The organism is Achromobacter sp. UBA2119 (assembly GCF_002331005.1).
GTDB lineage: Bacteria > Pseudomonadota > Gammaproteobacteria > Burkholderiales > Burkholderiaceae_B > Achromobacter > Achromobacter animicus.
In genome coordinates this window covers 1-52,946 of record NZ_DCYD01000004.1, presented here as the reverse complement: position 1 = coordinate 52,946, position 52,946 = coordinate 1, and the positions used below count along the sequence as shown (strand labels likewise).

Below are 52,946 nucleotides of genomic sequence, written 5' to 3'. Positions count from 1 at the left end.
GTGAGCCCCGCTTCGAAAAATTGAAGTGAAGACCGCCCAAGGTGATGCGGACCAGGCTATTGCGCTGTGGGTGTTAGGACGAAACGCGTTTCCACACAGCCTCGACCGGCAGCGGCCGTTCAGCTACGACCACTTCGGGCAAGGAGCAGGCAAGACAGACAGCTCTAGCTATCGGTAGTGCCACGCGTTGCGCACAGTAGGCCCTGCGGATAGTCCGTTATCGTTAACGCACTGACAAACGGCCTCTCGCCGCTCTGTTTAGCCGCTAAACACCAAGTCAAAAGACATTCATCAGAACCCGTGGATATGTGGATGATCGCTGCGCGACCACTCGGCTCGCTGCGCTCAACCCGTGGACAACCGCTGATGGACAAACGGTGGACAGGCTCCGCCTGCCCACGCGCTTGACCACAGGGTGTGCCCACCGGCTCCCCGAGTTTCACCCACATACCCACCGGCTCCCATCTGCCAGGCATTAGATGCAGGACTTCAAAACAGCTGCGCTGATGATGCTGCAGGGCCACTTTGACGGAGTGGCCACCCGAAATCTCTAGCCGTGGAACTCCGGCCGGCAAGCTCGTTAAGACGCGACAGGTCGACGGCCTTCGTCCGGATCTAGGGGGATACTCTGCAATTGCAATTGATCCCCGATAAGTCGCGCCAAGCCGGTGTGCGGATGCTTCTTGTGGAGCGATCGACACGCGGCGATGAAAGCATTAGGAGCGGTTGATGATGAGGGGTTTCTCGAGACAAGAGCAGTTCTTTGCAGCTTCCACATACCCGGAAAAATTGTTCTCAACTCTTCGGGCGTGGCTCCCTGGATGAGCGCGGCGTACCCGTCGGGCTTGGCGTTGACGGCGCGCGTGACGCCGATGATGCCGCCGGCTCCCGCGACGTTCTCGATGACGATAGTCTGGCCCAGCTCGCGGCCCAGTTCGGGGGCGATGATGCGAGCGAACGTGTCCACCGATCCTGCCGGTGCGTAGCCCACGATGAGCTTGATGGGATGGGCGGGGTAGGCCTGCGCATGCGCCGCGCTCGTTCCTCCCAACACAAGGGCTCCCAGCAGCGCCGCGCTGGAAAGGGGTCGAATGGTCATGGTTGTCTCCTGTTGTTTTCGTTCGTGTTGCTTCAGCTTTGCAGCCACTTCAAGACGCGTTGGAACACCTCGTCGCTATTGCGGTCCATCATCGGCAGGTGGGAATTGCCCGCGACGCCGCTGGCGGGCAGGTCCAGCACCGACACGTCGGCGCACCTCCGGATGGAATCCAGATAACGCTCGGTTTGTTGGCGGTAGCCGACCCAGTGCGAGCCCGACGCTTCAATGAAGTCGCCCCACACAACAAGATGCGACGGCAGCGCTTCAATCGGCGCCGCTTGCGGCATACCGCCAGGCTCCACGCCCACCACCCGGCGCACTGCTTGAGGACGGCGGCGCGCAATCTCGGCGGCAAAGCCCGAGCCCTGGCTGTGGGCGACGATATGGCAATGCCCCACCCGGTCGATCAACGCTTCGTACGCCGCCAGGATCATCGACTCGTGGCCCGGCCAGCGCGGCACCCATTGATTGGCGAACGCGTCGAACGCCTCGGTGGGAAACTGTTGCCCTGCATAGGCCTTTCGCTGCGGCGGATCCGGGTCGTAGACGGGTCCGATCCGAAACGTCGTCCAGGCCTCGCGCTTGGTGCGAAAGACGGGCGACTCGCGATACACCTGCGGGAAGCGTGCCCACGACGAACGGCCGCGTTCCACTGCGTCGCTGACCAGGACGTCGTAACCGGCATCCAGGAATTTCCACAGCCAGCCGTTGCGGCCATCGGGGGTCGTTTCCCATGTGCAGCCGGTCATGCCCCCGCCATGCCAAAGCAGCACCGGATCCGGATGCCGGGGCTGTGCCAGGCGGTATTCCTGGACATACATCTGCCCATAGACCTGCTCTCCGTTCGGGTTGACCTCGCGCGGGGAACCGTTCAGGACCATGCTGCGATATTCGACGGGCAGGCCTTCAAGCACGGCGGTCGCGCCGCCCACGAAGAAGCTGTTCATCGATTTCAGAAAAATGCCCTTGCCTTGTGGATTCATGATGGCTCGTTGAAGTGATGCCCCGCATGTTCAGGCCGCGCGTATAGTTACGTCTATCGAAAAAATGTCAACGATTCTTGATCCATGGGAATCAATTACGATCTGGAAGATATCCGCGCGTTCTGCTGCGTGGCGCGCATGGGCCAATACACGTCGGCCGCCGCGCTGCTGTGCGTCACGACGTCTGCCTTGAGCCGGCGTATCGCAAAGCTGGAATCCGAAATCGGCGGGCGCTTGTTTGAACGTACGACGCGCAGCGTGGTGCTGACGTCGACAGGCCGCGCGCTGTATGAGCGCGTGCTGCCCATCGTTACCCAGATGGATGCCAGCCTGACCGAGGCCGCCCGCCGCGCGCGGGGGCACGAAGGCACGCTGATGGTGAGCACGGTGGCTTCGGTAGGCTATTCGGTGCTGCCGAATGTGCTGCCCGAATTCTATGCACGGCATCCGCAGGTGTATCTGTCCATCCGCGACGGCAACGCGACCGTCACGACGGGACTGGTCGAAGAGCGCGAGGTGGAATTCGGCATCACCACGCCGGTGTCATTCGGTCCCACCCTGGAGGCCGAGCGCGTCGCCACCTATGGCTACAACCTGGTGTTTGCCGAGGGTTCTGCCCTGGCGCCACGCAGCCGCAAGCTGTCTTGGAAAAAGCTGCCGGGCCTGCCGGTAGTGGGGCTGAATCCGGTCAGTTCCACCCGTTTGCAGATCGACAGCGTCCTGAACGCTCGCGGGCTGGAGTTGCCCTGGACCATCGAAGTCGATCAGCTGGCCACCATGATCGGGCTGGTGCAATCGGGCAATTTCGTGACCATCATGCCGGCGTTGTTCGAAGCGCATGGGTATGGCCTGAAGTCGATCCCTGTGCTGGATCCCGACATCGCGCGGGATGTGTATATCGTGCGCCGCCGTGACACCACGCCGACACCTCAAGGCCAGTATCTGATGGAACTCGTACGCGCCTACCTTGCGCGTTGAAACACGCCTATCGATCGCGGCGATTGACACATCGCGTTACTTCGTTTGCTGCTACTTCTGAACCCTGCGTGTTAGATATATCGCCGGGAGATTCCGTTCGGCGTGTCGCCGGGCGCATGTCCCTATTTTGAGGAGCTGCCATGAATACTGTTCACAAGATGAATGCTGTTCAAGTGCCCCTGAAAAGAGTTTCCGCGATTCTTTGCGTGGCGGGTATGACGTGGGCCACGGGCGCGGCCTACGCCGCTGACACCAGCGCTACCTCGCAAGCGCAGCACCAGCAGGATGTCGCGACCTGCAAGAGTGGTGCTTCCGGCCAACCGCTCGAGACGTGCCTGCGCGAAGCGGCCGCGGCGCGGCAAGAGCGTGATCGTCAGAATCTAAGTGCCGAGAGCCCCGAGCAGTTGCGGCAGAATGAGCTGGCTCGCTGCAACCGTCTGCCCGAATCGCAGCGTGCAACCTGCGTGGCGAAGATGACCTCGCCCACGAATGTGCAGGGTAGCGTCCAGGGCGGTGGGGTATTGCGCAAGAAAGAGATCCAGGTACCCGCCACCCCGGCGAAGCCGGCTACACCAGCCAGCACCGCACCGGCGCCGGCCCGCTGAACGGCCTGTCGTAGAACGCACAAACGTAGCGAGTTGCAGCCACGCGAGAGATGATCGCGTGGCTGCGTTTGCTTGTTTGCGCGGGGCTGCCTAGAACCGCTGGTCCTTGTCGAACGGCACCTCGGCATCGCTCGGACGTTCGAACGTCGGCGCTTCACCGTTCAAGTCCGCAACATGAATCTGCGCGAGGCGGGTCGCCTCGGCAATAGCGCCGTGGGCGGAATGAAACCGCTCGTCGATGGCAATGCGTTCGGACGGCACGCCGGCAATCGGTGAGATCAGCGTGTAGCCGATGCGCCATTCATCGCCTTCCTGCTCGGGCTGCGCGATCTGAAAGTCCCATTTTGCTGTTTGCATAAAATCCTCCAGTCGGTCGATGCATCCTACTGCACTCGATGCGCCCTTGAAAGGTTAGACGCGCCCGCGCAGTCATCAGCCGAATGCAAGCCATGCGGCAAGCAGGCGGGCATGAGAGTTGCTGCCTGGCAGGGTTCATCTTCGCGGAACCACTGCAATGGCCAATCCGAAGCTCGACATCCGAACAGGACAATATTCCGGCAAGCTGCCCCGAGACACATTCCGCCTGCGTTTCATGCGCCGCTTCTATGACCCGGCATTCAAGTCTGAAACCGAAGCCTTGGAAAGGATTGAAGCCATCGCCTGGGATGCCTACGAGAATGGACGCAAGGCGCCCGATACCGTCAAGGCGGGGTCTGGTTACGCAGATCCCGATTACGACTTATCTGTGGAATGGAAAGATGCCCATGACCGCCTCGCGCGCGCGGCGTTGGTGCAGCGCGATCCGGAAACGCGCTCGCGCGTCCTGGTGGTCAACGGCGCGGCGCGCAATGACGGGACCTGTCCTGGCGAGGTCTCAAAGACCTGGCGGCTGTCGGAAATCGTGCGCGATGAACTGGAGTCGGCCGGTGTGCAGGCGGACATGCTGGATCTGAGCCGCCTGACGTCGGAATACCAGTACCTCATCCACCCCTGCAAAGGCTGCGTGTCCACCGCGATGCCGCTTTGCCATTGGCCCTGTAGCTGTTATCCCAATCATTCGCTCGGGCAGGACAACGATGCGATGAACGACATCTACGAGCAGTGGGTGTCGGCGCATGGTGTGATCCTGCTCGCGCCAACCTATTGGTATCAATCGCCCAGCGTCCTGAAGCTGATGATTGACCGGTTGGTCTGTGCGGATGGCGGCAACCCCGATCCGACGACGACGTCAGGCAAAGACGCGATGAAGGCCAAGCAGATCGAAATGGACGGGTGGCCGTTTCCGAAGCATCTGGCCGGCCGCGCCTACGGCGTGGTGGTGCACGGCGACGTGGCGGGCATTGAGGGGCAGCGGCGCGCGCTCTGCGACTGGCTCGAATGGATGGGGTTGGTGGATGCCGGGGCGTCGTCGAAGCTGGATCGCTACATTGGCTACTACAAGCCGTATGCCACAAGTCATGCCGAGCTGGACGAGGACTCGGCGTTGCAGGAAGAGGTGCGCAATGTGGCGAAGGCGATGGTGCTGTGCCTGCCGCGCCTGCGGGCCGGAGAGTGGCCCGCCGTGGATCAGGGGTTGCCATCGCCGCGGCCGAAGTAGGCGCCGCGGGCGATATGCGGTCGACACCTAAACCAAAACCGGGCAGTCAACGCCGACGAGACGTTCAGTTCCCCGTCGGCAGCAACTGCATCCCCGTGCGGCGCGCGAACTCTTCATAACTGATCGGCGCGCCCGTCTTTGTGCTCGCGCTGTTCGCCTGCCAATGCACCCACGAGCGCCCCGTGGACGCATCAAACACGACCTTGAACAGATGGCTGGGCACCGCCACGCCGGACCCAATCTCCTTGGGCTTGTCGCCGTAATACGGCCCGGTGAACACATACACGTCGCCCGATGCCCGCATCACGTATTTGCGCGTGTCCTGTTCGATCTGGCTCCACGGCCCACCGTTGTGGCGCTGGTCCTGCGGCACCATGTTGGCCAGCGAAAAGCTTTGCGCCATGGCCTCATGCGTGGACATGTCGCCCGCCGGCGCCATATGACCGCGCGAGTAACCCGACCCCTTGTAGTCCGTCAGTTCAGCGCGTTCGGCGCGCGGCACGCGTGCCTCGGCATAGAACTTGTCGGACCGCTCCATGCCCTGCGCCTGCGTCAGGATCTTGCGGTTCAGGCGCTCGGCCACGAACACCGGCGTCTTGGTCTGGCCGTTGTGCAGGATGGCGAAGTTTGAAAAGCACAGCTCGCGCAGCGCCTGGCTGGCGGGCACGACGGGCGGGCGCTGCTGCGGGAAGAATTGCGGGCAGTCGGCAAAGCGCGTGTGCGCCATGCCGCCGGCGGGCACCGCGGCAGGCGCGAACTTTTCCTGGGTCGGCCAACCGACGCGCGCAAGGATGTCGTCGATGGAGAAGTGGGCGCGCCATTGCGGGTTCAGCGCGTACGTGGCCGCGCCGAAAGCGGCCAGCGACGTGCGCGTGAACGTTCGCAGGAATCGGTAGATGCGGCCGGGGGGGGCGGCCCGGCTTTTGCTGGCCGGTGCTCTCTTTCTGGGTGCTGATTTCTTCGCGCGGGTCATGCTGCCTGTTTGTTGCGGGCCGGCGCCACTTCGCGCTCGGCAACTGGCGGCATTGTAGATGACCGCAACGTGACAGGCGTTAGCCGGCCATTGCGGCGCACGCCCACGCTGCGCGCGGCAGCGGGCAGAGTATTCTTATGCTCGTTCGGAATTCACAAACACAACGGCCGCGTTTGCCGGCTGACACAGGACTGGGGAAGTTCAATGAGATCGTCCGTGCTTTTCGTGGCCGCCATCGTGGCGGGCTGCGCTGCTCCCGCGCCGGGAGACATGATCACGCAAGATAAGGTGCAAGCCATCCAGATCAACGTCACGACGTTCGATGAGATGGTCCGCGACTTTGGTCCCCCTCGCACGCAGCAGGTCAACCCGCAAGGCCTGCGCACCGCGTCATGGTTCTACTTCAACAACAGCGAGTACGGCGCCATGCAGGATCAGCGCACGCTGACGGTGACCTACAACAAGGACGGCACGGTCAAGGACTACATGAACGCGTCCGCGGGCGAAAGGGACGGCGCGCAAAAGAAGCGATAGGGCGCTCGTCGCAAAGGCGCGTGGCTTTCGCCGCCGAACCCTGGCGGCGCGCCATCACGGACGGCGACAAGTTTCAAGAACGAGTGGTCACTGCGTCGGCGCCGCCTTCAACGCATTGGCCCGAATCTGCTCCGACCGCTGGCGCTGCTCGTTGCGGATCGGAATGCAGTCCACCACCAGCACCTCTTCGCCGGTCCGCAGGTCGATGACCTTGGTGGCGCGGTACAGGTTGCTGGGCGGGCCGCGATCCAGGCAGGCACGCTTGGCGCCCGAGCTTGCCCGGAACAGCTCGGGCACGCCTTCGTACTGCGGGTTGGGCACGCTCCATTTGCCGTTCATGTCCTGGGTTCGCACCACATACTGGCCAACGGCCGGACCGCTGCACAGCAGGATGGCCAATGCGCAGGCGGCGCCAACTGCGGTTCTCATGGCGGACGATCCTTCAAGGACGACGGGTAGGGCAGCGTAGCAGCGCGCCGCTGCCTTCGCCGTCCGCCAGAAGGATGAGGATTACCTCACCAGCTGTACGCCAATCACGATCATCAGGATGCCGACGCTGACGTCCAGCACACGCCACGCGGTGGCATTGGCGAAGACGGGTCGCAAGAGCCGCGCGCCATATCCCAACGCAAAGAAAAAGCAGAACGACGCGCAGATCGCGCCGGCAGCAAAGGCCAGCTTGCGCCCTTCGTACTGGCTGGAGATGGAGCCCAGCAGGACGACGGTGTCCAGGTAGACATGCGGGTTTAGCCAGGTGAGCGCCAGACACGTGGCCAGCGCCGCTAACGGGCTATTTGCGTGACGGGACGAAGGTGATAGATGGTCGTGCTGCTTGCGAAACGCCGAGTGCAGGCTGCGCGCCGCGTAGACAAAGAGAAACAAGGCGCCGCCGTAGCGCATGGCGGGCTCCAGCCACGGCAGCAGCTCGACCGCCATGCCAAAGCCCGCCACGCCCGCCGCGATCAGGACGGCGTCGGACAGCGCGCAAGTCAGGCAGATCAGGAAGACATGCTCCTTGCGCAAGCCTTGCCGCAGCACAAAGGCGTTTTGTGCGCCGATGGCGACGATGAGGCTGAGTCCGAGGAGAAATCCGGGGATGAAGGCGGTGGACATGCTGCAAGGTCTGGTACGGTCATTAGGGGGCGCTCAGCCTAGCGCTGGCAGGAAAATTAGAAAAACTAAATATCCTAATCTTTGATTAGCATGGCTAATCATTCCTGACTTGTCTGCTCCCGGTCGATGCGCACGCCGAAGCCCCGTCCATGCCCACGCCAGTTCACGACTCGCTGCTCGCGCCCGCCGCCACCAGATGATCCAGCAACAATGCCGCCGCCGCAGGCAGCGCCGCTTCGCTACGCATGCAGATCGCAAAGCGCCGCCGGCTCCAGGCGTCCTTCAGCGGCAGCACCCGCAGCCCGTGCGCCATCGCATAGGGCGTGGCGACTTCAATGGGCGCCACGCTGATGGCCAGTCCCGCCAGCACGACGCGAAACGCAGAATCGAAGTTGCTGACCGTGACGCGGTGCCGCAGCGCCTTGCCGCTGTCGTTGGCTGCCGTTTGCAGCATGCGCAGCACGGCGCCGGCGGCCGGCATGCTCACATGCTCGTACTCCAGCGCGTCCTCAAAGAAAACGGCCTCCCGGTCAGCTAGCGGATGGCCCGCCGCGGTGACGATGGCCAGGCGGTCGCCCCGGTAGGGACGCTGTTCCAGCCCATGAAAATCGGCCGCATCCCAGCAGATGCCCAGGCTGGCGATGCCCTCGCGGACGCCGCGCACGACCTCCTGGCTGACGCGTTCTTCCATGTCGACCCGGATGTTGCGGTGGGGAGCGGCCTGAAGAAAGGCCGCGATGTCCTCTGCCAGGGATTCGGCCAGGACCGACGCGGTGGCCAGGATGCGCACTTGCCCCTTTACGCCGCTGGCGTAGGCGGACATGTCGCGTTCGATGCGTTCGGAACTGGCGAGGATGGCGCGCGCGTGCTCCAGCAGCGTTTCGCCGGCTTCGGTGGGCTCGACGCCCCGGCGCTTGCGCGTCAGCAGTTTGGCGCCCACGGTGTCCTCAAGCTGCGCGAGCCGCTTGCTGATGGCCGACCCCACGATGTTGGCGCGCTGGCCGGCGCGGGCAATGTTGCCGGTCTCGCAGACGGAGACGAAGAGCCGCAGGGTGGTGATGTCGAGGTCGCGCATGGCGATCATCCTGTTTGATGTTCCGAAACGGAATTTTATGCGTTCCAAAATACCGCTTTTGGCTGGTTTGAGAATATCTACACTGGGATTTCTCTTTTTCGACGCCTTGTTGCCATGCCTATTCAAGAACCCGCCTGTCGCCCATCGGCCGTCACGGTCCGTGAAGTGGGCCTGCGCGATGGCCTGCAGAGCCTTTCTGTCGTCATGCCGACGCAGACCAAACTCGACTGGATCGACGCGGCCTACGCGGCGGGCCAGCGCGAGATCGAAGTGGGCTCGTTCGTGCCCGCCCGCCTGCTGCCGCAGTTGGCGGATACGGCGGAACTGATCGCGCATGCCACGCAGCTTGCCGGCCTGACGGTGTCCGTGCTGGTTCCCAATCTGAAGGGCGCTGAATTGGCGCTGGCCAGCGGCGCCCACCTGATGCTGGTGCCGCTGTCGGCCAGCCACGCGCACAGCCTGGCGAACCTGCGCAAGACGCCGGACGAGGTGGTGGCGATGGTCGGCCAGATGCGCGCGGCGCGCGACGCGGCGGGTTCGTCCATGCTGATCGAGGGTGGCGTCGGAACAGCCTTTGGCTGCACGTTGCAGGGCGAAGTGCAGCAGGAGGAAGTGCTGCGGCTCATGCAGGCGCTGCTGGATGCCGGCGCCGACCGCATCAGTCTGGCCGATACGGTGGGATATGCCGATCCGGCCTCGGTGGGACGCCTGTTTGAGGCGGCAAGGCGCATCGCGGGCGATCGCCTGTGCTGCGCGCACTTTCACGACACACGGGGGCTGGGGCTGGCGAACGTGCTGGCCGCGCTGGACACCGGGGTAGCCCGCTTTGACGCCTGCCTGGCCGGCATCGGCGGCTGCCCGCACGCGCCAGGCGCCAGCGGCAACGTCAGCACCGAGGACCTCGTGTTCATGCTGCAGAGCATGGGCATCGAGACGGGCGTCGATCTGCCCCGTCTGCTCGCCTTGCGCGAAGCCGCCGCCCGGTGGTTGCCCGATCAGCCCCTGCACGGCGCGCTGTGGCGCGCCGGCCTGCCCAAGACCTATCCTGCACGCATAGGCCAGCCGGCCTGAGCGCGCGCATCACGCATCGACATCGAGCCTTACCATGCAAAACGCCGCCGTTCCCCCATCCTCCCGTCCCTTGCCGCTGGCCGGCCTGCGCGTCGTGGAGTTCACCCACATGGTCATGGGCCCCACCTGCGGAATGGTCCTGGCCGATCTGGGCGCCGAAGTCATCAAGGTAGAACCTGTGCGCGGTGACCGCACGCGTCATCTGCTGGGCGTTGGCGCGGGATTTTTCCCCATGTTCAACCGCAATAAAAAGAGCATCGCGCTGGACATACAAAGCCCGGCAGGCGCGGAAGTGGCTCGCAAGCTGGCCGCCAGCGCCGACGTGGTGGCGGAAAACTTCCGGCCCGGCACGATGGCGAAATTCGGCCTGGACTACGCCTCGCTGTCCAAAGCGAATCCGCGCCTCATCTACGTCAGCCACAAAGGCTTTCTGCCGGGCCCTTACGCCATGCGCACGGCCCTGGACGAGGTCGTGCAGATGATGGGCGGGCTGGCCTACATGACCGGGCGGCCGGGCGATCCGGTGCGCGCCGGCACCAGCGTGAACGACATCATGGGCGGCATGTTCGGCGCCATCGGGGCGATGGCGGCGCTGATCCAGCGCGGCATCACCGGGCGCGGGCAGGAAGTGCAGTCGGCGCTGTTCGAGAACAATGTGTTCCTCGTGGGCCAACACATGCTGCAGTACGCGATCACGGGCCAGCCGTCTGCGCCGATGCCGCAGCGCGTGTCCGCCTGGGCGCTCTACGACGTGTTTACGGTCAAAGATGGCGAGCAGATATTCCTGGCGGCAGTGAGCGACGCGCAGTGGGTGACGTTCTGCGATGCCTTCGGATTCGACGATCTGAAGAACGATCCTGCAATGGCCACGAACAATGACCGTGTGCTGTTGCGGCCCACGCTGCTGGCGGATCTGCGCAAGCGGCTGGCAAATTACCGCGCCGCCGAACTGGCGGCCGTATTCGAACGCATCGGCCTGCCGTTCGCCCCGATCGTCAAGCCGGAGGAGCTGTACGACGATCCGCACCTGCGCGCCACCGGCGGGCTGGCCGAGATCCGTCTGCCCGACGGCGAGCGTGCCGGGCAGACCGCCGGCGCCGCGCTGTTTCCGCTGATGATGGACGGGCAGCGGCTTGGGGTGAGGCGCGATCCGCCTGTGCTGGGGGCGGACACCAACGACCTTCTGCAAGCGCTGGGCTACGACGCCGGGCAGATCGAAGCGTTGCGCGAGCAGGGAGCCGCGGCATGAGGTAAGGGCGCGCGCAAGGCGGGCAGCATGCCGCGCCGCGTCAGAGCAATGATTGAAGCCCTTGCAGTAAACGGCCGCGCAAGTCGGCCGATACAAAACCCATCAGGAGACAGACATGAGCAATCAACGTGCGGGCGGGCGCTGGAGCCGCCGCCAGGTTCTGGGTGCGCTGGGCGCCGCCATGCTGGGCGTGCCCGGCGTGACGTGGGCGCAGTCGGACCGGCCGGTGAAATTCATTTTGCCGGTGGGCGTGGGGTCCGGCGTGGACACGATCACTCGGGCGGCGGGGCCAGCGCTGTCCACCGCGCTGGGCCATACCGTCGTGGTGGAAAACCAGCCGGGCGCGGGCGGCATCGTGGGCACGTCGGCGCTGGTGCGGTCGGCACCCGACGGCTACACGCTCAGCATGGTGTCGAACAACCATGTCATCTTCCCGAGCGTCTACAAGAGCCTTCCGTTCGATCCGCTGGCCGACATCACGCCGATCAGCATGGTGGGCATGACGCCGTTCCTGCTGGTCGCCAATCCGCAAAAGATTGCCGCCAACGACATCAAGGCGCTGACCGCGCTCTTGAAGAGCCAACCCGGCCGCTACAACTACGCGTCTTCGGGTAATGGAACGATCCTGCACCTGGCCGCGGAAATGTACGTGCAGCAAGCGGGCGTGAAGGCGCGGCACATTCCCTACAAGGGCGTGGGTCCGATGATGGCCGATCTGATCGGCGGGCAGGTCGACTTTGGCGTGCTGTCGCTGCCGTCCGTGCTGCCGCAGATCAAGAGCGGTGCGCTCAAGGCGCTGGGCGCCTGTGGCGCAGAGCGCATGGCGGCGCTGCCCGACCTGCCGACGCTGCGCGAACAGGGGATGGCGGACTACGAGATCGGCGGATGGTTTGCGGCGGTCGGGCCGGCAAAGCTGCCGCAAGCGGACGTGCGCCGCATCTACGACGCGCTGGGACGCGCGTTCAACTCGCCGGAGGTGAAGCAGGCGATGGCGACCCAGAACAACCGTATCGTCCTGATGCCGCCGGAACAGACGGTGGCGTACTTCCGTTCGGAAATGACGAAGTACGCCTCCGTCGTCAAGGGCGCGGGCCTGGAACTGATGTAGCCCGCGCCGAGCGGCAGGTCAGCTGCCGTTGCTCTTGCCGTGGCCGTTCTGATCGGCCGCGCGGAGCAGGCCGTAGAGCTTGTCTTTCAGGTGCAGTTTTTCTTTTTTAAGCACCTCGATCGCGGCGCCCGAGGACGGCTTGATGCCGTCCTCCATGTTCTGGATTTCCTGGTCCAGATCGTTATGCCGCTGGAACAGCGCCGAAAAGTGAGCGTTTTCGGACTTGAGTTGGGTGATGAGCTCGCGGTATTCAGGGAACATAAAGGCCTCTTGAGGAACCGGTTGACGGGACCGACGATGCGCCTGTCACGACGCGATCATCAGCGTCAAAGGCCATGACACGCCAATGACAACGCCTTGTCAACCTTACGGGTCGAACCACGGCTGTGCGCGGTTGACCCTGCGCAAGGGTGTCAAGAAATGAGCCATTCTGTCGTGAGCGTTCACGTTTCTTTACAGAAGGGGCTGTCCCCGGCGATACACTCGCTTCCCCTTGGACTGTCCCAGATCCCCAATGAAACAGCACGCCCCCGTCTATCGCAGAGTGATGGATCTTTTCAAGCAGGACGGCCGGATTCATCCCGGCACCGGAATGATGAGCGGCGTGATCGCGCTGTTTTTGGCGATTCTTTCTGTGCTGGGCGTGCTGGCGTTTCATTTTCCTGCCTACCTGACCACGCCCGAGCTGCGCAGCTTCTATTCGGTGGAAGCCATGCGCACGCTGCTGTTCGGCGCACTGCTGGTGTCCGGTTCGATCGCGCTGGCCAACACTGTGCTGGGGCGGCAACGCTGGCTCAATATTTCCGCGTTCGTGCTGGTGTGCTGCGCGGTGGCTGCTGGCGGCAGCCAGGTAGCGGTCAATGCCACCAACACCGGCGGCCATCCGTATCTGGGTCTTGATTGGTTCATCCTGGATCTGCTGGCGTCCAGCACCGTCTTCATCATCTTTGAAAAGCTGACGCCGCTGTACCCCGGCCAGCCCGTGTTCCGCGGCGAATGGCAGGTGGACATGAAGCACTTTCTGTTCAATCACCTGTCGGTGGGCGCGGTGCTGCTGTGCATCAACTTCTTCATCCACCGTCTGTTTTCCTGGGCGGGGTACGAACCGCTGCAACAGGCGATCCAGTCGATGCCATATCTGCTGGAGCTGTTCGTGGCCGTGCTGGTGGCGGACTTGGCGCAATACGCCGCGCATCGCATCTATCACGAGGTGCCTTTCATGTGGCGCTTCCATGCCGTGCATCACAGCACGCGCACGCTGGATTGGCTGGCCGGCTCGCGCCTGCACATCGTTGAACTGCTGATCACGCGCGTGGCCGTGTTGGGCGTGCTGTTCGTGCTGGGCTTTTCGAAGGCGGTGCTCGATGCCTACATCATCATCGTGGGATTCCAGGCGGTGCTGATCCATTCCAACGTGAAACTGCCGTGGGGCTGGCTGCGCTACATCATCGTGACGCCGGACTTCCATCACTGGCATCACTCTTCCGACACCGAAGCGATAGACAAGAATTACGCGGCGCACTTTTCCTTCATCGACTATCTGTTCGGCACCGCGGTGCGCGGGGCGGGCAACCGGCTGCCGCAGAACTACGGGATCCTGGACAACGACATGCCCGGGACATTCCTGGCGCAGCAGGCGTATCCCTTCGCCCGCAAGCGGAAATGACAAAGGCCCAGGCAATTCGCCTGGGCCTTTTTTTCACCGCTGTCTCAGCGTGGTCTGGCCGGCAATCCGGCCGCGCGGCAACCTTACTTGGCCGCCTTGAAGGCCGAGTACGAGGCCATCAGGTTGCGGTAGTCGGGAATGTGGTTGGCGAACAGGGTGCCCAGGCCTTCCACGTCGTTGCGCCAGTCGCGGTGCAGTTCGCATGCCACGCCGAACCACGACATCAGTTGCGCGCCGGCCTGTTCCATGCGGCGCCAAGCGGCGTCACGCGTCACTTCGTTGAAGGTGCCCGAAGCATCGGTCACCACGAACACGTCAAAACCTTCTTCGATGGCCGACAGCACGGGGAAGGCGACGCAGACTTCGGTGACGACGCCGGCGATGATCAGTTGCTTCTTGCCGGTGGCCTTGACGGCCTTGACGAAGTCTTCGTTGTCCCAGGCGTTGATGTTGCCGGGGCGGGCGATGTAGGGAGCGTCGGGGAACTTGTCCTTCAGTTCCTGGACCAGCGGGCCGTTGGGGCCGTCTTCGAAACTGGTGGTCAGGATGGTGGGGAGCTTGAAGTATTCGGCCAGATCAGCCAGGGCCAGCACATTGTTCTTGAATTGATCGGGTTGGAAGTCGCGCACCAGGGACAGGAGGCCGGCTTGGTGATCCACCAGCAGAACGGCGGCTTGGGACTTGTCGAGCTTAACGTAGGGGCGGGTCATGGCTGATTCCTTGGTCTATTCAGGTTGTGCGCGGTGTTGCGCGGTGTTTTGTGCAACGCTGAGTGCGTAGGAAGGATATTAATTTCAGGACAACCGCGCCGGTAGACGGGAATTTCGACTCTCAGCGTTCTATTTATCGGACAACGATTGGACCGGTTGCAGTGTCGGGATGCCGTGGCGCGTCTGGGTCGCAGCTTCGCAGCGCGCGTTTTCACGATACGCGTCTCCCATGAAATCCAACAGCTCCCGCACGGCGGGCAGCAGGCCCCGGCGCGACGGGAACACGGCATGCACGCTGCCGGGCTCGGGTTGCCAGGGGGCGCCCACGGGCACCAGCGTGCCCGCATCCAGTTCCTCGCGGATCATCAGGAGCGGCAGGGCGACGACCCCCACGCCCCGCAGCGCGGCTTGCTTGAGCGCCAGCATGTCGTCCGTGACGAGCCGGGGCATGAACGGCACCGCGAGGCGCGCGTTGTCGGGACCCAGTAGGCGCCATTGGCATTCGCGCTGCTCGGTGCCGAGCGCCATGGTCGGCTGCCGGCTGATGTGCTGCAGATCGGCGGAATCCGGAAGGGTGCGAGCCAGCGCGGGGCTCGCGACCAGGCTCTGGCAGCTCAGGCCCAGGTTCTTCATGACAAGGTCGCTGCTTTCGATGGCGCCAAAGCGCACCCGCACCGCCAGGTCGAAGCCTTCGCGCAGCACGTCCACCGGCCGGCTGAAGCTCTTCAGGTAGACGTTCACCTTGGGGCACTTTTCCATGAAGCGCGCCACCACGTCCCCGAGGAAGTAATAAATGAGCGCGGGCGGTGCGGCGATGCGGATGGTGCCTTGCGGTTCGGCCTGTGTGCGGTCGATGACATCCTGCGCCGCTTCGGCGCCCGCCAGCATCGCCAGGCATTGGTCGTAGTACTCCTGGCCCAATTCGGTCACCGCGAACGTTCGGGTGGAGCGCTGGATCAGGCGCACGCCAAGGCGTTCTTCCAGCAGGGCGATGCGGCGGCTCAGGCGCGACTTCGGGATGTCCAGCGCCCGGCCGGCCGGCGCGAATCCGCCGTGTTTGACGACCTCGACGAAGTAATAAAGGTCATTCAGGTCGTGCATGCAAATTCCTCGAGAGTCGTCGGTGCCCCGCATGATACGGCGCGCGGCCCTGTTCCCGGCGGGATCAGGCGCACCCGGCTGGATCGGCTGAGCCTGGCGGGACTACGGATCGTATTCGAGGATTTGCGGCAATTGCCCGGAAACCGGCAGATTGCGCGTGGCTAGGCGGCCAGCGCCGTCTCGTCCTTCCAACGCTGTTTGTCGCGCAGCGGCGGCGTGCCGAACAGGCGGCTGTACTCGCGGCTGAACTGCGATGAACTCTCGTAGCCGACGGCATGCGCGGCCAGCGCCACGCCGGCATCGTCCGTCAGCATGAGCCGGCGAGCCTCTTGCAGCCGAAGGTGCTTCTGATACTGCAGCGGGCTCATGGCCGTGGCCTGCTTGAAATGATGATGTAACGACGACACGCTCATGTGGACGTCGCGCGCAATCTCTTCGACGCGCAGGGGTTGCGCGAAATTGTCCCGCAGAATGCGGATCGCCTTGGCCACGCGGTTCAGTTGGCTGTCCTGCAGCACCGTCTGGCGCAGCACGACGCCCTGGCCGTTCATCAGCAGGCGGTAAAGCAGTTCACGCTTGATCATCGGCGCCAGGATCGGAATGTCCCGCGGCGTGTCCAGCAACCGCAGCAGGCGCAGCACCACGTCCAGCAGCGTGCTGCCCAGCGGATTGACGCAAAGCGCGCGCGAGGCTTCGGCCGGCACCAGCGGCGGCAGGTTCTCGTCGCTGATCAGCGCGGTGATCTCCTCGGGGTTCAGGTCCAGCCGCAAGCCCAGATAAGGAAGGGTCGGGCTGGCCACCGACACCTTGGCCACGAGGGGCAGATCCACCGAAGAGATCAGGAAATGGAAGGGATCGTATTCATAGGTCTCGTCACCGATGAAAAGCCGCTTCGATCCTTGCGCGATCACAGCCAGAGCCGCTTTCTGCACGACCGGTTTGGCCCCCGACGGCTGCGACAGCCGATGCAGGTAGAGGCCTTCGACCGGCGTATCCAGCGCCCCTTCAAGGTTGCCGGTCATGCGCTCGAGCGTGCAGAGCAGCTCGGACCGCGCCAGTTCGCAGGCGGCGTCCTGGGCGGCAATGCCGGGCGCGAGGGATCGGGCAGAATTCAGGGACATCGAGGGGCTCCCGGGGGCGCGCCGCCCGTAAACAAGAGGGGCGGCGGCGGCAGAGAATTGGGTGTCCGCCAGTGTATTGCCATCTTGCGCGGTCCGCGCCGGCCGGCATGGGGGCACGGAGGATTAGGCAGGAATTCCGGAGAAAACGACGGGTCGCGTTGAATCGGCTGCCGGGCCGGAGAATCGGGCAAAAAAAGGGCAGGATCATGCAGCGTGCGCGTGGCTCGCCGGACGCATACTGTCCGCACCCCGGCAGGCTGCCGCAGCGGTGTCCCACTCCGGGGCCCGGCGCGCTCGCCCGCCCCTGAAGGAGCACACATGCGATACAAGAAATTCGGCAGCACGGGCCTGTTCGTCTCGGAGCTTTGCCTGGGCACGATGACCTTCGGCGGCGAAGGCGAGCTCTGGAGCAAGATCGGCAGCCTGCAACAGGAAGACGCCAACCGGCTGGTGGGCCGCGCGCTGGACGCGGGCGTCAATTTCATCGACACGGCGGACGTGTACTCCGAAGGCCGCTCGGAAATCATCACGGGCCAGGCGCTGCGCGATCTGAAGATCCCGCGTGAGGACGTCGTGATCGCGACGAAGGTCTTCGGGCAGACGGGCGCGGGCGTCAATGCCCGCGGCAATTCACGCGTACACATCCTGGATGGCGTCAAGAAGAGTCTGTCCCGCCTGCAGCTGGACCATATCGACCTGTATCAGATCCACGGCTTTGACCCCGCCACGCCGGTCGAGGAAACCATGCGCGCGCTGGACACGCTGGTGCAGCATGGCCACGTGCGCTACATCGGCGTGTCGAACTGGGCCGCGTGGCAGATCATGAAAGCGCTTGGCATCGCGCAGCGCCTGGGGCTGGCGCGCTTCGAGTCGCTGCAGGCGTACTACACGATTGCCGGCCGCGATCTGGAGCGGGAACTGGTTCCCATGCTGCAGAGCGAGGGCGTCGGGCTGATGGTGTGGAGTCCGCTGGCCGGCGGCCTGCTCAGCGGCAAGTACAGCCGTGATGGCGAGGCCGAGGCGGGCAGCCGCCGCGTCGCGTTCGATTTCCCGCCCGTGAACCGGGAGCGCGCCTACGACAGCATTGATGCGCTGCGGCAGATCGCAGACGCGCGCGGCGTGTCGGTGGCGCAGGTGGCGCTGGCCTGGCTGCTGCACCAGCAGGTCGTCACCAGCGTCATCATCGGCGCCAAGCGCGTGGATCAGCTGGAAGACAATCTGGCCGCCACGGATATCCGGTTGACGCAGGACGAACTGGCCGCGCTGGACAAGGTCAGCGCGCTGCCGCCGGAGTATCCGGGCTGGATGCATGTGCGGCAGGGCGAATACCGGCGCCAGCAATTGCGCGAGGCCGGCGCCGCCTGACGCGAACCGCGTTCATGGATGGACCGGCGCGCCAGCGCCGTTCCGCACCAGCCAGGCGTCATGCATTCTCGTGTTGAAGGCCAAGGGCAAACTCCGTACACCAACGGCGGTCGGCCATCTTAGTGCGGGGATTCTTCACCCCCCGCTAGTAAAATCGCACCGGTCTCCAACCTTGAAGTTTCAACATGAGCGAGTTTTTCACGTCTGGCGAACTGCTGGCGTTGCGTGAGCACGGCATCGCGGTGTTTGCCGGCCGCCTGCTGATCGATGTGCAACCTCCGATGTCCGACGCCCGCATCGCCGAGATCGAGGCGCAGTGCGAGGGCCCGCTGCCGCCGGCGTTGCTCGACCTGTGGCGGCTGACCGCCGGCGGCGAGCTGGCCTACGATCTGCGCGCGCAGATGGACGGCAACGAAGAGGCCTTGAGCTGGTCCGAGCTGTTCTACGACGGCAGCGACCAGTACCGCGACCTGCAAGGGTGGATCGAGCACGAGCAGGAGTGCGCCGAGGAAGCCGCCGCCGAGGATGGCGCGACGTGGAATGGAAAGCTGCGCTATCTGCCGATAGGCGGTTTCGAATACTGCGATCGCATCTACGTCGCCGTGGAACCGGGGCCGAGAGCAGGCAGCGTGGTCGCGTGGAAGCAGGGGCTGCCGGGCTGGACGCATGCCTTGCAGCAGGATGGCATCGCGACCATCGCGCCGGACCTGCATGCCGCGTTTGCCGCGCTGTGCCTGGAAACCGACCCCGAGGAAGACGAAGACAGCCCCGGCCTGCGCGTTCTGGAGTATCTGGATGAGCGCGTGTCGGGTCACGGCATGCCGCAGTCGCTGGCCGACCGCGTGGCCGTCTTCTACCGGCAGGCGCTGGTCGACTGGCGCGGCCCGCTCGAGGACGGAACGCTGGCCGCCAAGCCTGGCCTGGCCGCGCTGGCCTTGCAGCACGCTTTGTCGCAGGATGACGCGGCCCTTGTGCGCCGTCTGTCGGCGCAGGGCGTGCGCCTGGATGCGCCGCTGCGCGGAAGCGCCCAGGCGCTGGACGTCGCGCTGATGCAGCATGCGTATGCGGCGGCGCAGGCGCTGCTGGACGCGGGCGCGCCGGTCAGCCCCACGGCCATTCACCGCTTCGATCGTGAGCCGCCTGCCGAGCTGGTCGCCGCGCTGCTGGCGCGGGGCGCCGACGCCGACGCGCTGGGTATTGCGCGCTGCGTCGCGTGCGGATCGCCCGATGCCGCGCGTCTCGTTGCCCAGGCCTGCGGCGAGGGCATTGCCGAAGCGTATGCGCAGGTCCGCGATTCGATGGCCACTCGCTATCAGGAAGACCTCAAACGCGTGCGCGCCGGCAAGCTGGGCCACTATCTGGGCGCGGACGGCCTGGCGGCGCGGGTCGAGAATCTGCGGGAGTTTGCCCTGTGAATCGTCTTGCCGCCGGGTTCGCGCTGTCGATCGTGCTGTGCAGTCCGGCGGCCTGGGCCACCGGCAAGCCATCATTCGATTGCGCAAGGGCCCGGACGGCGGTCGAGAAGGCGATCTGCGCCGATAGCGGGTTGGCCGAACAGGATGCCAGCATCGCGAAACACTTCGGCAAGGCCAGAATGACCTTCGATCCGGCGACGGGCAAGGCGCTGACGGAAGACCAGCGGTGGTTCGTCAAGGTGCGGGACGAGGCCTACGCGTCGCCGCCCGGCAACGACCCGCCCCAAAAGGAATTGGCAGACCGGTTGAAGTATCGCGACGCCTTTCTGTCGTCGCTGGTGCTCAAGCGCCGCCAAGGCTTTGAAGGCGATTGGGAAAACCTCGCCGGTGGCATTTCGATCAAACGGCAGCCGGATGGCAGCCTGGCATTCGACGGCTCCGCGGCGCATCCGGAAAATGGCCGCTGGGTGTGCGACGTGCGCGGCGCGGGCGCGGTCAAGAACAATGCGGTGGTCATCGAGACGGTCGACGCCGAGGGCTGGACCCTGACGTTGTCGCGCAAGGGATACGGTCTCGTGCTGTCCGAAAACCCGCCGGCCGAGGCCGCCGACGCAGCCAGCCGGCCATATTGCGGCCTGAACGGCGCGCTCGGCGGCGTTTACTATCCGGTTTCAAGGCCTTGATCGGCGCGCCGCCGCCGCGACTAGAATGTCATTCCGAATTGCAGTGAACACGTTCTTGTTTTGAAAGGACAGGCGTGACCATCCCGTATTTGCGCCGGCTGACCGCTGTCAGCCGTAGCCCGCAAGCCAATCGCCATCTTGCCTATCTGCTGACCTTCACCGCCGGCGCCGTCAACGCGGGCGGGTTCCTGGCGGTCCAGCAGTACACCTCCCACATGTCCGGCATCGTGTCCATGATGGCCGACCACATGGCGCTTGGCGGGGTGATCGTGGTGCTGCAAGGGCTAGCGGCCCTGGTGTCGTTCATGGCGGGGGCGGCCAGCTCCGCCTTTTTGATCAACTTCGGGCGCAGGTCCCGGCTGGCCAGCGAGTACGCGCTGCCGTTGCTGCTCGAGGCCGTGCTGCTGCTGATCTTCGGCCTGCTGGGCGCCAACCTTGAGACGCTGCGCTGGTTCTACGTGCCCGGCACGGTGATGCTGCTCTGCTACATCATGGGTCTGCAGAACGCGATGATCACCAAGGTGTCCCGGTCCGAAATCCGCACCACGCACGTGACGGGCATGGTGACCGACATCGGTATCGAGCTTGGCAAGCTGTTCTACTGGAACGTCGCGAAAGGCGACCCGCAGTCAATGCCGCGGGTGCTGGCCGACCGCGGCAAGCTCATCGTGCTGAGCCTGATGGTGACCTTGTTCTTCGTCGGCGGCGTGACGGGCGCGTATTCGTTTTTCAACTTCGGCTTCGGGTCGACCTGGCCGCTGGCATTGCTGCTGATGCTGCTGGCCGCGGTGCCGATCCTGGACGATATCCGCAGCTTCATGCACCGCGCCTAGCCGGCCGCGCGGGGCCCGCCGACATTACCGCTTGGATTTGACCGCGGCGGAATGGCTCAGGAAAACCTGCAGCGCTGCCAGCGTTTCATAGTGCAGACGTTCGAAGCGGGCGTCCTTGACCGGGTCGGTGATGGCGTGCCCCTTGGCGTCCACCGCATAGGGTTCGCCCAGCAGCCGGCCAATGTCGACCTGGTAGTAACTGGAATTTCCATACGGACGCTTGCCGTCGATGTAGGGCATGGGCCAGAAGCGGTCCCCTTCGCGCAAAACCGCGCCCAGCGCCTGATCGTCGACTTCGCGCCAGACCGCGGCGCGCAGCAGGACAAGATGCTCCTTGCGTAGATTGAACATGGCCTGCGCATCCACGCCGCTTTCCGGAAAGTCGAAGGCCTCGCGCATTTCGGCTGGCACGGCGTAACGGCCGGGTTGCAACCTGCCGATAAATTGCACATAGCGCGGGACCAGGCGGCAGACTTCGGCCAGTCGCCGGATGGCCAGCGCATCGTCGGTTGTCTTCAGCGCACCGCGGGCCGTGGCAAGCGTATCGGCGCCGCCAAGCAGCGGTTGCTCGAAATCGATGCCGGGCGCGCCGGATTCGACCGGCATCCATTGCACCCGCAGCAGGCGCACCAAGGCCGCGTGCTGAGGGGTGTAGGACAGGCTGGCGTCCGGCGCCGCATAGACCTTGCGGACGATGGCATCGCGGGCGGGTGAGGCCAGGGCGCGCAGCGGCGCGGCAATCAGGCTGCCCAGCATCAGCAGCAGGGGACGACGGTTCATGGGGTCTCCGGGCGCATTGGCCCTATTGGGGCAGCGTTGCCAACTGGGTTTCGGTGAAGGCGTAGCCGGGCTGCAGGCGTAGCGCGGCCTCGTAGGAGTTGCGGGCGTCCGCCAGACGCCCAAGCCTGCGTTGCAGGTTGCCCAGATTCGTCAGGATCAGTGCGCTGGCCGGCTTGGCGCGCACGGCCTTTTCAAAGGCGCTCAGCGCTTCCTCCGGGCGGTTCAACGCATCCAGCACCGACGCCTGCAGGTTGTAGCCGATGCTCCAGCCAGGAAACTTAGCGGTCAGCACCTGCGTTGTCGCCAGCGCGTTGGGCAGGTACGCGCGCTCGGCCTGCGCGCCCGCCTTGTTGACGTACGCCCATCTGTTGTCGGGATTCAATGCGATGGACTGCTCGAATAACGCAAGCGCCGCCGCCATGTTGCCTTGCTGACCGTGCAGCTTTCCCAGGAACAGCCTGATGTCGGCGTCGGCGGGCGCCTGCCGCGCCATGTCTTCGGCGATGCGCTGCGCCTCCTGGCGATTGCCGGCTCGCATCGCCGCGGAGATCTGCGCGTTCTGCGCCTGCAGGGCAGGGGGCCACTGTTGGATGCGCGCACGCAGCGCGTCGTTCTCGGCTCGCAGCTCTGCAAGATAAGCGTCGTCCAGCTGCGACGCGTCCTGGGCATGGCTTGGCTGGCCCATCAGAACGCTGACGAGAAGCAACGGAGAGAAAAGACGGATGCGAAGCGCTGCAAGCATGAGAAGGGCCGCCGGGCGTCATGTCGGGCCCATACGATACCGGAACCATCGCGGACGAAGCGCCGGCGGGGCGGCCGCGCCCGACATTTCAGACCAGCACTACAATGCCCGAGCGCGTATTGCGTACGATCAGGCGCTCGGGCGATGGCCGCGGGCAGGCTGTTCCCGGCGCGCCACCCGGCGTGATCGGGCGTCGTCCGGTGCCGCCCGGGTGCCAAACATCGCTGTGCAGTTGCGACACGTATTCATAGGAGGAGCAGACAAGTCATGGACGCGGAATTCTGGCTGGAACGGTGGCGCGAAGGGCGCACGCATTTTCATCAGGCTCGGATCACGCCGCTTTTGCAGAAGTACTGGCCGACGCTTGACGTCCCCAAGGGCAGCAAGGTGCTGGTCCCGCTTTGCGGCAAGTCGCTGGACATGGTGTGGCTGGCCGCGCAGGGCCATCAGGTGCTGGGCGCGGAGCTCTCGCAGCTTGCGGTGGAGCAGTTCTTCACCGAAAACGAATTGCGGCCGGTCAAGCACGACTCCGCATACGGCACGCACTACGTGGCCGGCAACATCGAGATCGTCTGCGGAGACATCTTCAAGATGGATGCGCAGGTGCTGTCGCATTGCGTGGGCGTGTTTGACCGCGCGGCGCTCGTGGCGCTGCCGGACGCGATGCGGGCAAGCTACGTGCGCCACGTCTACGGGCAGTTGTCGCCGTCCTATCGCGGCCTGCTCATCACCTTGGACTATCCGCAGGAAGAAATGGCAGGCCCGCCGTTTTCCGTGGTCGACAGCGAGGTGCAGGCAATCTTCTCGGACGTTTCGCCCGCCGTCATCATCGACCGCCGCGACATTCTTGATAAGGAACCCAAGTTCCAGTCTGCGGGCGTCAGCCGCCTGGACACGGTGGTTTACCGGCTGGGCGTGCAGGACTGAGCGTTTAGCGGGCTAGGTCATCAGCCAGCCGCCCGCCACGTCCAGCACCTGCCCAGTCACGAACCTGGCCTGATCGGACGCGAAGAACAGGCAGGCATCCGCCACTTCCTCGGGCGTGCCCAGGCGCCGCAGCGCAGTCATCGCCGCCACTGCGTCGTTGATTTCCTGCGGCACGCTTTTCAGCAGCGGTGTACTGATCCGGCCGGGCGCCAGCGCATTCACGGTCACCTGATGTTCGCCGAGCTCGGCTGCCCAGTGCCGCGTCAGTCCGATCAGCCCGGCTTTGGTGGCCGCGTAATGCGCCGCCACGATATCGCAGTACGCCTTGCCGGCCACCGACGACATGTTGATGACGCGTCCCTGCCGCGCCTGCACCATGTGCGGCGTGGCCAGATGCGTCATGTAGAACACGCTGTTCAAGTTCACCGAGACGACGTTATTCCACTCCGCCGGCGGCATTTCCCACACCTTCAGCGCGCGGCCGTTCGTCTTGGGCGAGATGCCGACGTTGTTGACCAGGACAGTGGCGGCGCCCAGTTCGCGCGTGATGCGGTCATAGGCGGCCTGACACTGGTCGAAATGCGCGACGTCGGTGGGCACGAAACACACATCATGGCCACGCTTCTGGAGTTCCTTCTCGTAGGCTTGCCCGGCCTGCGCATTGAAGTCGACGAGACCCACGCGGCCGCCTTCGGCCAGAAACGCCTCGACGATGGCCGAGCCGATGCCGCCGACCGCGCCCGTGACGATGATGGTCTGGCCGGTAAAGCGCGCGTTCATGGCCGCACCTGCAGCATGATCTTGCCGATGTGCTTGCTGCTTTCCATCAACGCGTGCGCGCGCGCGGCCTCGGCCAGCGGGAAGACCTCGTGGATCAGGGGCAGGCACTTTCCTTGCTCCATGAGTGGCAGCACCTTCTGCACAAGCGATTGCGCGATGGCGCCCTTGTCCTCGTCGGACCTCGGGCGCAGCGTGGATCCGGTGAATTGCAGCCGTTTGGTCATGATGGGCAGGGCGTCGATCTCGGCCTTGCTGCCCTCCAGGAACGCAATTTGCACCAGCCGTCCGTTCAGGGCCAGCAACCGCAGGTTCTTGTTGATGTAGGCGCCGCCCACCATGTCCAGGATCACGTCGACGCCCACGTTGCCCGTGCCCTCGCGCACGACGGCCTCGAAGTCTGCGTCGCGGTACTGCACGGCATGGTGCGCGCCGGCTTTCAGGCAGGCGTCTGCTTTCTGTGCGTTGCCCACGGTGGTCCAGACTTCCGCGCCGAATGCGCGTGCGAGCTGGATTGCCGTCAAGCCGATGCCGCTCGAGCCGCCGTGGACCAGAAACTTTTCGCCTGCGGTGAGGCGTGCTCGGTCGAACACGTTGGTCCAGACGGTGAAGTAGTTTTCGGGAATGGCCGCGGCCGTCAGCAGATCCAGACCGCGCGGCACCGGCAGGCAATGGCGCTCGTCGGCCAGGCAGTACTGGGCATAGCCGCCGCCCGGCGTCAGCGCGCAGACCTGGTCGCCGGCCTTCAAGCCTTGCACCTCGGGACCGGCCGCCACGACGGTGCCCGACACTTCCAGGCCCAGATAGGGCGAGGCGCCCGGGGGCGGAGGATAGGACCCCGACCGTTGCAGCACGTCCGGGCGGTTGACGCCCGCATAGGCTACTTCGATCAGCACCTGGCGGCCCGTCGGCGCTTCCATGTCGCGTTCGGTGATGCGCATGCAGTCGGGCGCGCCGCCCTTGCCATGGTCGATGAATGTGCAGCGTAATGACATGAGACGTTCGTCCTTGGATTTCAGTGGCCCAGATAGGCCTTCTTGACGTGAGGGTCGCTGAGCAATTCCGCGCCCGTGCCCGTGCGCACGATCGCGCCGTTTTCCAGCACATAACCGCGATCCGCCAGCCGCAGCGTGCGAAACACGTTCTGCTCCACCAGAAGCACCGTCACGCCGTGCGAGGTGACGTCGCGGATGATGTCGAACATCTGCTGCACCAGCAGCGGCGACAGCCCCAGCGAGGGTTCGTCGAACACCAGCAGCTTCGGGTCCGCCATCATGCCGCGCGCAATCGCCACCATCTGCTGTTCGCCGCCGGACAGCGACCCGGCGTACTGGCTCAGCCGTTCTTTTACGCGCGGGAAGATGCGCAGCACCTCGTCGAGCTTGCGCTCGACGATCGGCCGCGCGGCGCGCTTGTACGAGCCCATGAGCAGGTTGTCCCGCACGGTGAAGTGCGGAAACAGCTGCCGCCCTTCGGGAATCATGGTGATCCCGGCGTCCACGATGTCGTAGGGTTCGCGGTTCGTCAGGTCCTGGCCTTCGAACTCCACCTTGCCCTGCGTGGCGGCAATCACGCCGCACAGCGTCTTGAGCGTGGTCGTCTTGCCCGCGCCGTTGGCGCCGATCAGCGTGACGATCTCGCCCGCGTTCACCTCGAAATTCAGGCCGTTGAGCACCTGGCTCTTGCCATAGCCCGACGTCAGATTCGACACCTTAAGCATCCTGATACTCCTTGCCCAGATAGGCTTCGATGACGGCCGGGTTCTCGACCACGTCCTTGGGAGCGCCGCTGACCAGCACGCCCCCTTCGTTCAGGACGATGATGCGGTCGGACAGCGCCATCGTGGCCTGCATCATGTGTTCGATCAGCAGCACCGAAACACCGGAATCGCGGATGCGACGGATCATCTGGATGGATTTCTCGATGTCCGTGGGGTTCAAGCCCGCCATCACTTCATCCAGCAGCAGGATGCGCGGCTTGATCGCCAGCGCACGCGCCACTTCCAGCCGCTTCATGCCGCCCACCGTGAGGCTGCGCGCTTCGGTGTTCAGGTACTTCACCAGGTCGGTCTGCTCGGCCACCTTCAGGGCTATCTGCTCGGCCTCGTCGCGGTCCGACGTGTGGATGAACGCGCCCAGCATGATGTTTTCCAACACCGTCAGCCCCGTGAACGGCTTGGCGATCTGGAACGTGCGGCCCAGGCCCTTGTGCGCAAAGGCGTCGGGCGTCTTGCAGGTGACCCAGTTGCCTTGCTCGTCGCGCATCGTGATGTCGCCCTTGTCCGGCGACAGAAAGCCCGACAGCAGGTTGAACACCGTGGTCTTGCCCGCGCCATTGGGCCCGATCATGCCCAGGATTTCGTGCTGGTTGAGCGTCAGCGATACGTCGTTCGTGGCGCGCAGGCCGCCGAAGCTCTTGAACAGTCCCTCCGCCTTCAGGACCGGCTGCTCGCTGCGGGTGGCGTTACGGATGCGGATCTCGTCGGCCAGCTTGAGCTTGGCCGGCGGCGTGCCAAGGTAGGGCAGGCGCGCCAGCATGCGCTCGATGAACGGCCCGAACGCACCTGCCAGCCCACGCGGAATGGTCAGCACCACCGCGACCAGGATCAGGCCGTAAATCAATCCGTGCATGCCGTTGCCGACGCTGCTGAGCCAGCCGCGCGCCAGTTCCGCGATGGGCAGCACCAGGAAGGTGCCCGCGATCGGGCCGGAAACGGTGCCCAACCCGCCGATCAGCGCAAACATCGCGACCTGAATGGACAGCTCCAGCGAGAACGCGGAGCTGGGATCGACGAAGGTCAGGTAGGTGATGTGGAATGTGCCGATGATGCTGGTCAGCACCGCGGACACCACGGCGGCGATGATCTTCACGCGCACGGTGTGGATGCCCACGGCCAGCGCGGCATCCTCGCGTTCGCGGATCGCGATCAGGTAGTGTCCGATGCGCGACTTGCGGATGTACCACGAGACCCACGTCACCAGCAGGAACAGGCCGAACGCGATGATGACGTAGTTGATCTTCTCGCGGAACACGATCCACGCCCAGCCGATGTTCAAGGGCAGGCTGATGCCGCTGGAGCCGCCAGTCCAGCTTTCCTCGTGGATGACCAGAAGGCGCACCACTTCCAGGATGGCGATGGTCGCCAGCGCAAAGAAGGGTCCGCGCAGGCGCAGCGTGGGATAGCTGATCAGAATGGCGACGGCCGCGGAAATGGCGGCTCCCGCGAACATGCCGATCCACGGCGAGATGCCGAAGTTCTGCGTCAACAGCGTGGCCGTGTAGCCGCCGATGCCATAGAACACTGCATGGCCGAGGGACAACTGGCCGGCATAGCCGCCCACGATGTTCCAGGCGACCGACAGCGCGGAAAACACGAACAGCAGGACAAAGAGGTTGGTCCAGAAGGGCGTGCCCATGACGACGGGCACGAGGAACATCGTGATCAGCAGGATGAGGCTGACGTAGGCTTTGGGATGTCGAAAGTCGGGAAACACGTCTTGCTCCTTGTTGTTCTGGTCACTCTGTACCGACACCGAACAGACCGTTCGGCTTCAGGACAAGGATCAAGAGGAAGATCCCGAAATAGACGACCTCTTTCAGGTCGGGCGCGATGTAGAAGCCCGCCAGCGTGTCGACGATGCCGATGATCATGGACCCTGCGACGGCGCCATACAGGCTGCCTAGCCCGCCCAGCACCACGATCACGAACGCGGTCAGCACGAAGTAGGTGCCCACCGTGGGGAACACCGGGTACTGTGGCGCAAGCAACCCGGCGGCGATGCCGACAAAGGCGGTGCCCAGCCCGAAGGCAATGGCGTAGACGTTATTGACGTTCACGCCCATCAGCGTGGCGGCGTAGCGGTGCTGTGCCACAGCCCGCAACGCGCGGCCCAGATAGGTGCGGTGCATGAACAGGTGCAGCAGCACAGCCAGCGTCAGGCCGATGATGAACGTGACGACTTGTCCCGTGACCATCGAGAACGGACCGAACTCGATGGCGTTGGTGCCCAATTCGACCGGCGCGCGATAGACGTTTGCGCCAAAGATCACCAGCGCCAGGTTCAAGAGGATGGTGGACACGCCCACCGTGGCGAAGATCTGGATGTGTTGATCCGCATGAAGGAGCGGCTGGATGATGCCCTTCTGCGTCAGCGCGCCCAGCGCGAACAGAATCACGGCCACCGGAATCAGACCCGCGTAGGGGTGGACGCCGAACTGCGCCGCGATCAGATAGACCATGTACATGCCGATCATCAGGAACTCGCCGTGCGCGAAGTTCACGACGCGCACAACGCCGAAGATGAGCGTCAGGCCCAGGCTGATGATCGTGTATGCGCCGCCCAGCAACAGGCCGTTGATGACCAGTTGAATGAATAATTCCATTGTGCAACCTCTAAGTGCGGGAAGCGACCCGTCCCTGTCCCGCAGCGTCCAGGGGCGGGGCGCTCAGGCCCCGGGTAAGACCGGACGCGCACCGGGGGCGCAAGGCCCCGGCGCCCGGCCGCTGGCATCGCGCTTTATTTCTTGAAGATGGGCTTGCCGAGAGCGAGGTTTTCCGGACCGATGGTGACGAGCTTGCCGTCCTGCCACTGCATCACGTAGAAGGTCGAGGCGTTGTTCTGCCCGTCTTCGCCGAAGTCGAAGCCCCAGCCGTTGGCCGTCTGGCCGGCGGGCTTCTTGTAGGCCAGCACCGCGGCGCGGATCTTGTCCTTGTCCGTGGACTTGGCGTTGCCAATGGCTTCAAAGAACGCCTTGGCGCCGACGTAGTTGGTCAGGCTATGGCCGGATTGGGGATCGCTCTTGTAGGTGGCCTTGTAGGCTTCGAGGAACTTGTCCAGGCCAGGCGCGCCGGCCGGATTGATGGACGCTTGCGGGAAGTCCAGGTCGAACACGCCGTTCATGTCGGCGCCCACGGCCTTGGCGGTGTCGGCCAGCGAATAGCCGCCGCCCGCGCCGATCACGACCTTGGGCTTGAAGCCTGCCGCGCGCGCTTGACTGAAGAACAGGATGGCGTCGTTCTGGTAGGCCGTCTGCAGCACCACGTCGGCCTTCGCGCCCTTCAGGCGCAGGATCAGCGACGACAGGTCGACGGTCTTGGCCGAGTAGGGCAGGACCTCCACCACGTTGTAGCCAAGCTCCTGCGCGCGCTTCTTTTCGGTGGCCGCCACGTCGGTGCCATACGGGCCGTCTTCGTGGATGATGCCGATCTTGATGTCCTTCGGGTTCAAGCCCATGCCCGGCGCGATGGTGTCATGCAACGCGTTCACGACCGACACGCCGTACAGCGCGGTGTTCGGGTTGCTGCGGAACAGGTACTTGTAATTGCGCGTGGTGATCTTGTGCGCGGTGGCGCCCAGTTCGAAGTAAGGCACGCCCGCCAGCTCCGTCACGGGCGAGGCCGCGTACGAAATGCCGGATGCGTAGCTGCCGAACACCCCGACCACGTTGGCCGAGATCAGGCGCTTGGTCTCGGACACCGCCTGGGTAGGGTCGACGGCGTCGGCCTTGATGATTTCGATCTTCTCGCCGTTGATCCCCCCGGCCGCGTTGATCTCGTTAACGGCCAGTTCCAGACCGCGATAGCTTTCCTGTCCAAGCAGCGCAAGCGCGCCGCTGAACGGGAATAGCGCGCCTACCTTCATGTCGGCCGCTGCGGTGCCGCTTGCCAGCGCGCCGCATACACCCAGCGCCAAAACAATTTTGTTGAACTTGAACACTGTCTACGCTCCTTTGTTGGTATGGAATGCGGACTGGATACTGCGTTCCGTCCGTCTTTTGCTATATATGATATATGTGCCGGCGGGGCGAGGAACCCTCGCCTTGGATTCTAGTGGCGGTCGCTTCATGCCGAATCAGGGAATTCCCTGAAACCGCATGAATAAAGCCTCAGCGGCCGATATACGAGAAAAATGCGCAGCTGATTCCGTCAGGCGAACGACGCTTTTTGGATGAAGCGGCACACGCAAGACGGATCACAGGATAGCTGGTTTTATCATATATCGTATATGATGGTCCGCACTTATAAGAACGATCCTAGGAGACAAACGCATGTTCGAGGAAGTGGATTTCACCGGCAAGAAAGTGCTCATCACCGCCGGCGCCGATGGGCTGGGCTTGGAAATGGCCAAGGTCTTTCACCACGCGGGCGCTACCGTGTTCGTGTGCGACGTCAACGAGGAACGGCTGGCAGCCTTGCCCGCGGAACTGCCCGGTGTGCAGGTGGCGCGGGCCGACGTATCCGACGAAGCCAGTGTTGAACAGCTGTTCGCCGCCGTTCGCCAAACACTCGGCGGCCTGGACATTCTGATCAACAACGCGGGCGTGGCAGGTCCCACGGGTTTTGTCGAAACGCTTTCCAAGGCGGACTGGGACCGAACGCTCGCCGTCAACATCACCGGCCAGTTCCTGTGCGCGCGTCAGGCCATTCCCCTGCTCAAGGAATCGAAGGCCGGCGTGATGATCAATCTCTCTTCGGCGGCGGGGCATCTTGGCTTTGCCGGCCGGTCGGTCTATTCCGCCTCCAAATGGGCGGTGATCGGATTCACCAAGTCGCTCGCGATCGAACTGGGCGGCCATGGCATTCGCGTCAACGCCATCCTGCCCGGCGCGGTTGAAGGCCCGCGGATTCGCGCCGTCATCGCCGCCAAGGCCGATACGCTGGGCCGGCCGGTCGAAGAGATCGCGGCGCAGTACGAAAACCAGGCCGTGCTCGGCCGCATGGTCACAGCCCGCGACATCGCCAACATGGTCCTGTTCAACGCCAGCGAAGCGGCGCGCAGCGTGACAGGCCAGGCCATCGTCGTGGACGGCTTCACGCAGAAACTCTACTGATGGCCGCGGACCACATGCCGCGGCGCGCGGCCATCATTGGAACGGGGCTGATCGGGCAGGGGTGGGCCATCGTGTTCGCGCGCATGGGCTGGGAAGTGCGGCTTCATGATGTGAACGCTGCGATGCTTGCCGAAGCGCGTGCGCTCATCCTGCAACAGCTTCGCGTGCTGGAAACACAGGGCCTGCTCGACAACGCGGATGCCATCGTTGACCGCGTGCAGGTGTCGGCCAGCCTGCAAGAGGCATTGCACGGCGCCAGCTACATCCAGGAGAATTCCCCGGAAAGCGTCGAGATCAAGCGCGCGCTGTTTTCCGAACTGGACGCGCTGGCCGAACCGCACGCCATCATCGGCAGCTCGACGTCCAGCATCCCGGCCAGCCAGTTCGCCGAGCATCTCGCCGGCAGGCACCGGTGCCTCGTGGCGCATCCGGTCAATCCGCCGTACCTGATTCCGGTCGTCGAACTGTGCCCGGCGCCGTGGACCAGCCCCGAAGCGCTGTCCGGCGCGCGCGACGTGATGACCGGCATCGGCCAGAAGCCCGTGCTGGTGCGGCGCGAAATCGAAGGTTTCATCCTGAACCGACTGCAAGGCGCGTTGCTGCAGGAAGCCTTCCGGCTGGCAAGCCAGGGCATCGCCAGCGCCGAAGACATCGACACCACGGTCAAGGACGGGCTGGGTCTGCGCTGGTCCTTCATGGGACCGTTTGAAACCATCGACCTGAACGCGCCGGGCGGCATCGCGGATTACTGCCGCCGCTATGGCGGACTCTATCAGTCCATTGGCGCAAGCCAGGGCGATTGCGTGGCCTGGGAAGGCGCGCTGGTCGACGCACTATCCGAGGAGCGGCGCGCCCTGCTGCCCGAGGAAGACCTTGCCGCACGCCGCTTCTGGCGCGACGAAAAGCTGATGCGCCTCATGCGTCACAAACAACACGGAGACAACAATGGCTAAGCCCAAACAGAAAGTCGTCATCACTTGCGCCGTGACGGGCGCCATCCACACGCCCAGCATGTCGCCGCACCTGCCGGTCACGGCCGACGAGATCGCCGAGGCGGCGATCGGCGCGGCCAAGGCCGGCGCCGCCGTCCTGCACCTGCATGCGCGGGATCCGCAGACGGGCAAGCCTTCGCAGGATCCGGCGCTGTTCAAGCCTTTCCTTGAGCGCATCAAGCGCGAGACCGACGCCATCATCAACATCACCACCGGCGGCAGTCCGCACATGACGGTGGAAGAGCGCATGCGGCCGGCCACTACGTTCCAGCCGGAGCTGGCGTCGCTGAACATGGGCTCCATGAACTTCGGTCTCTTTCCGATGCTGGACCGCTTCTCCGAGTTCAAGCACGACTGGGAGCGGGAGCATCTGGAGAACAGCCGCTCGCTCATCTTCCGCAACACGTATCAAGACATCGAGTCCATTCTGACGCTTGGCAACGCCAACGGCACGCGCTTTGAGTTCGAGTGCTATGACATCAGCCACCTCTACAACCTGGCGCATTTCGTGGACCGCGGCCTGGTCAAGTCGCCGCCCTTCATCCAATCGGTGTTCGGCATCCTGGGCGGCATCGGCCCGCACCCGGAAGACCTGATGCACATGAAGCGCACGGCGGACCGCCTCTTTGGCAACGACTACGAATGGTCGATCCTGGGCGCCGGCCGCAATCAGATGCCGCTGGCAACCATCGGCGCGGCCATGGGGTCGAACGTGCGGGTGGGTCTTGAAGATTCGTTGTGGATCGGACCGGGGCAACTGGCCGAATCCAATCGCGTGCAGGTGGAGCGCATCCGCGGCATCCTCGAGGCGCTGAACCTGGAGGTCGCCACGCCGGACGAAGCGCGGGCCAAGCTGGGATTGAAAGGCAAGGACAACGTCGCGTTCTGATGCCGCGGGCGGGCAGGGCGGCCGGCGGGCATCAAACCCGCCAGCCCTTGCTGGCTGCAGAGAGGTCAGGCGTGACGGCGCAGCGCGGCGGCCAGCGTGGCCACATCCAGCGTACGGTCAAAGTTGGCGGCATGGCGCGCTTTCAGGCTAAGGTCCGCCGCCAGCGACAGTTCCGCATCGGACGGCTCGCCGGCCGCGCCTAGTTCGCGCAGCGTGACCGGCAGGCCGACCTGGGCATACCACTGCTTCAGATCGGCCAGCATGCCGTCGTTGCGGTTCTCCAGATCAAGCTGCACCAGCAAGCCCACCGCCACCTGCAGGCCGTGCAGCGCGGTGGCGACGCCGTTGATCTTTGGTAGCCCCCGCGTCAGGGCGTGCGCAATAGACAGGCCACCGCTTTCAAATCCAAGACCGCTCATGAGGATCATCGCTTCCACCACGCGCTCGAAGGCGGGCGTGGGTTGGCCGGTTCCGGCAACGGCCACGGCATTGGCGCCGTCCGCCAGCAGCGTGCGCAGGCAGCCGTCGGCGATGAGCTGGGCCGTGAGCAGCGGCGCCGCGTCGTACATGTTCTTGCCGCCGTTGCGCTGGCACTGTTCGGCTTCAAACTTTTTGGAAATTGCGTCGCCCAGCCCGGCCCGGAAGAAGTGCACCGGGGCGGTCGCGATGATGGCGGTGTCGACCAGCACGATGGTCGGATTGAACAACATGTGCTCGACGGCCAGGAGGTTGTGATGTGCGTCGTAAAGCACGTAATTCTTGCTGGTGGGCGCATCGTTGGACGCCACGGTGGGCACGGTGATCAGGTGGCAGTGCGACGACTTGGCCACGGCTTTGCCGGCATCCAGCGACTTGCCGCCGCCCACCGCAATGACCATGTCGATGTTCGCCGGCGACGCCTGCGCCCGCAATCCGTCGATGACTTCAGGCGTCAGGTCGCCTTCGACGATCAGCGGCGCAAGCTCCACGCCATGCTGGGCGCACAGCGCCTCGATTCTCGGACCCAACACGCCATGGACATAGCTGTCGATGACCAGGGCGGCGCGCTTTCCGAACAGCGCCGCGTATTGCCCCAGCGCGTCCAGGGCGCCCGATCCCTGGATGTAGCGGCTGGGCGCTCCGAAAATCTTCAGCATGGCGTCTCCCTATTTGCGAGCCCCGGGGGGGCGGTAGTCGAGTTCTTTTTCCCGTTCGACCAGCCAGTCGATCATGATCTTTCCGCCCCAGACCAGATCGGCCTGGATGGCGTCGCGCGCCGCTTCCGAATCACGCGCTTCCAGAGCCTCGATGACGGCCTCATGGCGATGCTCGTTTTCGGAATAGTCCAGGCCGGCGGTCTTGACGTGAAATACCTTGAGGATGGGACCGGTGATGACCCAGAACGACTCAACGGTGTTGCGCAGGATGGGCTTGTTGCTGGCTTCGAGGATGGCGAAGTGGAACTTGCGGTTCAGGTAGCTGGCGCGCTTGGGGTCGGTGGACGTGCACGAGATGAAATCCCGTTGCAACGCGATCAGGTTGTCGAGCTGTTTGCGCGTGATGTTTTGCGCGGCCTCGGCGGCGCCCATGCCTTCAAGGTGGAAGCGGATCTGCTGGATCTCCCGCAGCTTTTCCGAGTTGACGTACGGCACGTAGACCGCGGTGGCCGCCTGCATCTCGAGCCCTTGCTCGCTGATCAGCCGGAAGATGGCCTCGCGCACCGGCGTGATGGACACGCCCATTTCCTGCGCCAGCTCGCCGATGATCAGGCGCTCGCCAGGTTCGTATTGCCCGTTGATCAGGGCATTACGGATTTCGTTGTAGACCCTGACGGAAAGGTTCTCTTTTTTGACCGGTTTGAGGCTGGGCATGGCGTTTCTGGCTTGCTGTATGGAGGGTGCAGGTGAATCCAGGAGCGATTCTAGCCCGGCGTAGCCAATTCGAGCGCAATGGGTATATTATATATCATATATCCATACAACAGGAGGAGGCGCGATGCGCAAGGATCAGGAGGCCCCTACCGCAGGGGAAATCGCGATGCTGCGGGAAAAGGCCCGCCATATCAGGCTGGAGACCATCCGCCTCATCGAAATCGCCAAGGTCGGACACTACAGTTCCGTCTTTTCGTGCGCCGAGATCTTCGCGGCGCTTTATTTTGATGTGATGCGTCTGCGCCCGGGCGAGCCGAAGTGGCCGGATCGTGACCGCTTCCTCATGGGCAAGGGCCACGCCGCCGTCGGCCTGTTCCCCGTGCTGGCCGATCTGGGCTTTATCGATCACGCGCTGCTGGACGGCTACACGCGGTTGGGCAGCCCCCTGGGCGATCACCCCGACATGAGCAAGGTGCCGGGCGTCGACTTCAGCTCGGGCTCCATCGGTCATGCGCTGTCCAACGGCGTTGGCATGGCCGTCGGCGGCCGCATGAACCAGCGGGACTTCAACGTGTTCGTGATGCTGGGCGACGGCGAAATGCAGGAAGGGCAAGTGTGGGAAGCCGCGTTGTTCGCCGCGCACAACCGCTTGTCCCGCCTCATCGCCATCATCGACCGCAACGGCTATCAGCTCGACGGCAAGGTCGACGACGTCATGGGGGTGGAGTCGCTGAAAGAAAAGTGGCAGGCGTTCGGCTGGGAGGTCCACGAAGTCGATGGCCACAATCTTGCCGAACTGACTGCGCTGCTGCGCCGCCTGCGCGCCGATGATGCGCGCGCCAAGCCCGCATGCGTGATCGCCCGGACCATCAAGGGCAAGGGTGTCTCCTATATGGAAACCGAACCGGGCTGGCACCTGGGCTACCTGGCCCCGCAAGATGCGCAAAGCGCTGTCGAAGAAATCCTCTCCCGCGAGATCTGAATGGCACAGGCACAAGTACTCTCTCCCGATTCCTGGCAGTACCGCGCCCTGAATGCGGTGAACCCCGGGCTGTCCTACCTTTCCGACGGATTGATCGAGCTGGTGAAGGCCGGGCATCCCGTCGTGGCCGGATCGGCCGACCTGCAGTATTCGAACGGGCTGAACCGCTTCGCCGAGGCCTATCCCGACCGCTACGTGCAGTTCGGCATCTCTGAGCAGAACATGGTTTCGGCGGCCGCCGGGCTGGCAACGACCGGCATGATGCCGTTCGTCGCCACGTTCGCGTCGTTCCTCGGGTTGCTGTGCTGCGAACAGATCCGGATGGACGTCGCCTACACGCGCCTTCCGGTCCGCCTGATCGGCCATCACACGGGTATCAGTCTGGGCTTCTACGGCACCTCGCACCACGCCACCGAAGACATCTCTACCATGCGCGCACTGGCGGGCCTGACGGTGGTGTCTCCCGCCGACGGGCCGCAACTGGTGGCAGCCATCAAGGCGTCCGCGGACTGGCCCGAGCCCATCTATTTCCGCATCGGCCGCGGGCGCGATCCGCAGGTTTACAAAGACAACACGCCGTTCGAATTCGGCCGTGCCATCGTCCATGAAGCCGGTAGCGACCTGACGCTGATCGCCTGCGGCATCACGCTGCACGGTGCGCTGGCCGCGGCTCGCCAGTTGCGCGAAGAGGGCCTGTCGGTTGGCGTGATCGACATGCCGACGATCAAGCCGCTGGACCGCGACGCCATCCTGAAGGCTGCCGGGCAGTCGCGCCTGATGATGACGGTCGAAGAGCACAATGTGCTGGGCGGCCTGGGTTCGGCAGTTGCCGAGGTGCTGGCCGACGCGGGCACCGGCACGCGGTTGCGCCGTCATGGCATCTATGACGAATACAGCCTCATTGCGCCGCCCACCACCCTGTACGCCCATTACAAGCTAGACGCCGAAGGCATTGCCGGCGTCGCGCGAGAATTCATCCAGCATTGATCCGGAGACATCCATGAAGGAAATCAGCGGCAACACGCGCCTGTTCGGCATCCTGGCCGACCCGATTCACCATGTGAAGACGCCGCAGCGCATGAACAAACACTTCGCCAAGATCGGTTTCGATGGCGTCTGCGTACCGTTTCACGCGCGGCCCGACAACCTGGCGGCCGTGGTCGACGGCCTGCGCCGCCTGGAAAACCTGGGCGGCGTGATCGTCACGGTGCCGCACAAGACCGCCATCCTGGAACTGGCCGACGACGCCACGCCCGTCGCACGCAAGATCGGCGCGGCCAATGTGTTGCGGCGTGAGGCCGATGGGCGCCTCGTGGCGCACATGCTGGACGGCGAGGGCTTCGTGCGTGGCCTGCGCAGTTGCGGCGTCGCCCCCGAGGGCAAGAGCGTCTACCTGGCGGGCGCGGGCGGCGCAGCCAATGCGATTGGCTTCGCGCTGGTGCAGGCTGGCGTCTCACGCCTGACCATCGCCAACCGCACGCCCGCCAAGGCCGAGGACCTGAAGGCCCGCATCCTGTCGCTGCATCCAGACGCGCAGATCGCTGTGGGCAATGCCGACCCTGCCGGCCATGACCTCGTCGTCAACGGCACGTCGCTGGGCATGAAAGAGGGCGATCCGCTACCGCTGGACGTCAGCCGCCTGACGCCGGACCAACTGGTCTGCGAGGTCATCATGCAGCCCAAGGACACGGCGCTGCTCGTGGCGGCGCAGGCGCGCGGCTGCAAGGTTCATTACGGCGCGCCGATGCTGGCCTGCCAGATCGAACTGATGGTGGAAACGCTGGGCGTGACGTCCGCCCGTTAGGCGGCGCTGCACACATTCGGTAGACAACGATGGGCGACTATGACTTCATCATCGCGGGTGGCGGAACGGCCGGCTGCATCCTGGCCAACCGCCTCAGCGCGAACGGCAAGTATCGCGTGCTGCTGCTGGAGGCCGGCCACGAGGCGCGCAGCATGTGGATTCCCATTCCGGCGGGCTTTTCCAAGCTGCTGGTCGATCCGCAATACAACTGGCGCTTTGCCACCGAACCCGAGGACAACGTCCACGGACGCGTCATCGCCGTGCCCCGCGGCAAGGGATTGGGCGGGTCCACGCTGATCAACGGCATGATCTACGTGCGCGGCCAGCCCGAGGATTACGACGGCTGGGTGGCCGCGGGTGCTGCCGGTTGGGGACGCGACGTGGCCGAGCGCATCTACCGCAAGATAGAGAACTACGCGCCGGGCGGCGAGACCCGCGGCAAGGACGGCCCGATGCACCTTGAAGAGGTGGCCGAGCGCTTTCCGGTGTCGGACGCCTTCCTGCAGGCTGCGCGCGAAGACGGCCAACCCTTCAATCCGGACTACAACAGCGGCGATCAGGAAGGCGTGGGCTACTACCAGGTGCTCCAGCACCACGGCCGGCGCTGGAGTGTCGTGGACGGCTACCTGAAACCGGCGGCGGGACGGCGCAACCTCAGTGTCGAATGCGGCGCCCATGTCACGCGTCTGGTGTTTGAAGGTAAGCGCTGCGTGGGCGTGGTCTACCGCAAGAACGGGCAGGAACACGTCGTGCGCGCACGCCGAGAAACGCTGGTATGCATGGGTGCGGTGCAATCCCCGCAATTGCTCGAACTGTCCGGAGTGGGCAATGCAGCCTTGCTGGCCTCGCACGGTATCGGCGTGGTGCACGCGCAGCCGGCGGTGGGCGAAAACTACATCGACCACTTCGCCACGCGCATGAACTGGCGCGTCAAGAACACGGTCACCTTGAACGAAATGTCGCGCGGCTGGCGGCTGGCGCAACAGGTGGCGCGTTACTACATGAGCCGCAAAGGCATCCTGACACTGGGCACGGGACTGGTGCACGGCTTCGTGAAAAGCGCGCCCGGATTGCCTACGCCCGACGTGCAGTTTTTCTTCGTGCACGCCAGCTATGCCAACGCCGCCGAACGCATTCTGGACCGGCATCCCGGCATGACGATCGGGGTGGCGCAATTACGCCCAAAGTCCGTCGGGTCCATCCACATCAAGTCGGCCGATCCGCTGGACGGACCTGCCATCCGGCCCAACTTCCTGTCCGCGCAGGTCGACCGCGACAGCTTGATAGGCGGGATGCAGGTGGCTCGCCGCATCGTGAGCCAGCCCGCCCTGAAACACTACGTGGAGGCCGAGGTCAGCCCCGGCGTGCAGGTGGACAGCGACGACGAATGGCTGGACTTTGCGCGACGCAACGGACAGACCATCTACCACCCCATCGGCACCTGCCGCATGGGTACGGACGCGGCGGCCGTCACAGACGTGCGGCTGCGTGTCAACGGGCTGACGGGCCTGCGCGTGGTGGATGCCTCGGTCATGCCGAAGATGGTTTCCGGCAACACGCAGGCCGCCGTCATGATGGTGGCCGAGCGCGGCGCGGAGATGATCCTCGAAGACGCGGCGCAGGCGTAGGGAACTTCCGGTTAGTAAAAATGGCGCGCTTGCTTACGGCTGGCGCGCCATTCTTCTTGAAGGCGCCCGGCATGCGCCTTGCTAACGCGCTGTTCCGACTGCAGACTGCAGGTTAGGCTGCACCAACTGAAAGGAGACCGTATGACCTACGACCTTTGGTATTGGGATGGCATTCCCGGGCGGGGAGAATTCGTGCGCCTGGCGCTGGAAGCGGGCGGTATTCCGTATCGGGAACGCGCCCGCGATCCGGGCGCCGACGAAAGCGCGTTGATCGACGACATGCAATCGGCCCGCAAGCATCCGCCTTTTGCGCCGCCTTATCTGGTGGCCGGAAAAATGACGTTGGGGCAGACCGCCAATATTCTGCTTTTCCTCGGCGAAAAGCATGGCCTTGCGCCCGAGTCGCTTGAGGGCCGGTTGTGGGTAAACCAGTTGCAACTCACCATTGCCGACATGGTGGCGGAAGCGCACGACACCCATCACCCCATTTCCGCCAGCGATTATTACGAAGACCAGAAAGAAGAGGCCGCCCGCCGCGCCAAGGTATTTCGCGAAGCGCGTATTCCGAAGTTCCTGGGGTATTTCGAACGGCTGCTGGACGGGCCGCAGGCGTGGTTGGCGGGCGGCGCCAAATGGACCTACGTGGACTTGTCCCTTTATCACTTGGTCGATGGCTTGCTGTTCGCGTTTCCCAAACGCATGGCGACCGTTGCTGCGCATTATCCAAATGTGTTCGCCCTGCACGAGCGCGTGACCGCTTTGCCTGAACTGCAGGCCTATTTTTCAAGCGGCCGGCGCTTGCCGTTTGGCGAGGGCATTTTCCGCCAATATCGCGAGCTGGACGCGGCTTGAATCCGTGATTTCCCGAGTGTGCGTCATGACGACGCTTTGAATTCTTTTTAAAAGGGACGTTCAGAATTACATCGGGCCATGATAATTTCTGGGATTAAGTAGTTTCCATTAGATACATAAGAATTACGTGTACCAGGCACGCCGGCAAACACACCCTGGAGGTTTCCATGCTTTGGCATACTCTTGGCCGCTTTATCCGTGGATATCGCAGTACCGATAAAAACGACCTGCTGGGACAGATCGACGCCATTCACAAATCCCAGGCGGTCATTGAGTTTGATCTGAACGGCCACATCCTGATGGCCAATCAGAACTTCCTGGACACCACGGGCTATTCGCTCGACGAAATCCAGGGGCGTCACCACCGCATGTTCATCGATCCCGATGAACGCGGGTCGCCGCAATATGCAGCCTTTTGGGAAAGGCTGGGACAGGGCGCACATGATTCCGGCCGTTATCGACGGATTCGCAAAGATGGCTCGGACGTCTGGCTGCAGGCGTCGTACAACCCCATCTTTGACAAGCGCGGACGGCCGGTGAAGGTGATCAAGTACGCCACCGACATCACCGATCAGCAAAATCGCCAGGCAGATTCCGAAGGCCAGCTCGCGGCGATTTCCAAGGTCCAGGCGATCATCGAGTTCAATCTCGACGGCACCATCCTGCGTGCCAACGACCTGTTTCTCGGTGCGGTGGGGTATCGCGCCGACGAGGTGCTGGGCCGGCATCACAGCCTCTTAGTCCCGCCCGAAGAAGCCCGAAGCACGGCGTACAAGGATTTCTGGCGCCGGCTGCGCAATGGCGAGCACGACACCGGCCAGTACATGCGCTTGGGCAAGGGCGGACGCCAGGTCTGGATCGAAGCCAGCTACAACCCCATTCTCGATGCGCAGGGCCGGCCATTCAAGGTGGTGAAGTTCGCTACCGACATCACCAAGCGCTTTACCGCCGCGCAGACGCTGCAAGTGGCCGTGCAGGGCCTGACCGAAAACGCCGAACGCGCGCGACAGGCCAACAGCCTCGCCCTGGATGCCAGCCGCATCGCTGAAACGGGCGGCGATACGATGCGCGACGTGGTGACGACCATGGAAGTCATCACCGGCAGTTCGCGCCGCATTTCCGAGATCATCGGGGTCATGGACGGCATTGCATTCCAGACCAATATCCTTGCGTTGAACGCGGCCGTCGAGGCCGCGCGCGCCGGCGAGCACGGCAGGGGCTTCGCGGTCGTGGCCTCAGAGGTCCGCAATCTGGCGCAAAGCAGCGCGGCCGCCGCGAAGGAAATCAAGGCGCTCATCACGACCTCCGTGGCGCAGGTCGAAGGCGGCGCGGTGCAGGTCCAGTCCGCCGGCGGCACGATGGAGGGGATCGTCGCGTCGTCTCGCCGCGTGACCGAAATCATGGCCCAGGTCGTTGAAGTGTCGCTGGCGCAATCGGACAAGCTGGCCGGCGTGACCGAAGATCTCACCGATACCCACGCCGAACCCACAAGACGATTGCGCGCCGCCTAGCGGGCAGGGCATCTGCGCGCGAGTGCGCTATAAAGACGGCATTGCCGATCATCTGTGGCCCGCGCGGGCAATTTCCGCCGCGGGCCATGCCCTTTGCCCGATGTCCATGACTGAATCCGAAGCCCTCGCGCTTGCCACGCACCGCCATTACAAGGGTGGCCTTTACCGCTACATAGGCACTGCCCGCCATTCCGAAACCGAAGAGTTCATGGTGGTGTACGAACACCTCTGGCCGCACGCGCGCGGCCTGTGGGTGCGCCCGGCCGATCTGTTCTTCGGGCAGCTTGCCGACGGTTCGGCCCGCTTCGCCGCCCTGCATCCGGCGGAGTAGGCGCGTGACGTATTTCTATCGGCGCACGCGTGCAGCCAGCGAATCGCCGGCCCGCCCCACGGCGCGGGCGCAAGCGGCCTTGACGCACGCGCTTGAAGCATTGGGCCGCCCCTTCATCGTGGCCGACCTGGAAACGACCGGCCTGTCCACCGCAAGCTGCGAAATTCTTGAATTTGCGGCGGTCAGAGTGGGCGAGGGCGGGGCGGTCGTCAACGAGTACACGCAGGTCGTTCGCACTTGCGGCCGTGTCCCTTCCTTCATATCCCGTCTCACCGGCATTACGCAGGCCGAAGTCGATCGCGACGGCATTCCGGTCGCGCAGGCCTTCTCGTCGTTTCTGGATTTTGTCGAGGATCTGCCGGTGTTCTTCCATAACGCCTCGTTCGACCGGCGCTTCCTGAGCGCGGCCGCTGACCAGACGGGGCTGCCTTTTTCGAACGCCACGCACTGCACGTTGGCGTTGGCGCGCCGCGCGTGGCCGGAGTTGCCGTCGCACAAGCTCGACATCCTGGCGCGGCACGTCGGCGCCTCGCAGCCGACCCACCGGGCGTTGGCGGACGTGCGGACGACGGTCGCGGTCGCGCTTGCAGCCAGCGCTCGGCTGGCCTGCGCGTAACGAGGCGCCATTTCTTTGGGAGTTCTCATGTCAGACCTGGAAGCAATCCGCCTCGCCGTGCGCCAGTTCACGGCTGAGCGCGAATGGCAGCAATTCCATTCGCCCAAGAATCTGGCGATGGCGCTGGCGGGGGAAACGGGCGAACTCGTCTCGTTGTTCCAGTGGCTGGATGAAGACGAGTCGCGCAATCTGCCGGCCGCCCGGCTTGCGGATGCCGCGGACGAGATCGCCGACGTGCAGATGTATCTGGTGGCCCTGGCGGATCAGCTTGGCATTGATATCGCGCAGGCGGTTGCCGGCAAGATGGTGAAGAACGCCAACAAGTATCCCGCCGATGCGTTCCGGCGCAGCGCTCGCAAATACAACGAGCTCCCGGAAGAATAAGCGCCGGTCCGCGCAGCCGCTGGACCGGCGCCGAACGTTCAAATCACTTTTTGCTCGTGGTGCACTTGGGGCGGCTCAACGAAAAAGCCTCCGACCAGCTTGCGCCATTCCTGGAAGTCGGCCGATTCCCGGAAATCCACCATGTGGTTTTCGACCGTTTCCCAATCCACCACCAGTGTGTAGCGCTGCGGCTGCTCGATGCTGCGGTACAGTTCCATGCCATGGCAGCCCTTGGCGCGCAGAAAAAGCGGCTTCGCCTGGGTAACACCGGCTTCGAACAGCGCTTCCTGTCCTTCGCGGACGTGGATGCTGGCAATCTCCTGAATCATGGCTTGTTCTCCGATTGATGGGGGTAAGCAAGGCGGGAGTAGTATGGCCGAAAACCTCGATTCCAGCCCGTTTCATGAATCACCGAGCCGTCACATTGACTCGTCTTATTTCCGTCCGCCTGCTCTGGTATGTCGCCGTCGGCATCATTGCCCTGATGTCCCTGTACCTGCATACGCAATTCGGCGTTGTGGTGCTGCTGTCTGCCATCGCCATCTACATTCCCCTGTCGATGCTTGGATTGCCGCTCGTTGCATGGCTATGCCTGTCGCGCCGTACAAGCGGCGTTGCGGCCGGGCTGCCGCCCGCCTGGCCCGCGTATCTTGCGGGCGTGACCGGCATTGTCCTGCTGGGCAGCTATCAGGTGCTTGCCAATCTATACGGGGCCGAATGCGGCTTCCTGCTTGTGCTGGTGGCCGTGGACCTGATGCTGGCGCGCCGCGAGACCGGCTGGCTGCTACGCCTGGCGCGTTAGATATCACGCGTGAGCCTCACGCGCGCGGCCCCATCCTTTGAGTTGAAACCCACCCGCAAGCGGGGCTTGACGGACGCATTGCGTCATCCATACGCATGGCCGCGCGAAGCCGGTATCTCCGCTTTCAGGTTTGTGTAATTCGCGAGTCCATCCTCCAGAAAGACCCGGTCGTTCGTTTAACCGATACCGACCTGCCTAGGACGGCGCAATCATTCCGTACCAATACGAAAGTCCCACGCCCTGCGAATGCAAGGGCGCAGTTCCTGGGTAGTAACGGTCCGCGCCGGTCGGTCTCCGGCACCTGTGCATCCGTGCAGACGGATCAGGAGGAGCTCAAATGAAAAAGCTCGCAGCAGTCGCCGCGTTGTCATTGTTTGCCGCATCGGCTTACGCCACTGGCCAGGGCCAGGTCGGCGGTTCGGTGACCGGTCACGCCGGCGCCATCAACGGTACCGCTTCGTCCATCTCCACCGGCAGTTCGGTGGTGGCCACCCAGGTGAACGGCTACGGCTCGTCGAGCCAGACGTCGTTCGGCAGCACGGGCGGCATCGCGGAAGTCGGCGGATCGTTCAGCCGCGACGGCACGCAAGTCGTCACCAGCACGCGGCAGTACGCCAATAGCGAGTCGTACGGGCATGTGTCGGGCAACGCGCCGATCATGGTCGGCGACAGCATCGCCAACGGCGGCGCAACGTTCGGCAAGACGGATACCAGCGCCTCGGCGACGGGTTCGTTCCACGCGGCGAATATCGGCGCGTTCGGGTCGATACACGGCGTCGGCCCGGTGGGCCATGTCGTTGGGTTCAATCGCTGACCCAATTATCCGGACGGCTTCGGCCGTCCGGGCGAGGGGACATCATGAAGAGCATCGTTCTAGCCATCTCCCTGTCGCTCGCCGCCATGTCGGCGGGGGCGCAGACCAGCACGTCCAGTTCCACGACGTCGGCATCGTCCGGCTCGACCAACGCGGGCAACAACCAGGGCATCACACTGAACTCAAGCAACAGCGGGACCAGCACGTTGCGCAGCGCACCGCCGGTTGGCGGCCAGAGCTTCTACGGCTCGTTCTCGTCGGACAGCTGCATGGTGTCAGCGGGCGGCGGCGGGTCCGTGGTGGGTTTCGGGATGAACGTCGCGATTCCGATCGAGGACCAGAAATGCAGTCTGCGCCGCAACTTCGAGCGCACGATGCAGGCGGCGGCATCGACCAAGGACGCGGATCGCTCCCGGCGTCTGGAAACCGCGGCCATCGACATCCTGTGCCAGACCGACGATCGCACCAAGGCGGCACTGGTGGCGCAGGGGCTCTGCACCAATCCTGCGCTGACGACGGCGGACCACCGGTTCGACAGCGGCGCCGTGGCGCAGGTCGCGCCGCAGACGCCCGTCCAGACTGCAGGCACGGCGCCCGCGCTGCCGCAGGCGGCGGCGACGCCGGTGGTGCAGGGTTATCCGGTGCTGTCAGCCCGCAGCGCCGCGTTCACCGCGCCGCCACTGCGCAACCCTCGCGTGGAGCGGCAACAGTTCGCCGACCTGTACTCTCCCGGCTGAAGCGGCCTGTGCATGACGGCAATCAGGGCGTGGCGGGCGGCGGGACCGCGACGGGCGCAGGCGCCTGCGCGGGTTCCGGCGCCGACGCGAGCAGCATGGTCGGCGGGGACGACACTTCAAGCTTGGCCTCGTCCAGGCGCTTGAGCACCGTGAACAGCAGCGCGCTGCGCACGCCGTACGCGGCACGCGGCGACGACACATAGCCCCTTGCATTGAAGATCAGGTGGCCTGCGTCGATACCGTCCAGGAAGACATTGGGCGCCGGCGACTCCAGCACGTCTTCGTGATCCGCCAACGCCTGCAGCATCAGTTCACGCACCTGCTCGGCATCCGTCGACAACGGCATGGGCAGCTTGATCTGCACCAGGCCAAGCGGATTGGACCGCGTCACGTTGCGCACTGTTTTCGTCACGAATTCGGAGTTGGGCACGATCACCGTCGACCGGTCTCCCATCTGGATCTCGGTGGCGCGCACATTGATGCGCAGGATGTCGCCTTCGACGCCGCCCAGCGAAACCCAGTCGCCCACCTTCACCGGCCGCTCGGCCAGCAGAATCAGACCCGACACGAAGTTCTGCACCACCGCCTGAAGGCCGAAACCGATACCCACCGACAGCGCGCTCGCGATCCACGCGACCCGCTCCAGTCCGATTCCCGCGGCCGACAGCGACAACGCCACGGCCAGCACGAAGCCGCCATACCCAAACAGCGTCGCGGCCGACAACTGCATGCCCGGGTCCAGCTCCGTGGTGGGCAGATAGCGGTTGGATAGCCAGCGCTTGAGCATCTTCACGCCCAGCAGCGACAGCGCCAGCACGATCAACGCCTGCAGCACCGCGCCGGGCCGGATCTGCGCCTCGCCGATGGCCAGGCCCTTGCGGAGCTGGTCAAAGCGCTGCACCAGGTCCATCGGCGCTTCGCCGAACGGCGCCAACACCAGAATGATGGCAAGCAGCGCGATGGCCACGCGACCCAGTCCGGACAGCAGCACCGCGGCCTGATCGCGCATGCTGGGCCCTTCGCCTTCACCGCCTTCGCGGTGCGCCGTGCCCAACAAGGTGCTGAAACCGTCCTCGACCAGCGTCGAGGCCAGGTAGGCCGACGCCAGTACGATCAGCACCCACAACACCTGCTTGACCAGGAAGCTGCCGAACGCTACGTAGCCGAGCAGCAGGCTGGCGAAGCTGACGATCAGCACCGTCCAGATGGCGGCCAGCATCAGCGAGACCCACAGCGGAATCGGCGCTTCGCTGTCCTGCATGACCTGGCGGCGCAGGCGGCGGCCGATGAACAGCACGGCGGCAAGCAGCGCCATGCTCAGCACGCCCACGATGCCGGTCAGGGTGATGGTCGTGGTCAGGCTGGCGTCCAGCAGGACGGGCAACCGTTCCGCGAGCCAGATCAGGACCACCAGCACGCCCAGCGTGCCGGGAAGCCAGCGCAGCCGGTTCGCCACGATGTCGCTGACCGGCGGCAGGCGCCAGGACGGACGATTGGTGGACAGCAAGGCGTAGCCCATCCCCGACACGAAGCCGCCGAAGCAGACCGTGGCTACCAGGTTGGTCAGGAGCGAATCGGTGCTGTCCGACAGTTGCGATCTCCAGTCCAGGCCGGTCTGGATGAGCAAGGCGATCACGCCAGGCGTGGCGACCGAAAGCGCCACGAGGGCCACCGCCAGAAACGATCGGCGCAGCCGTCCGGGCGGTACTCGGGTTGCCGTGAGCCGCAGCAGATACCGTCCAACCCAGACGCGCAGTGCAATTGCCAGACCGGCAACGACCGTCAGCAGCAGCCAACCCCATTTCGGCGTCTGTCCCACGGCGGTGGACAGGTCGTCGCGTAACGCTTCAAGCCGTTCCAGATCCCGGGGAAACTCCTGGCGGAATTCGGCCCAGAACTGGCCCGACAGGAAGGAGTCGCGACGCTCGCCCAAGCGTGCCTGAAACTGCTTGCGCCGCTGGGCTGAAATTTGTTCAGCCGTCTGGCCGGCATCCACTGACAGCAGCCGCGCCAACTTGATCTGCGCGTCCAGCGCGCGGCTGTTCTTTTCCAGCTGGGCGCGCTGCGCCGCCACATCCGGCGCTTCCTTCGCGCCGTCCGGCGGCGTGCCCAGTTCGCTCAGGCGTGCGGTCACGCTGGCCAGTTGCGGCGTCAGCGCTTCAGTTGCGGCGTCCGCCTTGGACTGGATGTCCAGCGCCTCGCCCCGCTGCTTGAGCAGCACGGCGTCGTCCGTTTCGTCGGGGACCCGCTTGCGGATCTCGTCAATCTGCTTGCGGGCCGCACCCAGAACGGCTTCGGTGTCGGCGGGGGCGGCGGGCGGCGCCGCAAAGGCGGGCAGGAAGCAGAAGACCAGCAGCAGCGCAGCAAGCAGCGCCGCCAGGTTGGGCGCGCGGACGAGGCGGGCGCGAAAGGGCTGAGTGGGCGTGGTCGGGATCATGTTTTTGGGGCGAGTTGCTCGCGTGGAGGCGGCAGCATAACAAGCCGCCGCCTCACCCGTTGCAACAAAAACTGGTGTTGCGTCCCTGTATTTTTAGAGGTGCTAGTTCGTGGGCTTGACCTCTCTAGCGGGCCGGAAAATTGGGGCCGGATTTGGCCGGCCAGATCAGCATGCCGACCGGCCATGACGGCCGTCGCAACGCCTGTTTACCAGCCGAACGTTTGGATTCACTTCAACTGGCGTCCGGACGCCTGTGCCGCCCGCGTGCGAGGCTTGCCCAGCACCGCGTCGCAGACCTGCAACCATGCACGCGCGGCAAACGACAGATAGCCGGACTGCAGCCAGATATGACCAACCTCCCACTGGATGCCCGACTTCGCAAGCTTCGCGGTACTCAGGCCGCGGGTCTTCATCCGCTGCATCAGCGGTTCGGGCAAGAGGGCCACGCCAAGTCCTGCCGAGGCCATTGCCACCAGAAAATCCCAATGCGCGCTTTGCGCCGCGATGCTGGGCTGCAGGCCCGCATCGGCAAACGCCTGCCGCAACCGCCGGGTGATTGCGAAGTCGTCGGTGGGGATCAGCAGCCGCGCCTCGCGCAGCGCGCTCAGCGGCAGCGACGTCTTTCCGGCCCACGGCGCGTCTGGCGGCCCGATCACCCAGATCGGATAACTGCCAAAAGCCTGCGCGGCCAGACCGCTGTCGGGGGCGACAGGCAGGATGGTGGCGCCGACCTCCAGTTCGCCGCTGGCCACCAGGTTTTCGACCGCCTGGCCCGTGCCTTCGCGCAGGGTCAGGTGGATGCCGGGATGCAATTCGCGGAACCGCTTCACAACTGGCGTGAACAGCAGATTGATCATGGGCGGGATACCGACCTCGAGAGACCCGCGTCCCAGCTCCGCGGTCTGGCGCATTTCCTCGGACAGTTGGCGCATCGTCTCCAGCACTTGAAGGCCACGCTGGTACATGACCCGGCCGGTATCGGTAGGGCGGGCGGTGTGCCCGTCGCGGATAAGAAGCGGCGTGCCGGCTTCTTCTTCCAGTTGCCGGATCATCTTGCTGACTGTGGACTGCGTGACGAACAGCGCCTTGGCCGCCTGCGTGAAGCTGGCGTGCCTGACGGTTTCCACGAAATACCGCAATGCGCGCACGTCCATGGGAAAGCTGACCCTCCGCGCCGTGCGCGAGAAAAATTCAAATGATGAAAAAAACGACTGGAACGGATGATTTTAAGTCATTACGAGATTTGCCCTCGGCTTCCTATACTGCCGAAAAATCGTCCCGGCGCCCGTATCCACGGCCTTCGGGACTTCGGGAAACGCCGCGTCAGACGGTGCCCGGGCGCTGCAGACCCCAGCCGCTACGCCCGGCCCTAAGCCGCCAGCCTTTGAATTTGGAGACACCATGCCTTTCGACCGGATCCGTAACGCCGACCTGCACGCCAGGATCACTTCAGCCGAACAGGCCGCCTTACTGGTTCAGGACGGAATGACCGTCGGAATGAGCGGATTCACTCGGGCAGGCGACTGTAAGTCGGTGCCGGCCGCGCTGGCGGCGCGCGCAGAACGCGAACCGCTGGCCATCACGTTGATCACGGGCGCATCACTCGGCCACGACACCGACAAAATGCTGGCGCAGGCCAATGCGCTGGCACGACGTCTGCCGTTCCAGGTCGACACGACCCTGCGCCGCAAGATCAATCAGGGTGAAATCGCCTTCATCGACCAGCATTTGTCCGAAACCGTGGAGCAGTTGCGGGCGGGCCATCTGGGCCCCATCAACGTGGCCATCATCGAAGCCGCCGCCATCACGGAATCCGGCGCGATCGTGCCGACCATGTCCGTGGGCAACTCCGCGTCGTTCGTGCAGCAGGCCGACAAGATCATTGTGGAACTGAACATGAGCGTGCCCGCCGCCATCGAAGGCCTGCACGATATCTACGTTCCCGGCGACCGTCCCGCCCGCCAGCCCATCGGCCTGGTGTCTGCGGACCAGCGCATCGGTCAGACCTGCATCGAGGTCGATCCTGCCCGGATCGCCGCCATCGTCATCACGCAAGAGCCCGACAGCCCCTCCAACGCGCTGCCGCCCGATACCGAGACCAACGCCATTGCAGGTCATATCAACCAATTCCTGCGCGGCGAGGTGGATGCTGGTCGCCTGACCAACGCGCTGCTGCCGTTGCAGGCAGGCATCGGCACCATCGCCAACGCGGTGCTGCACGGGTTCGAATCGTCTGATTTTGAGAACCTGGTCATGTATTCCGAAGTGCTGCAGGACAGCGCGATCGAATTGCTCGACCAGGGCAAGCTGGCATTCGCCTCGGCGTCGTCCATCACCGTATCCAAGCCCGTGTACGAGAAGATCCTCGCCAACATGGAGCACTACCGCCAGCGCATCGTGCTGCGTCCGCAAGAAATCAGCAACGCACCCGAGATCGTGCGGCGCCTGGGCATCATCGCCATCAACACGGCGCTGGAATTCGACATCTACGGCAACGTGAACTCCACACACGTCGGCGGCACGCACATGATGAACGGCATCGGTGGCTCAGGCGACTTCGCCCGCAACGCCCATCTTGCGATCTTCGTGTCCAAGTCGATGGCCAAGAACGGCGACATCTCCAGCGTGGTGCCAATGGTGTCCCACGTCGACCACACGGAGCACGACGTTGACGTGCTGGTCACGGAATGCGGTCTGGCCGATCTGCGCGGCCTTGCGCCACGTGAGCGCGCCCGCGCCATCATTCAGAACTGCGTGCATCCGTCGTACCGCGACGCGCTGCAAGACTATTTCGATCGTGCTTGCGCCCGTGGCGGCCAGACGCCGCATCTGCTGGAAGAAGCGTTCTCCTGGCACCAGCGGTTCAATGAAACCGACTCGATGCAGCCCGTCGCGGCATCGGCGCGCAAGGCGGCCTGAAGCGGGATTGAAGATTGACTGCCGCCGTCGCGGCGTCCGCCTGGGATTTCGAGCGAAGCGAAACCAGGCTGTTCCAGGCAACGTCCTGCGGGGCGCCGCGTTTTGGTCAAGGTAAAGCAGCTGTACGCCGCTTTACCCTTTTTTCGCCTGAGACCTAGCTTTCGTCCTCGGGCTTCGATGTCACAAGCGTCTGGCGCGACATCTCCAACTCGTCGCGCAGCCATTGCTTGAACGCATTCAGCGGCGCCCAATCCCGCAAGCTCGGCCGGTACACCAGGTGGTAGGTCTGCCCCAGTTCGTAATGCACGCGCACGGGCGACACCTGTACTAGCCGCCCCGCACAAAGCGCGTCGGCCGCCAGCAGTTCACGGCCAAGCGTGATGCCCAAACCCTGCTCGGCAGCCTGCAGCATCATCCCCGCATCATTGAACGAAGCCACGGGCGTGACCGGCGTTGGAAAACCGGCCGCCGTGAACCAATGCTGCCAAAGCTCGCGTTCGCCGAGCAAAGGCTGCCGCGCCAGCGTTTCGGGCGAATTGTCGGGCAGGGCCGCCAATGTCTCAGGCGACGCCAGCACGATGAGCGGCAGCGGCACATCAAACAGCGGCTCGGACTCCACCCCGGCCCACGGCCCTTGCCCGATCCGAAGCGCGGCATGGAATCCGTCCCGCGCCAGATCGACCACCTGCTGGGAAGTCTCGATCTCCAATGCCAGTTCCGGATGCCGGGCGCGCCACCGCGCCATGCGCGGCAACAGCCAGCGCTGCGCAAACGATGGCAATACCGACACGCGCAACCGTTGTTCGCGTCCGCTCGCGGCCGCGTTCGCCGCCATCAGCCCTTCGTCGAGCAACGCCATGGCGCCCTGCACGCTGCACAGCAACGCCGCACCGGCCGAGTTCAACACGATGCCACGGCCGCTACGCTCGAAAAGCGGAAAGCCAATTTGCTCTTCAAGCACCTTGATTTGCTGGCTCACGGCGCTGTGCGTCAAGTGCAGCCGCTCAGCGGCGGCGCGCAGGTTCTGCAGTTCCGCAACAACGCGAAAAGCGGGGAGGGTATTCAGCGGCAACCGCATGGCAGGCCTGTTCAAGAAATATTGGTCATCGTAGCTTACCGAAAAGGCCAAAACAATTCGATTTTCAGCCGATATTTGGGCGCTTACGCTTACCAAAACGGAACAAAAGGAGCCCGTTATGACCGCGCAACCTCTCATACCCACGTCTTCCTTGGTCGGCACGCCCCGCGGACCCCTGCCCACGGCCGGACCTGTCGCGTCCGTAACGGTCGCGTCCAAACCCGTCGCGCCCATACCTTCGCGTTCTGCGCCCGTCGGGCTATCGCCCGCACTCCCTGCAACGCCTGCCGTGGTGGAGGCCGCGCAAGCGCCGGACCGCAGCGTCCTCACGCGCATTTGGCAAGCCTATCGCGCTTGGCGCAACACGGCGCGGATGCGCAACATGGCCCAGGACATGGAGCCGCACCTGCTCAGCGACGTGGGCGCACCCCCATGGCTGATCAACGAAGCCAGCGTGAGGCGCGAACTTTCCCGGCTTCGCCACATTGATTACATCCGTTGGTAGTCCGGGGTGGAGCAGCCGCGAGGCGCGGAAATCCTGCCCGAGGGCTCGGGGATACGTCCATTTGCGGCGTGTATATATATAGAGCGTCTATATATACAGCGCCAAGATCGCCTCTCCAGAGAGAGCAACATAATTTGCGACACCCACATGACAGCGCAAAATTCTGTGCTATAGTCTCGCTCCTTCGCAGCTCACACAGTTTTTGAGACGCGAAGCCAAGCAAGTGCAACAGGCGAGGCGGGGCACCCCGGCATCACCTGCCGCAACGGCAATCAGAAATGAGCGCTCCGCGGTTATTGCAAAGATTGACGCAAATTAGGCAGAAGCCAGTTGCGAGATCTGCAAAAATTGTGCTATAGTCTTGGGCTTGGCAGTTACTGAAAAATTAGGGTTTACCCTGATGTTTCGACAGCTGCTAGGGCAGGGCGAAAGTCCTGGTGAGGCCTGAAGAGGTCGCGGCAAGAAAGCAAAGCAAAATG

The 52,946-nt window shown here is 64.2% G+C and carries 53 protein-coding genes and 1 pseudogene; 29 read left to right on the top strand and 25 right to left on the bottom strand.

Annotated features, from left to right (window positions below):
• Positions 1–580 precede the first annotated feature (580 nt).
• Complete coding sequence (locus tag B3098_RS03225; protein WP_286890808.1) at positions 581–1,099, bottom strand: Bug family tripartite tricarboxylate transporter substrate binding protein; 519 nt, start codon at positions 1,097–1,099, stop codon at positions 581–583.
• A gap of 32 nt (positions 1,100–1,131) precedes the next feature.
• A complete protein-coding gene (locus B3098_RS03220; RefSeq protein WP_286890805.1) occupies positions 1,132–2,082 on the bottom strand; it encodes an esterase in 951 nt (316 codons plus the stop codon).
• An 84-nt stretch (positions 2,083–2,166) separates the two neighbouring features.
• Between B3098_RS03220 and B3098_RS03215 the strand changes: the two genes are divergently transcribed.
• Positions 2,167–3,060 carry a LysR family transcriptional regulator gene (locus tag B3098_RS03215; protein ID WP_279972560.1) on the top strand — a complete coding sequence of 298 codons (894 nt, stop codon included), beginning with the start codon at positions 2,167–2,169 and terminating at the stop codon, positions 3,058–3,060.
• 140 nt (positions 3,061–3,200) lie between these two features.
• Positions 3,201–3,665, top strand: a complete 465-nt coding sequence (locus tag B3098_RS03210; RefSeq protein ID WP_286890802.1) for a hypothetical protein — start codon at positions 3,201–3,203, stop codon at positions 3,663–3,665.
• Between the two features lie 90 nt (positions 3,666–3,755).
• On the opposite strand, the gene B3098_RS03205 is transcribed toward B3098_RS03210, so the two are convergent.
• The gene (locus B3098_RS03205; protein WP_175138273.1) at positions 3,756–4,022 is read right to left on the bottom strand and encodes a hypothetical protein; all 267 of its coding nucleotides are present in this window, start codon (positions 4,020–4,022) and stop codon (positions 3,756–3,758) included.
• Between the two features lie 157 nt (positions 4,023–4,179).
• Here B3098_RS03205 and B3098_RS03200 point away from each other — a divergent pair, with 157 nt between their 5' ends.
• Entirely contained in the window at positions 4,180–5,262 is a 1,083-nt protein-coding gene (locus tag B3098_RS03200) for a flavodoxin family protein (protein ID WP_286890798.1), read from the top strand.
• Between the two features lie 64 nt (positions 5,263–5,326).
• On the opposite strand, the gene B3098_RS03195 is transcribed toward B3098_RS03200, so the two are convergent.
• Positions 5,327–6,235: a DNA/RNA non-specific endonuclease gene (locus tag B3098_RS03195; protein WP_286890794.1), complete on the bottom strand. Its 909-nt coding sequence runs from the start codon at positions 6,233–6,235 to the stop codon at positions 5,327–5,329.
• A gap of 204 nt (positions 6,236–6,439) precedes the next feature.
• Between B3098_RS03195 and B3098_RS03190 the strand changes: the two genes are divergently transcribed.
• Positions 6,440–6,769, top strand: coding sequence for a hypothetical protein (locus B3098_RS03190; protein WP_175125979.1), 330 nt, complete (start codon positions 6,440–6,442; stop codon positions 6,767–6,769).
• A gap of 87 nt (positions 6,770–6,856) precedes the next feature.
• Here the strand turns inward: B3098_RS03190 and B3098_RS03185 are convergent, their stop codons facing one another.
• From B3098_RS03185 to B3098_RS03175, 3 genes are all read right to left on the bottom strand, one after another.
• Complete coding sequence (locus B3098_RS03185) at positions 6,857–7,198, bottom strand: hypothetical protein (protein WP_286890791.1); 342 nt, start codon at positions 7,196–7,198, stop codon at positions 6,857–6,859.
• A gap of 81 nt (positions 7,199–7,279) precedes the next feature.
• Positions 7,280–7,882, bottom strand: a complete 603-nt coding sequence (locus B3098_RS03180) for a LysE/ArgO family amino acid transporter (RefSeq protein WP_286890787.1) — start codon at positions 7,880–7,882, stop codon at positions 7,280–7,282.
• 163 nt (positions 7,883–8,045) lie between these two features.
• Positions 8,046–8,957: a LysR family transcriptional regulator gene (locus B3098_RS03175; protein WP_286890785.1), complete on the bottom strand. Its 912-nt coding sequence runs from the start codon at positions 8,955–8,957 to the stop codon at positions 8,046–8,048.
• A 114-nt stretch (positions 8,958–9,071) separates the two neighbouring features.
• On the opposite strand from B3098_RS03175, the gene B3098_RS03170 reads away from it, so the two are divergent.
• The 3 genes from B3098_RS03170 (at position 9,072) to B3098_RS03160 (ending at position 12,385) form a co-directional block, all read left to right on the top strand.
• On the top strand, positions 9,072–10,028 hold the full coding sequence (locus B3098_RS03170; RefSeq protein WP_286890783.1) for a hydroxymethylglutaryl-CoA lyase: 957 nt from the start codon (positions 9,072–9,074) through the stop codon (positions 10,026–10,028).
• Positions 10,029–10,062: 34 nt separating this feature from the next.
• A complete protein-coding gene (locus B3098_RS03165; protein ID WP_175138277.1) occupies positions 10,063–11,277 on the top strand; it encodes a CaiB/BaiF CoA transferase family protein in 1,215 nt (404 codons plus the stop codon).
• 115 nt (positions 11,278–11,392) lie between these two features.
• Positions 11,393–12,385 (top strand): Bug family tripartite tricarboxylate transporter substrate binding protein, encoded by a 993-nt coding sequence (locus B3098_RS03160; RefSeq protein ID WP_218343202.1) that lies wholly within the window; start codon positions 11,393–11,395, stop codon positions 12,383–12,385.
• Positions 12,386–12,403: 18 nt separating this feature from the next.
• On the opposite strand, the gene B3098_RS03155 is transcribed toward B3098_RS03160, so the two are convergent.
• Positions 12,404–12,646 carry a YdcH family protein gene (locus B3098_RS03155; RefSeq protein WP_175125986.1) on the bottom strand — a complete coding sequence of 81 codons (243 nt, stop codon included), beginning with the start codon at positions 12,644–12,646 and terminating at the stop codon, positions 12,404–12,406.
• Positions 12,647–12,899: 253 nt separating this feature from the next.
• Between B3098_RS03155 and B3098_RS03150 the strand changes: the two genes are divergently transcribed.
• On the top strand, positions 12,900–14,051 hold the full coding sequence (locus tag B3098_RS03150; protein ID WP_286890778.1) for a sterol desaturase family protein: 1,152 nt from the start codon (positions 12,900–12,902) through the stop codon (positions 14,049–14,051).
• An 83-nt stretch (positions 14,052–14,134) separates the two neighbouring features.
• Here B3098_RS03150 and ycaC read toward each other — a convergent pair whose 3' ends face one another.
• The 3 genes from ycaC to B3098_RS03135 all read right to left on the bottom strand — a co-directional run bounded on the left by ycaC (position 14,135) and on the right by B3098_RS03135 (position 16,983).
• A complete protein-coding gene (gene ycaC / locus B3098_RS03145; protein WP_056570984.1) occupies positions 14,135–14,761 on the bottom strand; it encodes an isochorismate family cysteine hydrolase YcaC in 627 nt (208 codons plus the stop codon).
• Between the two features lie 129 nt (positions 14,762–14,890).
• Positions 14,891–15,862 carry a LysR substrate-binding domain-containing protein gene (locus B3098_RS03140; RefSeq protein WP_286890774.1) on the bottom strand — a complete coding sequence of 324 codons (972 nt, stop codon included), beginning with the start codon at positions 15,860–15,862 and terminating at the stop codon, positions 14,891–14,893.
• A 161-nt stretch (positions 15,863–16,023) separates the two neighbouring features.
• Positions 16,024–16,983, bottom strand: a complete 960-nt coding sequence (locus B3098_RS03135; RefSeq protein ID WP_175125989.1) for an AraC family transcriptional regulator — start codon at positions 16,981–16,983, stop codon at positions 16,024–16,026.
• Positions 16,984–17,301: 318 nt separating this feature from the next.
• On the opposite strand from B3098_RS03135, the gene B3098_RS03130 reads away from it, so the two are divergent.
• The 4 genes and pseudogenes from B3098_RS03130 to B3098_RS03115 all read left to right on the top strand — a co-directional run.
• A complete protein-coding gene (locus tag B3098_RS03130; RefSeq protein WP_218343204.1) occupies positions 17,302–18,348 on the top strand; it encodes an aldo/keto reductase in 1,047 nt (348 codons plus the stop codon).
• 185 nt (positions 18,349–18,533) lie between these two features.
• Positions 18,534–19,763: an SMI1/KNR4 family protein gene (locus B3098_RS03125; RefSeq protein WP_286890769.1), complete on the top strand. Its 1,230-nt coding sequence runs from the start codon at positions 18,534–18,536 to the stop codon at positions 19,761–19,763.
• Entirely contained in the window at positions 19,760–20,446 is a 687-nt protein-coding gene (locus tag B3098_RS03120; RefSeq protein ID WP_175138282.1) for a lysozyme inhibitor LprI family protein, read from the top strand. The genes B3098_RS03125 and B3098_RS03120 overlap by 4 nt, the downstream gene beginning before the upstream one ends.
• Positions 20,447–20,520: 74 nt before the next feature.
• A pseudogene (locus B3098_RS03115) lies at positions 20,521–21,273 on the top strand (YoaK family protein); the annotation flags it as partial.
• Positions 21,274–21,303: 30 nt separating this feature from the next.
• Here B3098_RS03115 and B3098_RS03110 read toward each other — a convergent pair.
• Complete coding sequence (locus B3098_RS03110; RefSeq protein ID WP_286890765.1) at positions 21,304–22,059, bottom strand: hypothetical protein; 756 nt, start codon at positions 22,057–22,059, stop codon at positions 21,304–21,306.
• Between the two features lie 22 nt (positions 22,060–22,081).
• Positions 22,082–22,801 (bottom strand): tetratricopeptide repeat protein, encoded by a 720-nt coding sequence (locus B3098_RS03105; protein WP_279972584.1) that lies wholly within the window; start codon positions 22,799–22,801, stop codon positions 22,082–22,084.
• Between the two features lie 267 nt (positions 22,802–23,068).
• Here B3098_RS03105 and B3098_RS03100 point away from each other — a divergent pair, with 267 nt between their 5' ends.
• Positions 23,069–23,728: a thiopurine S-methyltransferase gene (locus B3098_RS03100; RefSeq protein ID WP_286890761.1), complete on the top strand. Its 660-nt coding sequence runs from the start codon at positions 23,069–23,071 to the stop codon at positions 23,726–23,728.
• A 12-nt stretch (positions 23,729–23,740) separates the two neighbouring features.
• On the opposite strand, the gene B3098_RS03095 is transcribed toward B3098_RS03100, so the two are convergent.
• The 6 genes from B3098_RS03095 to B3098_RS03070 all read right to left on the bottom strand — a co-directional run bounded on the left by B3098_RS03095 (position 23,741) and on the right by B3098_RS03070 (position 30,222).
• The gene (locus B3098_RS03095; RefSeq protein WP_175186586.1) at positions 23,741–24,508 is read right to left on the bottom strand and encodes an SDR family oxidoreductase; all 768 of its coding nucleotides are present in this window, start codon (positions 24,506–24,508) and stop codon (positions 23,741–23,743) included.
• Positions 24,505–25,500, bottom strand: a complete 996-nt coding sequence (locus B3098_RS03090; protein WP_286890757.1) for an NAD(P)H-quinone oxidoreductase — start codon at positions 25,498–25,500, stop codon at positions 24,505–24,507. Before B3098_RS03090 ends, B3098_RS03095 begins: the two co-directional genes overlap by 4 nt.
• Before the next feature lie 20 nt (positions 25,501–25,520).
• Entirely contained in the window at positions 25,521–26,225 is a 705-nt protein-coding gene (locus B3098_RS03085; protein ID WP_056570664.1) for an ABC transporter ATP-binding protein, read from the bottom strand.
• Positions 26,218–27,999, bottom strand: coding sequence for an ABC transporter permease subunit (locus B3098_RS03080; protein WP_279972590.1), 1,782 nt, complete (start codon positions 27,997–27,999; stop codon positions 26,218–26,220). The genes B3098_RS03085 and B3098_RS03080 overlap by 8 nt, the downstream gene beginning before the upstream one ends.
• Before the next feature lie 22 nt (positions 28,000–28,021).
• Entirely contained in the window at positions 28,022–28,888 is an 867-nt protein-coding gene (locus tag B3098_RS03075; protein ID WP_175126000.1) for a branched-chain amino acid ABC transporter permease, read from the bottom strand.
• A 134-nt stretch (positions 28,889–29,022) separates the two neighbouring features.
• On the bottom strand, positions 29,023–30,222 hold the full coding sequence (locus tag B3098_RS03070; RefSeq protein ID WP_175186589.1) for an ABC transporter substrate-binding protein: 1,200 nt from the start codon (positions 30,220–30,222) through the stop codon (positions 29,023–29,025).
• 331 nt (positions 30,223–30,553) lie between these two features.
• On the opposite strand from B3098_RS03070, the gene B3098_RS03065 reads away from it, so the two are divergent.
• The 3 genes from B3098_RS03065 to B3098_RS03055 are packed head-to-tail and all read left to right on the top strand — an operon-like array spanning position 30,554 to position 33,217.
• Positions 30,554–31,336 carry an SDR family oxidoreductase gene (locus B3098_RS03065; protein ID WP_286890748.1) on the top strand — a complete coding sequence of 261 codons (783 nt, stop codon included), beginning with the start codon at positions 30,554–30,556 and terminating at the stop codon, positions 31,334–31,336.
• Positions 31,336–32,289 (top strand): 3-hydroxyacyl-CoA dehydrogenase, encoded by a 954-nt coding sequence (locus B3098_RS03060; protein WP_286890745.1) that lies wholly within the window; start codon positions 31,336–31,338, stop codon positions 32,287–32,289. Before B3098_RS03065 ends, B3098_RS03060 begins: the two co-directional genes overlap by 1 nt.
• Positions 32,282–33,217: a 3-keto-5-aminohexanoate cleavage protein gene (locus B3098_RS03055; RefSeq protein ID WP_056570653.1), complete on the top strand. Its 936-nt coding sequence runs from the start codon at positions 32,282–32,284 to the stop codon at positions 33,215–33,217. Before B3098_RS03060 ends, B3098_RS03055 begins: the two co-directional genes overlap by 8 nt.
• A gap of 65 nt (positions 33,218–33,282) precedes the next feature.
• Here B3098_RS03055 and B3098_RS03050 read toward each other — a convergent pair whose 3' ends face one another.
• Both B3098_RS03050 and B3098_RS03045 read right to left on the bottom strand, forming a co-directional pair.
• Positions 33,283–34,353, bottom strand: coding sequence for a glycerol dehydrogenase (locus B3098_RS03050; protein WP_286890742.1), 1,071 nt, complete (start codon positions 34,351–34,353; stop codon positions 33,283–33,285).
• A gap of 9 nt (positions 34,354–34,362) precedes the next feature.
• The gene (locus B3098_RS03045; protein ID WP_286890740.1) at positions 34,363–35,067 is read right to left on the bottom strand and encodes a GntR family transcriptional regulator; all 705 of its coding nucleotides are present in this window, start codon (positions 35,065–35,067) and stop codon (positions 34,363–34,365) included.
• Positions 35,068–35,191: 124 nt separating this feature from the next.
• On the opposite strand from B3098_RS03045, the gene B3098_RS03040 reads away from it, so the two are divergent.
• The 9 genes from B3098_RS03040 (at position 35,192) to B3098_RS03000 (ending at position 43,175) form a co-directional block, all read left to right on the top strand.
• Entirely contained in the window at positions 35,192–36,049 is an 858-nt protein-coding gene (locus B3098_RS03040) for a transketolase (protein ID WP_286890738.1), read from the top strand.
• Positions 36,050–37,036 carry a transketolase family protein gene (locus B3098_RS03035; RefSeq protein ID WP_279972598.1) on the top strand — a complete coding sequence of 329 codons (987 nt, stop codon included), beginning with the start codon at positions 36,050–36,052 and terminating at the stop codon, positions 37,034–37,036.
• 13 nt (positions 37,037–37,049) lie between these two features.
• The gene (locus tag B3098_RS03030; RefSeq protein ID WP_286890733.1) at positions 37,050–37,853 is read left to right on the top strand and encodes a shikimate dehydrogenase family protein; all 804 of its coding nucleotides are present in this window, start codon (positions 37,050–37,052) and stop codon (positions 37,851–37,853) included.
• A gap of 29 nt (positions 37,854–37,882) precedes the next feature.
• The gene (locus B3098_RS03025; RefSeq protein WP_286890731.1) at positions 37,883–39,481 is read left to right on the top strand and encodes a GMC family oxidoreductase; all 1,599 of its coding nucleotides are present in this window, start codon (positions 37,883–37,885) and stop codon (positions 39,479–39,481) included.
• Positions 39,482–39,622: 141 nt separating this feature from the next.
• The gene (locus B3098_RS03020) at positions 39,623–40,333 is read left to right on the top strand and encodes a glutathione S-transferase (protein ID WP_239215370.1); all 711 of its coding nucleotides are present in this window, start codon (positions 39,623–39,625) and stop codon (positions 40,331–40,333) included.
• Between the two features lie 167 nt (positions 40,334–40,500).
• The gene (locus tag B3098_RS03015; protein WP_286890728.1) at positions 40,501–41,844 is read left to right on the top strand and encodes a methyl-accepting chemotaxis protein; all 1,344 of its coding nucleotides are present in this window, start codon (positions 40,501–40,503) and stop codon (positions 41,842–41,844) included.
• Positions 41,845–41,950: 106 nt separating this feature from the next.
• Complete coding sequence (locus B3098_RS03010) at positions 41,951–42,175, top strand: DUF1653 domain-containing protein (RefSeq protein ID WP_286890726.1); 225 nt, start codon at positions 41,951–41,953, stop codon at positions 42,173–42,175.
• A gap of 4 nt (positions 42,176–42,179) precedes the next feature.
• Positions 42,180–42,791: a PolC-type DNA polymerase III gene (locus B3098_RS03005; protein WP_414631257.1), complete on the top strand. Its 612-nt coding sequence runs from the start codon at positions 42,180–42,182 to the stop codon at positions 42,789–42,791.
• A 27-nt stretch (positions 42,792–42,818) separates the two neighbouring features.
• The gene (locus tag B3098_RS03000) at positions 42,819–43,175 is read left to right on the top strand and encodes a nucleotide pyrophosphohydrolase (RefSeq protein WP_286890724.1); all 357 of its coding nucleotides are present in this window, start codon (positions 42,819–42,821) and stop codon (positions 43,173–43,175) included.
• A gap of 38 nt (positions 43,176–43,213) precedes the next feature.
• Here the strand turns inward: B3098_RS03000 and B3098_RS02995 are convergent, their stop codons facing one another.
• Positions 43,214–43,504, bottom strand: a complete 291-nt coding sequence (locus B3098_RS02995; protein ID WP_056570634.1) for an antibiotic biosynthesis monooxygenase family protein — start codon at positions 43,502–43,504, stop codon at positions 43,214–43,216.
• A gap of 74 nt (positions 43,505–43,578) precedes the next feature.
• Here B3098_RS02995 and B3098_RS02990 point away from each other — a divergent pair, with 74 nt between their 5' ends.
• The 3 genes from B3098_RS02990 to B3098_RS02980 all read left to right on the top strand — a co-directional run bounded on the left by B3098_RS02990 (position 43,579) and on the right by B3098_RS02980 (position 45,528).
• Positions 43,579–43,977: a hypothetical protein gene (locus B3098_RS02990; protein WP_286890720.1), complete on the top strand. Its 399-nt coding sequence runs from the start codon at positions 43,579–43,581 to the stop codon at positions 43,975–43,977.
• A 337-nt stretch (positions 43,978–44,314) separates the two neighbouring features.
• Complete coding sequence (locus B3098_RS02985; RefSeq protein ID WP_286890719.1) at positions 44,315–44,791, top strand: hypothetical protein; 477 nt, start codon at positions 44,315–44,317, stop codon at positions 44,789–44,791.
• A 44-nt stretch (positions 44,792–44,835) separates the two neighbouring features.
• A complete protein-coding gene (locus tag B3098_RS02980) occupies positions 44,836–45,528 on the top strand; it encodes a hypothetical protein (protein WP_191578477.1) in 693 nt (230 codons plus the stop codon).
• Positions 45,529–45,550: 22 nt separating this feature from the next.
• Here B3098_RS02980 and B3098_RS02975 read toward each other — a convergent pair whose 3' ends face one another.
• Both B3098_RS02975 and B3098_RS02970 read right to left on the bottom strand, forming a co-directional pair.
• Positions 45,551–47,965: a DUF3772 domain-containing protein gene (locus tag B3098_RS02975; RefSeq protein WP_175126017.1), complete on the bottom strand. Its 2,415-nt coding sequence runs from the start codon at positions 47,963–47,965 to the stop codon at positions 45,551–45,553.
• 227 nt (positions 47,966–48,192) lie between these two features.
• Positions 48,193–49,119 carry a LysR family transcriptional regulator gene (locus B3098_RS02970; RefSeq protein ID WP_286890714.1) on the bottom strand — a complete coding sequence of 309 codons (927 nt, stop codon included), beginning with the start codon at positions 49,117–49,119 and terminating at the stop codon, positions 48,193–48,195.
• Between the two features lie 247 nt (positions 49,120–49,366).
• Here B3098_RS02970 and B3098_RS02965 point away from each other — a divergent pair, with 247 nt between their 5' ends.
• Positions 49,367–50,884, top strand: coding sequence for an acetyl-CoA hydrolase/transferase family protein (locus B3098_RS02965; protein WP_175186598.1), 1,518 nt, complete (start codon positions 49,367–49,369; stop codon positions 50,882–50,884).
• A 154-nt stretch (positions 50,885–51,038) separates the two neighbouring features.
• Here B3098_RS02965 and B3098_RS02960 read toward each other — a convergent pair whose 3' ends face one another.
• Positions 51,039–51,962 carry a LysR substrate-binding domain-containing protein gene (locus tag B3098_RS02960; protein ID WP_175138309.1) on the bottom strand — a complete coding sequence of 308 codons (924 nt, stop codon included), beginning with the start codon at positions 51,960–51,962 and terminating at the stop codon, positions 51,039–51,041.
• Positions 51,963–52,946 lie beyond the last annotated feature (984 nt).

Excerpts from the sequence above, each read along its gene's own strand:
- B3098_RS03095 (WP_175186586.1), bottom strand. The coding sequence starts at position 24,508 with ATGAACGCGCGCTTTACCGGCCAGACCATCATCGTCACGGGCGCGGTC.
- B3098_RS03220 (WP_286890805.1), bottom strand. The coding sequence starts at position 2,082 with ATGAATCCACAAGGCAAGGGCATTTTTCTGAAATCGATGAACAGCTTC.
- B3098_RS03090 (WP_286890757.1), bottom strand. The coding sequence starts at position 25,500 with ATGTCATTACGCTGCACATTCATCGACCATGGCAAGGGCGGCGCGCCC.
- B3098_RS03025 (WP_286890731.1), top strand. The coding sequence starts at position 37,883 with ATGGGCGACTATGACTTCATCATCGCGGGTGGCGGAACGGCCGGCTGC.
- B3098_RS02985 (WP_286890719.1), top strand. The coding sequence starts at position 44,315 with ATGAAAAAGCTCGCAGCAGTCGCCGCGTTGTCATTGTTTGCCGCATCG.
- B3098_RS03195 (WP_286890794.1), bottom strand. The coding sequence starts at position 6,235 with ATGACCCGCGCGAAGAAATCAGCACCCAGAAAGAGAGCACCGGCCAGC.
- B3098_RS03110 (WP_286890765.1), bottom strand. The coding sequence starts at position 22,059 with ATGAACCGTCGTCCCCTGCTGCTGATGCTGGGCAGCCTGATTGCCGCG.
- B3098_RS02965 (WP_175186598.1), top strand. The coding sequence starts at position 49,367 with ATGCCTTTCGACCGGATCCGTAACGCCGACCTGCACGCCAGGATCACT.
- B3098_RS03050 (WP_286890742.1), bottom strand. The coding sequence starts at position 34,353 with ATGCTGAAGATTTTCGGAGCGCCCAGCCGCTACATCCAGGGATCGGGC.
- B3098_RS03085 (WP_056570664.1), bottom strand. The coding sequence starts at position 26,225 with ATGCTTAAGGTGTCGAATCTGACGTCGGGCTATGGCAAGAGCCAGGTG.
- B3098_RS03100 (WP_286890761.1), top strand. The coding sequence starts at position 23,069 with ATGGACGCGGAATTCTGGCTGGAACGGTGGCGCGAAGGGCGCACGCAT.
- B3098_RS03190 (WP_175125979.1), top strand. The coding sequence starts at position 6,440 with ATGAGATCGTCCGTGCTTTTCGTGGCCGCCATCGTGGCGGGCTGCGCT.
- B3098_RS03130 (WP_218343204.1), top strand. The coding sequence starts at position 17,302 with ATGCGATACAAGAAATTCGGCAGCACGGGCCTGTTCGTCTCGGAGCTT.
- B3098_RS03010 (WP_286890726.1), top strand. The coding sequence starts at position 41,951 with ATGACTGAATCCGAAGCCCTCGCGCTTGCCACGCACCGCCATTACAAG.
- B3098_RS02980 (WP_191578477.1), top strand. The coding sequence starts at position 44,836 with ATGAAGAGCATCGTTCTAGCCATCTCCCTGTCGCTCGCCGCCATGTCG.
- B3098_RS03015 (WP_286890728.1), top strand. The coding sequence starts at position 40,501 with ATGCTTTGGCATACTCTTGGCCGCTTTATCCGTGGATATCGCAGTACC.
- B3098_RS03165 (WP_175138277.1), top strand. The coding sequence starts at position 10,063 with ATGCAAAACGCCGCCGTTCCCCCATCCTCCCGTCCCTTGCCGCTGGCC.
- B3098_RS03125 (WP_286890769.1), top strand. The coding sequence starts at position 18,534 with ATGAGCGAGTTTTTCACGTCTGGCGAACTGCTGGCGTTGCGTGAGCAC.
- B3098_RS03105 (WP_279972584.1), bottom strand. The coding sequence starts at position 22,801 with ATGCTTGCAGCGCTTCGCATCCGTCTTTTCTCTCCGTTGCTTCTCGTC.
- B3098_RS03175 (WP_286890785.1), bottom strand. The coding sequence starts at position 8,957 with ATGCGCGACCTCGACATCACCACCCTGCGGCTCTTCGTCTCCGTCTGC.
- B3098_RS03000 (WP_286890724.1), top strand. The coding sequence starts at position 42,819 with ATGTCAGACCTGGAAGCAATCCGCCTCGCCGTGCGCCAGTTCACGGCT.
- B3098_RS03020 (WP_239215370.1), top strand. The coding sequence starts at position 39,623 with ATGACCTACGACCTTTGGTATTGGGATGGCATTCCCGGGCGGGGAGAA.
- B3098_RS03155 (WP_175125986.1), bottom strand. The coding sequence starts at position 12,646 with ATGTTCCCTGAATACCGCGAGCTCATCACCCAACTCAAGTCCGAAAAC.
- B3098_RS02970 (WP_286890714.1), bottom strand. The coding sequence starts at position 49,119 with ATGGACGTGCGCGCATTGCGGTATTTCGTGGAAACCGTCAGGCACGCC.
- B3098_RS02960 (WP_175138309.1), bottom strand. The coding sequence starts at position 51,962 with ATGCGGTTGCCGCTGAATACCCTCCCCGCTTTTCGCGTTGTTGCGGAA.
- B3098_RS03140 (WP_286890774.1), bottom strand. The coding sequence starts at position 15,862 with ATGCACGACCTGAATGACCTTTATTACTTCGTCGAGGTCGTCAAACAC.
- B3098_RS03055 (WP_056570653.1), top strand. The coding sequence starts at position 32,282 with ATGGCTAAGCCCAAACAGAAAGTCGTCATCACTTGCGCCGTGACGGGC.
- B3098_RS03060 (WP_286890745.1), top strand. The coding sequence starts at position 31,336 with ATGGCCGCGGACCACATGCCGCGGCGCGCGGCCATCATTGGAACGGGG.
- B3098_RS03210 (WP_286890802.1), top strand. The coding sequence starts at position 3,201 with ATGAATACTGTTCACAAGATGAATGCTGTTCAAGTGCCCCTGAAAAGA.
- B3098_RS03205 (WP_175138273.1), bottom strand. The coding sequence starts at position 4,022 with ATGCAAACAGCAAAATGGGACTTTCAGATCGCGCAGCCCGAGCAGGAA.
- B3098_RS02995 (WP_056570634.1), bottom strand. The coding sequence starts at position 43,504 with ATGATTCAGGAGATTGCCAGCATCCACGTCCGCGAAGGACAGGAAGCG.
- B3098_RS03040 (WP_286890738.1), top strand. The coding sequence starts at position 35,192 with ATGCGCAAGGATCAGGAGGCCCCTACCGCAGGGGAAATCGCGATGCTG.
- B3098_RS03030 (WP_286890733.1), top strand. The coding sequence starts at position 37,050 with ATGAAGGAAATCAGCGGCAACACGCGCCTGTTCGGCATCCTGGCCGAC.
- B3098_RS03215 (WP_279972560.1), top strand. The coding sequence starts at position 2,167 with ATGGGAATCAATTACGATCTGGAAGATATCCGCGCGTTCTGCTGCGTG.
- B3098_RS03045 (WP_286890740.1), bottom strand. The coding sequence starts at position 35,067 with ATGCCCAGCCTCAAACCGGTCAAAAAAGAGAACCTTTCCGTCAGGGTC.
- B3098_RS03150 (WP_286890778.1), top strand. The coding sequence starts at position 12,900 with ATGAAACAGCACGCCCCCGTCTATCGCAGAGTGATGGATCTTTTCAAG.
- B3098_RS03170 (WP_286890783.1), top strand. The coding sequence starts at position 9,072 with ATGCCTATTCAAGAACCCGCCTGTCGCCCATCGGCCGTCACGGTCCGT.
- B3098_RS03065 (WP_286890748.1), top strand. The coding sequence starts at position 30,554 with ATGTTCGAGGAAGTGGATTTCACCGGCAAGAAAGTGCTCATCACCGCC.
- B3098_RS03160 (WP_218343202.1), top strand. The coding sequence starts at position 11,393 with ATGAGCAATCAACGTGCGGGCGGGCGCTGGAGCCGCCGCCAGGTTCTG.
- B3098_RS02990 (WP_286890720.1), top strand. The coding sequence starts at position 43,579 with ATGAATCACCGAGCCGTCACATTGACTCGTCTTATTTCCGTCCGCCTG.
- B3098_RS03225 (WP_286890808.1), bottom strand. The coding sequence starts at position 1,099 with ATGACCATTCGACCCCTTTCCAGCGCGGCGCTGCTGGGAGCCCTTGTG.
- B3098_RS02975 (WP_175126017.1), bottom strand. The coding sequence starts at position 47,965 with ATGATCCCGACCACGCCCACTCAGCCCTTTCGCGCCCGCCTCGTCCGC.
- B3098_RS03180 (WP_286890787.1), bottom strand. The coding sequence starts at position 7,882 with ATGTCCACCGCCTTCATCCCCGGATTTCTCCTCGGACTCAGCCTCATC.
- B3098_RS03185 (WP_286890791.1), bottom strand. The coding sequence starts at position 7,198 with ATGAGAACCGCAGTTGGCGCCGCCTGCGCATTGGCCATCCTGCTGTGC.
- B3098_RS03075 (WP_175126000.1), bottom strand. The coding sequence starts at position 28,888 with ATGGAATTATTCATTCAACTGGTCATCAACGGCCTGTTGCTGGGCGGC.
- B3098_RS03135 (WP_175125989.1), bottom strand. The coding sequence starts at position 16,983 with ATGTCCCTGAATTCTGCCCGATCCCTCGCGCCCGGCATTGCCGCCCAG.
- ycaC (WP_056570984.1), bottom strand. The coding sequence starts at position 14,761 with ATGACCCGCCCCTACGTTAAGCTCGACAAGTCCCAAGCCGCCGTTCTG.
- B3098_RS03200 (WP_286890798.1), top strand. The coding sequence starts at position 4,180 with ATGGCCAATCCGAAGCTCGACATCCGAACAGGACAATATTCCGGCAAG.
- B3098_RS03035 (WP_279972598.1), top strand. The coding sequence starts at position 36,050 with ATGGCACAGGCACAAGTACTCTCTCCCGATTCCTGGCAGTACCGCGCC.